Origin of the sequence: Chryseobacterium edaphi (assembly GCF_025628985.1) — a bacterium.
Classification (GTDB): Bacteria; Bacteroidota; Bacteroidia; order Flavobacteriales; family Weeksellaceae; genus Chryseobacterium; species Chryseobacterium edaphi.
The window spans coordinates 288,358-346,028 of sequence record NZ_JAOTEM010000001.1 but is presented as its reverse complement, the minus strand read 5'-3'; the positions used below and the strand labels follow the sequence as shown (position 1 = coordinate 346,028).

Annotated in this window: 51 protein-coding genes and 1 tRNA gene (2 of these 52 only partly in view); 31 read left to right on the top strand and 21 right to left on the bottom strand. The window is 34.1% G+C overall.

From position 1 onward, the window contains the following. The 3 genes from NZ698_RS01720 to NZ698_RS01710 form a co-directional block, all read right to left on the bottom strand. Positions 1 to 606, bottom strand: partial view of a DedA family protein gene (locus tag NZ698_RS01720; RefSeq protein WP_263001247.1) — the 5' portion only. The gene continues 111 nt to the left of window position 1, outside the view; 606 of the gene's 717 nt are visible here — the first part of the coding sequence; its start codon is at positions 604 to 606; the stop codon falls past the left edge of the window. Positions 607 to 693: 87 nt separating this feature from the next. Then, a complete protein-coding gene (gene prfB / locus NZ698_RS01715) occupies positions 694 to 1,806 on the bottom strand; it encodes a peptide chain release factor 2 (RefSeq protein ID WP_263001245.1) in 1,113 nt (370 codons plus the stop codon). A gap of 69 nt (positions 1,807 to 1,875) precedes the next feature. After that, positions 1,876 to 3,225: an AAA family ATPase gene (locus tag NZ698_RS01710; protein WP_263001244.1), complete on the bottom strand. Its 1,350-nt coding sequence runs from the start codon at positions 3,223 to 3,225 to the stop codon at positions 1,876 to 1,878. 116 nt (positions 3,226 to 3,341) lie between these two features. Between NZ698_RS01710 and NZ698_RS01705 the strand changes: the two genes are divergently transcribed. The 3 genes from NZ698_RS01705 (at position 3,342) to NZ698_RS01695 (ending at position 5,800) form a co-directional block, all read left to right on the top strand. Next, positions 3,342 to 4,244, top strand: coding sequence for an ABC transporter ATP-binding protein (locus tag NZ698_RS01705; RefSeq protein ID WP_263001242.1), 903 nt, complete (start codon positions 3,342 to 3,344; stop codon positions 4,242 to 4,244). A 2-nt stretch (positions 4,245 to 4,246) separates the two neighbouring features. Continuing rightward, complete coding sequence (locus tag NZ698_RS01700) at positions 4,247 to 5,092, top strand: ABC transporter permease (protein WP_263001240.1); 846 nt, start codon at positions 4,247 to 4,249, stop codon at positions 5,090 to 5,092. Between the two features lie 81 nt (positions 5,093 to 5,173). Then, positions 5,174 to 5,800, top strand: coding sequence for a hypothetical protein (locus NZ698_RS01695; protein WP_263001238.1), 627 nt, complete (start codon positions 5,174 to 5,176; stop codon positions 5,798 to 5,800). 28 nt (positions 5,801 to 5,828) lie between these two features. Here the strand turns inward: NZ698_RS01695 and msrA are convergent, their stop codons facing one another. Next, positions 5,829 to 6,488, bottom strand: coding sequence for a peptide-methionine (S)-S-oxide reductase MsrA (gene msrA, locus NZ698_RS01690; RefSeq protein ID WP_438265543.1), 660 nt, complete (start codon positions 6,486 to 6,488; stop codon positions 5,829 to 5,831). A 728-nt stretch (positions 6,489 to 7,216) separates the two neighbouring features. On the opposite strand from msrA, the gene alaS reads away from it, so the two are divergent. Further along, positions 7,217 to 9,820, top strand: coding sequence for an alanine--tRNA ligase (alaS, locus tag NZ698_RS01685; protein ID WP_263001236.1), 2,604 nt, complete (start codon positions 7,217 to 7,219; stop codon positions 9,818 to 9,820). Between the two features lie 391 nt (positions 9,821 to 10,211). Here alaS and NZ698_RS01680 read toward each other — a convergent pair whose 3' ends face one another. Beyond that, entirely contained in the window at positions 10,212 to 10,904 is a 693-nt protein-coding gene (locus NZ698_RS01680) for a hypothetical protein (protein WP_263001234.1), read from the bottom strand. Positions 10,905 to 11,035: 131 nt separating this feature from the next. On the opposite strand from NZ698_RS01680, the gene NZ698_RS01675 reads away from it, so the two are divergent. Then, a complete protein-coding gene (locus tag NZ698_RS01675; protein ID WP_263001232.1) occupies positions 11,036 to 11,248 on the top strand; it encodes a hypothetical protein in 213 nt (70 codons plus the stop codon). Between the two features lie 245 nt (positions 11,249 to 11,493). On the opposite strand, the gene NZ698_RS01670 is transcribed toward NZ698_RS01675, so the two are convergent. Further along, complete coding sequence (locus NZ698_RS01670; protein WP_263001230.1) at positions 11,494 to 13,275, bottom strand: DGQHR domain-containing protein; 1,782 nt, start codon at positions 13,273 to 13,275, stop codon at positions 11,494 to 11,496. A 10-nt stretch (positions 13,276 to 13,285) separates the two neighbouring features. Then, positions 13,286 to 14,527 carry a DNA-methyltransferase gene (locus NZ698_RS01665; protein ID WP_263001228.1) on the bottom strand — a complete coding sequence of 414 codons (1,242 nt, stop codon included), beginning with the start codon at positions 14,525 to 14,527 and terminating at the stop codon, positions 13,286 to 13,288. Between the two features lie 284 nt (positions 14,528 to 14,811). Between NZ698_RS01665 and NZ698_RS01660 the strand changes: the two genes are divergently transcribed. The 5 genes from NZ698_RS01660 to NZ698_RS01640 all read left to right on the top strand — a co-directional run bounded on the left by NZ698_RS01660 (position 14,812) and on the right by NZ698_RS01640 (position 23,817). Further along, positions 14,812 to 17,295 (top strand): DUF5686 family protein, encoded by a 2,484-nt coding sequence (locus tag NZ698_RS01660; protein ID WP_263001226.1) that lies wholly within the window; start codon positions 14,812 to 14,814, stop codon positions 17,293 to 17,295. A 295-nt stretch (positions 17,296 to 17,590) separates the two neighbouring features. Next, entirely contained in the window at positions 17,591 to 18,337 is a 747-nt protein-coding gene (locus tag NZ698_RS01655) for a hypothetical protein (RefSeq protein ID WP_263001224.1), read from the top strand. 140 nt (positions 18,338 to 18,477) lie between these two features. Beyond that, a complete protein-coding gene (locus tag NZ698_RS01650; protein WP_263001222.1) occupies positions 18,478 to 20,895 on the top strand; it encodes a hypothetical protein in 2,418 nt (805 codons plus the stop codon). Positions 20,896 to 20,985: 90 nt separating this feature from the next. After that, positions 20,986 to 21,222, top strand: coding sequence for a hypothetical protein (locus tag NZ698_RS01645; protein ID WP_263001220.1), 237 nt, complete (start codon positions 20,986 to 20,988; stop codon positions 21,220 to 21,222). A 141-nt stretch (positions 21,223 to 21,363) separates the two neighbouring features. Beyond that, positions 21,364 to 23,817, top strand: a complete 2,454-nt coding sequence (locus NZ698_RS01640) for a DUF5686 family protein (protein WP_263001218.1) — start codon at positions 21,364 to 21,366, stop codon at positions 23,815 to 23,817. Positions 23,818 to 23,931: 114 nt separating this feature from the next. Here NZ698_RS01640 and folP read toward each other — a convergent pair whose 3' ends face one another. Further along, positions 23,932 to 24,804, bottom strand: coding sequence for a dihydropteroate synthase (gene folP / locus NZ698_RS01635; RefSeq protein ID WP_438265542.1), 873 nt, complete (start codon positions 24,802 to 24,804; stop codon positions 23,932 to 23,934). A gap of 159 nt (positions 24,805 to 24,963) precedes the next feature. On the opposite strand from folP, the gene NZ698_RS01630 reads away from it, so the two are divergent. From NZ698_RS01630 to tpiA, 4 genes are all read left to right on the top strand, one after another. Next, complete coding sequence (locus tag NZ698_RS01630) at positions 24,964 to 25,530, top strand: DUF1599 domain-containing protein (protein WP_263001216.1); 567 nt, start codon at positions 24,964 to 24,966, stop codon at positions 25,528 to 25,530. Position 25,531: 1 nt separating this feature from the next. Beyond that, positions 25,532 to 26,641 (top strand): BT_3928 family protein, encoded by a 1,110-nt coding sequence (locus NZ698_RS01625; RefSeq protein ID WP_263001214.1) that lies wholly within the window; start codon positions 25,532 to 25,534, stop codon positions 26,639 to 26,641. 77 nt (positions 26,642 to 26,718) lie between these two features. Beyond that, positions 26,719 to 27,069: a tellurite resistance TerB family protein gene (locus NZ698_RS01620; protein WP_263001212.1), complete on the top strand. Its 351-nt coding sequence runs from the start codon at positions 26,719 to 26,721 to the stop codon at positions 27,067 to 27,069. A gap of 95 nt (positions 27,070 to 27,164) precedes the next feature. Continuing rightward, positions 27,165 to 27,926, top strand: a complete 762-nt coding sequence (gene tpiA, locus NZ698_RS01615) for a triose-phosphate isomerase (RefSeq protein WP_263001210.1) — start codon at positions 27,165 to 27,167, stop codon at positions 27,924 to 27,926. Positions 27,927 to 28,041: 115 nt separating this feature from the next. Here tpiA and clpP read toward each other — a convergent pair whose 3' ends face one another. Both clpP and dnaG read right to left on the bottom strand, forming a co-directional pair. After that, positions 28,042 to 28,728 carry an ATP-dependent Clp endopeptidase proteolytic subunit ClpP gene (gene clpP, locus NZ698_RS01610; RefSeq protein WP_263001208.1) on the bottom strand — a complete coding sequence of 229 codons (687 nt, stop codon included), beginning with the start codon at positions 28,726 to 28,728 and terminating at the stop codon, positions 28,042 to 28,044. A gap of 170 nt (positions 28,729 to 28,898) precedes the next feature. Beyond that, positions 28,899 to 30,869: a DNA primase gene (gene dnaG, locus NZ698_RS01605; protein ID WP_263001206.1), complete on the bottom strand. Its 1,971-nt coding sequence runs from the start codon at positions 30,867 to 30,869 to the stop codon at positions 28,899 to 28,901. A 100-nt stretch (positions 30,870 to 30,969) separates the two neighbouring features. On the opposite strand from dnaG, the gene tsaE reads away from it, so the two are divergent. The 8 genes from tsaE (at position 30,970) to NZ698_RS01565 (ending at position 38,470) form a co-directional block, all read left to right on the top strand. Continuing rightward, complete coding sequence (gene tsaE, locus NZ698_RS01600; RefSeq protein WP_263001204.1) at positions 30,970 to 31,377, top strand: tRNA (adenosine(37)-N6)-threonylcarbamoyltransferase complex ATPase subunit type 1 TsaE; 408 nt, start codon at positions 30,970 to 30,972, stop codon at positions 31,375 to 31,377. A 70-nt stretch (positions 31,378 to 31,447) separates the two neighbouring features. Continuing rightward, positions 31,448 to 32,641 (top strand): alanine dehydrogenase, encoded by a 1,194-nt coding sequence (locus NZ698_RS01595; protein ID WP_263001202.1) that lies wholly within the window; start codon positions 31,448 to 31,450, stop codon positions 32,639 to 32,641. Next, positions 32,641 to 33,012 (top strand): hypothetical protein, encoded by a 372-nt coding sequence (locus NZ698_RS01590; RefSeq protein WP_263001200.1) that lies wholly within the window; start codon positions 32,641 to 32,643, stop codon positions 33,010 to 33,012. Before NZ698_RS01595 ends, NZ698_RS01590 begins: the two co-directional genes overlap by 1 nt. Before the next feature lie 9 nt (positions 33,013 to 33,021). Continuing rightward, positions 33,022 to 33,795 carry a histidine kinase gene (locus NZ698_RS01585; protein WP_263001198.1) on the top strand — a complete coding sequence of 258 codons (774 nt, stop codon included), beginning with the start codon at positions 33,022 to 33,024 and terminating at the stop codon, positions 33,793 to 33,795. Next, complete coding sequence (locus NZ698_RS01580; protein ID WP_263001196.1) at positions 33,761 to 34,480, top strand: LytR/AlgR family response regulator transcription factor; 720 nt, start codon at positions 33,761 to 33,763, stop codon at positions 34,478 to 34,480. Before NZ698_RS01585 ends, NZ698_RS01580 begins: the two co-directional genes overlap by 35 nt. Positions 34,481 to 34,584: 104 nt before the next feature. Continuing rightward, positions 34,585 to 34,974 (top strand): hypothetical protein, encoded by a 390-nt coding sequence (locus NZ698_RS01575; protein ID WP_263001194.1) that lies wholly within the window; start codon positions 34,585 to 34,587, stop codon positions 34,972 to 34,974. A gap of 96 nt (positions 34,975 to 35,070) precedes the next feature. Continuing rightward, a complete protein-coding gene (locus NZ698_RS01570) occupies positions 35,071 to 37,350 on the top strand; it encodes a cation:proton antiporter (RefSeq protein ID WP_438265541.1) in 2,280 nt (759 codons plus the stop codon). A 271-nt stretch (positions 37,351 to 37,621) separates the two neighbouring features. Then, the gene (locus tag NZ698_RS01565) at positions 37,622 to 38,470 is read left to right on the top strand and encodes a prephenate dehydrogenase (protein ID WP_263001192.1); all 849 of its coding nucleotides are present in this window, start codon (positions 37,622 to 37,624) and stop codon (positions 38,468 to 38,470) included. Here the strand turns inward: NZ698_RS01565 and NZ698_RS01560 are convergent. After that, positions 38,467 to 39,141 carry a hypothetical protein gene (locus NZ698_RS01560; protein WP_263001190.1) on the bottom strand — a complete coding sequence of 225 codons (675 nt, stop codon included), beginning with the start codon at positions 39,139 to 39,141 and terminating at the stop codon, positions 38,467 to 38,469. The two genes, NZ698_RS01565 and NZ698_RS01560, sit on opposite strands and share 4 nt — an antisense overlap. A 180-nt stretch (positions 39,142 to 39,321) precedes the next feature. Between NZ698_RS01560 and NZ698_RS01555 the strand changes: the two genes are divergently transcribed. Genes NZ698_RS01555 through NZ698_RS01545 form a run of 3 tightly spaced genes read left to right on the top strand, consistent with a single transcriptional unit; the run spans position 39,322 to position 41,558 of the window. Continuing rightward, positions 39,322 to 39,588 (top strand): DUF2089 family protein, encoded by a 267-nt coding sequence (locus NZ698_RS01555; protein WP_263001188.1) that lies wholly within the window; start codon positions 39,322 to 39,324, stop codon positions 39,586 to 39,588. A 3-nt stretch (positions 39,589 to 39,591) separates the two neighbouring features. After that, on the top strand, positions 39,592 to 40,161 hold the full coding sequence (locus tag NZ698_RS01550) for a YIP1 family protein (RefSeq protein ID WP_263001186.1): 570 nt from the start codon (positions 39,592 to 39,594) through the stop codon (positions 40,159 to 40,161). Positions 40,162 to 40,169: 8 nt separating this feature from the next. Then, on the top strand, positions 40,170 to 41,558 hold the full coding sequence (locus NZ698_RS01545; RefSeq protein WP_263001184.1) for a serine hydrolase domain-containing protein: 1,389 nt from the start codon (positions 40,170 to 40,172) through the stop codon (positions 41,556 to 41,558). A gap of 96 nt (positions 41,559 to 41,654) precedes the next feature. On the opposite strand, the gene NZ698_RS01540 is transcribed toward NZ698_RS01545, so the two are convergent. The 7 genes from NZ698_RS01540 to NZ698_RS01510 all read right to left on the bottom strand — a co-directional run bounded on the left by NZ698_RS01540 (position 41,655) and on the right by NZ698_RS01510 (position 48,778). Continuing rightward, on the bottom strand, positions 41,655 to 43,073 hold the full coding sequence (locus NZ698_RS01540; protein WP_263001182.1) for an L-serine ammonia-lyase: 1,419 nt from the start codon (positions 43,071 to 43,073) through the stop codon (positions 41,655 to 41,657). A gap of 249 nt (positions 43,074 to 43,322) precedes the next feature. Then, positions 43,323 to 44,669, bottom strand: a complete 1,347-nt coding sequence (locus NZ698_RS01535; RefSeq protein ID WP_263001180.1) for an ammonium transporter — start codon at positions 44,667 to 44,669, stop codon at positions 43,323 to 43,325. A 98-nt stretch (positions 44,670 to 44,767) separates the two neighbouring features. Continuing rightward, complete coding sequence (locus NZ698_RS01530; protein WP_263001178.1) at positions 44,768 to 45,409, bottom strand: alpha/beta hydrolase; 642 nt, start codon at positions 45,407 to 45,409, stop codon at positions 44,768 to 44,770. 234 nt (positions 45,410 to 45,643) lie between these two features. Beyond that, positions 45,644 to 46,255: a YceI family protein gene (locus NZ698_RS01525; RefSeq protein ID WP_263001176.1), complete on the bottom strand. Its 612-nt coding sequence runs from the start codon at positions 46,253 to 46,255 to the stop codon at positions 45,644 to 45,646. Between the two features lie 78 nt (positions 46,256 to 46,333). Continuing rightward, positions 46,334 to 46,900, bottom strand: a complete 567-nt coding sequence (locus NZ698_RS01520) for a YceI family protein (RefSeq protein WP_263001174.1) — start codon at positions 46,898 to 46,900, stop codon at positions 46,334 to 46,336. Positions 46,901 to 47,045: 145 nt separating this feature from the next. Beyond that, a complete protein-coding gene (locus NZ698_RS01515) occupies positions 47,046 to 48,101 on the bottom strand; it encodes a glucokinase (RefSeq protein ID WP_263001172.1) in 1,056 nt (351 codons plus the stop codon). A 113-nt stretch (positions 48,102 to 48,214) separates the two neighbouring features. Beyond that, positions 48,215 to 48,778 carry a hypothetical protein gene (locus NZ698_RS01510; protein WP_263001170.1) on the bottom strand — a complete coding sequence of 188 codons (564 nt, stop codon included), beginning with the start codon at positions 48,776 to 48,778 and terminating at the stop codon, positions 48,215 to 48,217. 239 nt (positions 48,779 to 49,017) lie between these two features. Between NZ698_RS01510 and NZ698_RS01505 the strand changes: the two genes are divergently transcribed. Next, entirely contained in the window at positions 49,018 to 50,391 is a 1,374-nt protein-coding gene (locus tag NZ698_RS01505; RefSeq protein ID WP_263001168.1) for a DUF1800 domain-containing protein, read from the top strand. A gap of 88 nt (positions 50,392 to 50,479) precedes the next feature. Beyond that, on the top strand, positions 50,480 to 51,670 hold the full coding sequence (locus NZ698_RS01500) for a DUF1501 domain-containing protein (RefSeq protein WP_263001166.1): 1,191 nt from the start codon (positions 50,480 to 50,482) through the stop codon (positions 51,668 to 51,670). A gap of 45 nt (positions 51,671 to 51,715) precedes the next feature. Here NZ698_RS01500 and NZ698_RS01495 read toward each other — a convergent pair whose 3' ends face one another. The 3 genes from NZ698_RS01495 to NZ698_RS01485 all read right to left on the bottom strand — a co-directional run bounded on the left by NZ698_RS01495 (position 51,716) and on the right by NZ698_RS01485 (position 53,428). After that, complete coding sequence (locus tag NZ698_RS01495; RefSeq protein WP_263001164.1) at positions 51,716 to 51,847, bottom strand: hypothetical protein; 132 nt, start codon at positions 51,845 to 51,847, stop codon at positions 51,716 to 51,718. Positions 51,848 to 51,905: 58 nt separating this feature from the next. After that, positions 51,906 to 52,928 (bottom strand): helix-turn-helix transcriptional regulator, encoded by a 1,023-nt coding sequence (locus NZ698_RS01490; RefSeq protein WP_263001162.1) that lies wholly within the window; start codon positions 52,926 to 52,928, stop codon positions 51,906 to 51,908. A 167-nt stretch (positions 52,929 to 53,095) separates the two neighbouring features. Continuing rightward, positions 53,096 to 53,428, bottom strand: coding sequence for a HopJ type III effector protein (locus tag NZ698_RS01485; RefSeq protein ID WP_263001160.1), 333 nt, complete (start codon positions 53,426 to 53,428; stop codon positions 53,096 to 53,098). Positions 53,429 to 53,731: 303 nt separating this feature from the next. Here NZ698_RS01485 and NZ698_RS01480 point away from each other — a divergent pair, with 303 nt between their 5' ends. From NZ698_RS01480 to NZ698_RS01465, 4 genes are all read left to right on the top strand, one after another. Beyond that, positions 53,732 to 55,114 (top strand): RtcB family protein, encoded by a 1,383-nt coding sequence (locus tag NZ698_RS01480; RefSeq protein WP_263001158.1) that lies wholly within the window; start codon positions 53,732 to 53,734, stop codon positions 55,112 to 55,114. A gap of 310 nt (positions 55,115 to 55,424) precedes the next feature. Then, a tRNA-OTHER gene (locus tag NZ698_RS01475) sits at positions 55,425 to 55,532 on the top strand. A 246-nt stretch (positions 55,533 to 55,778) separates the two neighbouring features. Then, positions 55,779 to 57,533, top strand: coding sequence for a hypothetical protein (locus NZ698_RS01470; protein ID WP_263001156.1), 1,755 nt, complete (start codon positions 55,779 to 55,781; stop codon positions 57,531 to 57,533). Between the two features lie 99 nt (positions 57,534 to 57,632). Further along, positions 57,633 to 57,671: the 5' portion of a nucleotidyltransferase domain-containing protein gene (locus NZ698_RS01465; protein ID WP_263001154.1), read on the top strand. The gene runs 711 nt beyond the window's last position; 39 of the gene's 750 nt are visible here — the first part of the coding sequence; the start codon lies at positions 57,633 to 57,635; its stop codon lies beyond the right edge, outside the window.

The following is a 57,671-nucleotide window of genomic DNA, read 5'->3' as shown; positions in this document are numbered from 1 at the left end:
AATGACAATGATAATGTATTCTAATTTTTCTTTTAGGTTAATTCCAAATTGTACCAAAAACAGCTCATTTAGATAATGTCCCGCAAAAATCAAAAGAAAAGACCACAAAACTCCACCAATAATATTGTCTCTGAGGAAATCTTTTTTATCCATCTTTACAATTCCGGCAATGATGGGTGTAAAAGTTCTTACTACAGGTAAAAATCTTGCCATAATAATTGCCAAAGCTCCGTTTTTTTCAAAAAAATCGTGTGCCTGGAAAAGATATTTCTTTTTAAATAAGAAAGTATCTTTCTTTTTGTATAAAGCAGGTCCTGTTTTGTTTCCAAACCAATATCCTACCTGATTTCCAATAATTGCAGCAAAAGAAACCGCAGTTGCCAGAATCGTAGTATCTAAGAAATCGCTTCCAGTAGAAGTAAAAGTTTCTTTGATGATATCTACCGCATAAATTCCTGAAACAAACAATAATGAATCTCCCGGAAGGAAAAATCCTACAAACAACCCCGTTTCGGCAAAAATGATAAACAAAATAAGCCAAAACCCACCCATTTTGATATAAAATTCGGGGTTTAATAAATCTCTCCAGCTATTGAAATCTTCCATAAGTAATGATGATGAACAAAAATAAGCTTAATAATATTATGCTGAAAATATATTAGCATATTTTAACAGAAATGTAAACATGATATTTTATAGATCGAGATCGTCATCTGAAACCGCCGTTCCATCAGCCATCAGAAAGGCTTTGAGAAAAGGTGTAAGATTTCCGTTCATCACCGCATCAACGTCTGAAGTTTCGTGCCCTGAACGAACATCTTTTATCAATTTGTAAGGATGCATCACATAATTTCGGATCTGACTTCCCCACTCGATTTTCATCTTTCCGGCCTCGATTTCTGTTCGGGCTTTTAAACGCTCTTCCAATTCCATTTCGTATAATCTGGATCTCAAAAGCTGCATCGCTTTTTCTTTATTCTGAAGCTGAGAACGAGATTCTGAGTTTTCAATAATAATTCCTGTCGGTGCGTGACGAAGACGAACCGCCGTTTCTACTTTGTTTACGTTTTGTCCACCCGCACCTGAACTTCGCATTGTTTCAAATGAAATATCGGCAGGATTAATATTGATTTCAATCGTATCATCAACCAACGGATAAACATAAACTGAAACGAAACTTGTGTGACGTTTCGCATTAGAATCAAAAGGTGAAATTCTTACCAATCTGTGAACACCGTTTTCACCTTTCAAATAACCGAAAGCAAACTCACCTTCAATTTCCAAAGTAACTGTTTTTACACCGGCAACTTCCCCTTCCTGATAATTGAGTTCTTTAATTTTATAACCTTGTTTTTCTGCCCACATCGTGTACATTCTCATCAACATTGCAGCCCAGTCGCAGCTTTCGGTTCCTCCTGCTCCTGCTGTGATTTGCAGAACTGCTGAAAGCTCGTCGCCTTCGTTGGAAAGCATGTTCTTAAACTCAATGTTCTCAATTTTCTCCATTAAAAGCGGATAACTTTCGTCGAGTTCTTTTTCAGAATCGGGATCTTCTTTGGCAAATTCCAATAAAACCTGAAGATCTTCAAACTGAGTGTTGATGTCATCATAATCTTCCACCCATTTTTTCTTTGAACGGAGTTGTTTCAGGAAAACCTCAGCTGTTTTAGGATTGTCCCAAAATTCCGGAGCGGCAGTTTTTTCATCATCATTGGAGATTTCTATCTTCTTTTTGTCAATCTGAAGGTATTTATGAAGATCTTCAATTCTTGACTGAATTTCTTTTATCTGGTCGTTGTTGATCACGAATATTTCTTTTTTGCAAAAATAAGATTTAAAATTGAGAGTTTATAATTTGTAAAAATTTAGATAAAATCATCCTTTATCCTCCTCATTATGTTGAAAACCAATCTCTCTTCTTGGCTCTTCAACAATTCTATACGTTTCAAGTTCAGTTTTTAAAGCATTGATTCTTGAAGGAAAATCTTCAGGATTATTAATGATAGCGTCTGCCAAAAATCTAGCAATTTGTTCTAAATATTCTTCAGTCAGTTTACTTGCAGCATCACGCAAAGCAGCACTCAGAATTTTCTGATCGATTGCTAATTTTTCGTTCTTAGTTTTTTGATAGAGATTTTTTATTCGCTTTTTCAGACTTTGAGTAAAATCAATGAGCATGGTATTGCTGAAAACTTTCATTTTTGAAGCAATATCATTCCAGAATGGGATTTTGTCGGCTTTATTGTTTTTTAAAATCTTATATAAAAGTGAATCTTCTTCAAGACCTTTCGTCATCATGTACAAAATAATTTCAGATCTTTCGGCCGCATTTGGAGGAAACACAGGAACCAAAACATCAAATCTTCCCGGAGCCAGAATTTCTTTATCAATCTCAGAAACGGAATTGGCAGAACCGATCATCAAAAGATCTTCTTTCTCAAATTTGCTGATGTAATGAAGAATAATTTCCTGCGTTTCAAGATTGCATGAGGCAATATCTTTTTCTGCTTTTCGCTCGGTCATGATTTCGTCAAAATCATCCATAAAAAGTAAAATTTTATCTTCACTCATCATATTAACCAAAAAATCATTGAAATCAGTTTCTTTTCCGTCAACATAGGAAGTTCCCAGAAAATATTTTTTTACTTCTTTAAATTGATAACTGATGATCTCTGCAATTTTATTTGCCCAGAAAATTTTGCCACTTCCGGGAGGTCCATACAAAATAATTCCCGCAGGTTTGTGAATTCCCCAATCTTTGATCTGCTTTTCATTTAAAAAAGGTTCCAGAACGCTAGAAATATAGAAAAACAAATCTCTGTACCCGATAAAATCACGTTTTTGAAGACTGGTTTTATATCCGAAATAATCATAAACGAATTGATAATTGCCTCCCAATTTCTGATCAATTCCATAGCTGGAAATCGACGATCTGAAAAATCCGTTATCAAAAATATTCGAATCTGTTTCTTGAATGGCCTTTTCTATCTTGTCTTTTGGCTGATTGATAGTTTTGGCAATCTGATCGAGGGTTTTATTTTTATCTAAATCTTTCTCGTAATCTTTGAGAAAATCTGCATTTTCACGCGCAAATTTTTCAAAATCTTTTTTCACCTCAAAATTGGTTGAGATGCAGTCACTCAAATCAAGGTCAAAATCCTGAATAAAAAATTTAATGCTTTCCGGTGATATGTTGAGTTCTTTTGCAAGTTCTGTTAACTTCATAAATCATCTGTTAGTTCTATCAAATTTAATATTTAAATATTAAAAATTGTTTTATTTTCTGGCAACTTGTAACATTTCACGAAAATGAGAGACTTTTTAGAGTATAAACAAAGTACATGGAAAAAGTGTTATCGGTCAAAAATCTGACTAAAAGATTCAAAAGAGTCGTTGTCAACAACATTTCCTTCGATGTGGAAAGAGGCAACGTTTACGGACTTCTCGGTCCCAACGGAAGCGGAAAATCTACTACATTCGGAATGCTTCTTTCAACGATCAATCCTACAAGCGGCGATTGGTTCTGGTTTGGAAAAAAAGGAACCGATTCTGAAACACTGAAAAAAATCGGTGCAATAATTGAACAGCCCAATTTTTATCCTTACTTAAGCGCAGAAACCAATCTTAAAATTGTTGCTGAGATCAAAGGAACTCCGTACTCAAGAATTGATGAAGTTTTGCAAACAGTCGGACTTTTAGAAAGAAAAAAAGATGCTTTTAAAACTTTTTCTTTAGGAATGAAACAGCGTTTGGCGATTGCTTCATCTCTGCTCAATAATCCGGAAGTTTTGATTTTGGATGAACCGACGAACGGTTTAGATCCTGAAGGAATTATTCAGATCAGAGAAATCATAGGAACAATTGCAAAACAGGGCATCACAATCATTATTGCAAGTCACCTTTTGGATGAAATTGAAAAAATCTGTAGCCATGTAATCGTTTTGAAAGACGGAAACGCTATTTATTCGGGTGCCGTTGACGGAATGACCAGCAATGATGGTTATTTTGAACTCAAAGCTGATAACAACACTTCACTTTTAAAAGCTTTGGAAGAACTTCAATGGTTTACTTCTGTAAAAATTGATGGCGAAATCGTTAAAGCGCAGGTTCGTGACGATGCTTCGATTTCCGCATCTGGCTTAAATCAAAAATTAGCTGAAAAAGGAATTTTCTTGTCTCATCTGGCTAAGAAAAAACAATCGCTTGAAAATCAATTCCTAGAACTTGTAAAAAACACTCATTAATCATGTTGAAATTATTAAAACTCGAATATTATAAAAACCTGAATTACAGACCATTCAAGGTTTTCACGATCTTATATTTTGCGATTCTGATTGCTTTTCTTTTTATTGGTTTAGCAGATCTTAAGCTTTTTGGAAATCCTATCAACCTGAAAGAACAAGGAATGTACGATTTCCCGGGAATCTGGAATTTTACAACATGGACGGTCGCTTTGCTTAAGATTTTCTTAGGCTTAATCATTGTATTTTCGATCTCCCAGGAATTCAGCAACAGAATGTTTAAGCAAAATACAATTGACGGACTGAGCAGAGAAGAATTTATTGGTTCAAAACTCATTACCATTACGATTTTTACCGTGATTTCAACCGCAATTGTCTTTGGAATTACCTTATTTTTAGGGAAAAGCTATTCTACAGTTCAGGATTCTGAAATGGTTTTTAAAGAAATGTTTTTCATTGGAAATTATTTTGTAAAATTATTTTCTTTCTTTTGTTTCTTAATGTTTCTATCAATTCTTTTAAGAAAATCTGTATTTGTATTTCTTGCTTTTTTTGTCATCTGGGTCGGCGAATCTATTCTTGGAGGAATCGAAGCATATACAAGATTAACAGGAATGCAGGGAGCTCAGAGAAATGAGGTTCTTCATAACGAATTTTTCTTTAGCCGACTTTTCCCTCTGGAAAGTATGTCTAGTCTGATTCCAAATCCTATGATGAGATTGAACATGGCAAAGATGATGGGTTTGAAATACGAATTTACTTATCCTACAGAAAGCTTAATTGCTTGTTTGATTTGGTGCGCCATCTTCATCATTGGTTCTTACTGGATTTTAAAGAGAAGAGACTGGTAATTTCCTAGTTATCAGATATAAATTATTCAAAAACGAAAGTGATTCATTATTGAGTCACTTTTTTTATTTAAATTTAAACCTATGATTTCAGGAAAGAAAATATACTATGTTCCGGGTTTGATAAGTGCATTATTGATTCCTGTTTTGTTTTGGTATTTGGGAAATCGAAAACTAAATGAACCAATTCCAAATGTTATGGATATGGGACTTCCTGCTAAATTAAACGACAAAAATTACAATTATTCTTTTGAATCTCTTAGAAACTGGAATTATCAAAAAATAATCGTTCAGCCAAATTCCGCAAAAAATAATTCTAAATTTCATGTTTCAAAACTCAAAGAACTTCAAAAGAGAAATGAAAAAGAGACCGGAATCGAATTTATTTTAGATAACAACAATTCTTATGGTGATTTTGCATCAATTTTAAATGATTTTCACATAGCTAAACAAGAAACTTATGGTTTAGATTTAGATAAAACCGGACATCTTTTTGCTACGGTCAATTATCAAGATCCGAATGCAAAAGATATAGAATATGATTGTTTACTTTGTAATGACACGATCTATAATGAATATAAGCCCACATTTTTCGATAATACTCAATTTTTTATAATGCAACTTCCCAAAGAAACCTTTTATTTAATCTTTGGATTTTTAATTTTTCTCAATATTTCAATGTTCAACATCAAAGAAAGGTTTTTAAACTAAAAAAGTTGCCTTTCGACAACTTTCATTTTTATTTTTTTGCTTCTGGAAGTGCATTTGCTTTTTTCGCTTCTTCAAAAAGTCCCGGTTCAATATGACAATATCCACCCGGATTTTTATCCAAATAATCCTGATGATAATCTTCAGCTCTGTAGAAATTTTTTAATGTCTCAACTTCTACAACAACCGGTTTAGAATAATTTTTTGCTAATTTTTCAACTTCAGCTTTTACGATTGCTCCTGTATTAACGTCAGTAAAGTAAATTCCGCTTCGATAGTTGTCTCCCACATCATTTCCCTGTCTGTTCAAAGTTGTAGGATCGATTGATTTAAAATAAAGATCAATCAGCAATTTGAGATCCACTTGATCGGCATCATATTTCACTTTTACGGTTTCTGTAAAACCTGTTGTATGACTTACTACTTCTTCGTAAGTCGGATTTTTAGTTTTACCGTTGGCATATCCTACTTCGGTTTTCACAACTCCTCTTACTTGTTGAAAAAGATGTTCGGTTCCCCAAAAACATCCACCTGCGAAATAAATTTCTTTTACATTAGCTCCATCCATAACGGTCTCATTTTCTTTTTCTTTGTTAATTTCTCCTGTTTTCATTTTTTTTGAATCTCCACAGCTTGCTGCAAATACAGCGATTCCGAGAAACATTCCGAGTAATATGAATATGTTTTTCATTTTTTGTTTGTTATGCTTAGTCATTTTTGTTGATATAATTTTAAAAACACTTTTATTAGATGCAAATTTCACGCTAAAATTAAATTTGATTTCGTTTAATAATTTCTTTTATAATATATACGAAAAATCTTAAAAAAAAGTTTGTTTTAAATGGTTTAAGAACATTTTTTTACACCATTAAGGACATTAAATTTTTAAGAATAAAATACTTTATATTTTTTAAGATTCACCAAGGTGAAATTAAGCACTCTACTTAACATCAATTTAATTGATTCTTAAAATTCCTTAAACACTAAATATTCTTAATGGTAAAATCTTTTACGAATAATTATTTAATGTTTCTAAAGTAGATAAAGGTTTGATGTGTATCTTGCTTTATATAAACTCATTGTACATTTTAAACCTTTGTATTTCTTTAATAAGTGAAACGCCTTTGTTTATCCTAATTTAAAAAAATGTTCTTGTAAAAAATCTTAGTCTTTCTTTGCGTTAAATAAACACTTCATATTTTTAAGCCATATCTTCAATCAATTTTAATTGATCCTTAATTAATTAATTAATTAATTAATTAATTAATTGTCTTAATGTTTTAAAAAATTTCTGTTATTATAAAAATTTCTAAAGCACTCGATAATTTTCATTAATTCACAGCAACTCTATTTCGCAATCACTTAAAAATATTAAATTTGCATCCTTATCAATTTTTTTGATATTAAAAGCTATAAAAAATGACTTCACAGGAAATACGCCAACAGTTTTTAGATTATTTTAAAAGTAAAAACCACCTCATCGTTCCTTCAGCACCGATCGTGTTGAAAGATGATCCAACGCTGATGTTTTCCAATTCCGGAATGACGCAGTTCAAAGATTTTTTCTTAGGATATAAAACTCCGACCGCACCGAGAATTGCCGATACGCAAAAGTGTCTGAGAGTTTCCGGAAAACATAACGATTTGGACGATGTGGGTCGTGATACCTATCATCATACGATGTTTGAAATGTTGGGCAACTGGTCTTTCGGTGATTATTTTAAAAAAGAAGCCATTTCTTGGGCTTGGGAATTGCTGACAGAAGTGTACGGAATTCCCAAAGAAAATCTTTATGTGACTATTTTTGAAGGTGACGAAAAAGAAAATCTGGAAAGAGATACAGAAGCTTATGATTTGTGGAAACAATTTGTTGCTGAAGACAGAATCATCAACGGGAACAAAAAAGATAACTTTTGGGAAATGGGAGCAAGCGGACCTTGTGGACCTTGTTCTGAAATCCATGTAGACTTAAGAACTCCTGAAGAGAAAGCTAAAATTTCCGGTCTTGAACTGGTGAATAACGACCATCCACAAGTTGTGGAAATCTGGAACCTGGTTTTCATGCAGTTCAACAGAAAAGCTGATGGTTCTCTTGAAAACCTTCCTGCAAGACACATTGATACTGGAATGGGCTTCGAACGTCTTTGTATGGCATTACAGCAAAAAGAATCCAATTATGATACTGATGTTTTCACACCGCTAATTGCCAAGGTGGAGGAACTTTCAGGAAAAAAATATACCGGAATTTTAACCGATGAAAAAGACATTGCGATCCGTGTTGTCGTAGATCACATCAGAGCAGTTTCTTTTGCGATTGCAGACGGACAGCTGCCTTCTAACGGCGGAGCCGGTTATGTGATCAGAAGAATTTTAAGGAGAGGAATTTCTTACGCTTATCGATTTTTAGACAGAAAAGAACCTTTCCTTTTTGAATTGGTGGCTGTTCTTCAAAACCAAATGGGAGAATTCTTCCCTGAATTGGAAAAGCAAGGAAAATTAGTGACTGAGGTCATTAAAAGTGAGGAAGAATCTTTCTTAAAAACTATTGAAACAGGTTTATTAAGAGTTGAAAAATTAATTCAGCAGACGATTGCTGAAGGCAAAAATGTATTGCCGACTCAGGAAGTTTTTGAATTGTACGATACGTACGGTTTCCCTGATGATTTAACCAGAATTATTGCAGAAGAAAAAGGTTTGACGATTGATATACCTGGATTTAAAGCTAAAAGAAAAGAACAACAAGAACGTTCTAAAAAAGATTCAGCTTCGAAGGTTTACGACTGGGTTGTCTTGGAAGAAAAGCCTGAAAATTTTGTAGGTTACGATCAAATCGAAGCAGAAACGTACATTACGAGATACAGAAAAGTAGAAAATAAGGATGGCGAATTTTATCAGGTCGTACTAAGCAACTCCCCTTTCTATCCTGAAGGTGGTGGACAAATCGGTGATAAAGGAGTTTTGGAAAATGCGGTTGAAAGCTTTGAAGTTCTAGAAACTAAAAAGGAAAATGGACTAATTATTTCGTTAATCAACGGACTTCCGAAAGATGCAGGAGCTGTATTTTATGCTAAAGTTAATGCAACCGAAAGAAAAAACTCTCAGGCAAACCACTCTGTAACGCACTTGTTACACGAGGCTTTGAGAGAAGTTTTGGGAACTCATGTTGAACAGAAAGGTTCATTCGTCGGTCCTGATTATCTGCGTTTTGACTTCTCACATTTCAGTAAAATGACGGAGGAGGAATTGGCTTTGATTGAAGAAAAAGTCAATGCAAAAATTAAAGAAAATATTGCACTGCAGGAGTTTAGAAATATTCCGATCCAGGAGGCGATTGATAAAGGTGCAATGGCATTGTTTGGCGAAAAATATGGTGACAGCGTGAGAATGATTCAGTTTGGAACTTCAAAAGAATTGTGCGGTGGAACTCACGTTAAACATACCAGCGAAATTGGTCATTTTAAAATCAATTCTGAAAGTTCTGTTGCGGCAGGAATCAGAAGGATTGAAGCGATTTCCGGAGACAAATCTGAAGAATATTTCAAGAGTTTAGAAAAACAGGTGGTTGAGTTATCTCAATTGCTGAAATCCAAAGACCTTGTCAAATCGATTGAGAAATTAATCGAAGAAAATTCAGCTTTAAAATCTGAAGTGGAATCTCTGAAAAAAGAAAAAGCAAAAGGCGAAATTGGCGACTGGAAAACAGCTTACGAACACAAAGGCGACAAACAGCTTTTGGTGAAGAAAACTTCTCTTGATGCAGGTTCGGTAAAAGATATTGTATTCCAACTGAAGAAAGAAATCCCAACTTCTGTGACGATTGTATTGTCAGATTACGACGGGAAGCCAATGATTACCGTTGGAATTTCCGATGATTTGGCGTCAAGCTATCAGGCTGGAACGATTGTGAAAGATTTAGCAAAAGAAATCCAGGGCGGTGGCGGCGGAAATCCGGGCTTCGCAACTGCAGGAGGAAAAAATCTTGATGGTCTGGAAAATGCGTATCAAAAGGCTTTGAATCTTTGATTAATATAGAATGAATATCCTGTTTTAATTATAACGTTAGAAATCAGCAGTTGCTTTGTCATTCCGTAGGAATCTCGACATTCTAGAAAATAAAGCTGCTTAGATTCCTACGGAATGACAAACAAACCGTTAAAGTTAACTTATTATTAATTGATGATATTTGAAATATAAAGCAAAAGCAACTGTCATGACGGCAGTTGCTTTTTTTTTTACGATGGCTTCCTACATTCTAATCAATAGGAATGGGCTTTAGCCCATTTATCAAATTAGAAAAATCCGATTGGCTTTAGCCAATTTATACTCATTTGGCTAAAGCCTTTCTTACCAACATATTTTATAGTCGGGCTAAAGCCCAACCCTATTGATTAATGAATGGATTTACAAATATCATTTATACAGGATCTGTCGGCGTATCTTCCGGAAGTCCGCTTGGTGTGTCGTAGATGATGTAGTCGTTGTATTTGGCTTCGTTGGTTTCGTAGAAAATATCCTGGCCGGTGCCGGCGTATTTGGTGAGGAGTTGGTAGAGTTTGTTGAGGGCTTCAACACGACTTTCTGTGGCTAGGTCACGATCAGAAATTCCTTTTGCCTGTGCGTCGATGGCAACATCCAGAGTTTCACGCTGCGTCATCAGAGTATTGATTTTCTCTGTGGTAAGACCTTCGTCAGCAAGTTGGGAAAGATATTTCTCTGCCGTCACGCTCATCATTTTGGCAATGCGCACCACCTCGGCATCGTTGAGCTGACTGATTCCTGCATTGCCGAATTCTTTGTATTTGGCACTGTAGAGTCCGAAAACATTTTCTGCCATCTTAAAAATACTGCGCATCGATTTTTCGAGGGCTTTTCTGGCGGCATCTTTTTGTTCGGTGAGATCCATTTTGATGGATTCCAGCTGTTCATCGCTTGGGAAATTGTCTACCGTGGTGCGTGCTGTGGTCAGTTCGGTCTTTTTGTCGGCGTTATAGCCGCGGTCTGTAAATTCAGTGATGTCTCTGTCGATCAAAGCGATCAATTCATCTGCCTTTTGTTTCAGTACAGAATCTGCCAGTTTAAAATCACGTGTTACCTGTTCTTTTTTCATAATAGAATTGTTTTTTGTGTTTAAAAATTTATTTGAAGTCTAAAGTATCTTGTCTGTTTACTTTACTCATTTTCCCGATACGGCTGTAAAGTATTGAAATATAACAAATTGTACTTGATTGCCTCTTCGGAGTGGTTGATTGCTTCTTCGGAGTGGTTGATCGCCTCTTCGGAATGGTTGATTGGCTCTTCGGAACGGTTGACTGCCTTTACGGAGCAGTTGAACGCCTCTACGAAGTGGTTGATTACCGCAACGGAATGCTTTACTGCCCTTTCGAAGGAGTTGAAGCCCTCTTCAGACTGCCTGAACGAACCAACGGAACGGTTTACCGTTTTTTGAGATGAGCAATAGGTTGTACAATATTGAGTCTGATTTTGGAACCGGGAATACCGGAAGCGTGCGCATGAAGTGCGGGGTTATTTTTATAGATCATCATTTTGTTTTTTGTTGTTCTTCAAACAAATATAAAAATATTTTTGAATAGTATGGGATTGAGAGTTTTATTTTTTTTTAAAATGGAAAAACCTCGCGGAGGGCGAGGTTTTATTTTTACAACTAAAAAATAGAATCGTAGAAAGCAAGACTTTTTTTAGTTAAAATAATCTTTATAGATTTTTTCTCCCAGTTTTCTGTATTGACTAGATTTAAATTGTTTGAAATTAAAGTTATTTATTTCTTCAAGCTTCTTTTTATATGTCATAATATCACTTACTTTATTATTTTCAATTAATAATCTCAACACATTTAGAATACCATTAATAAATGAAACTGAAAGTAAACCATCTGGTAGACTTGGACTATATGTAGCCCATTTTTTTGTGTCAAGATTAGATTTAAATGCAATTAGTAAGTCCCGAATCTTTTCAGCACTAAATTCAATGTAGCTATTTAATAAATCAAAATCGTCCGTATTTTTTAATTTCAATTTATTTTTTGACTCATCATTCCATAAATGAAATAAACTATCTTTCGATTTAATATCTTCAATTTTTATGAGTGGTCTTAAACCATAGCTTACTACAGAAGCTGTCTTTAATTTACCTTTTTCATACCAATATTGTTCAATTAAATTGCTAAGCGGACCACTTTGATTCAATTTTAAAAGAATCTTCTTTCCAATAGCAATATTAGAGAAGGGATCTGTCATTACTTGTATTTCTTGAACTACATGAGATGGAACTGTTTTTTGATTATTGTTTATTTCTAAGAATAATCTTGCTTCAAAATCTAGTTTCTTTTTTTCATTCTCTCTTTTTGGAAATAGTATTCCAGTCACAAGTAAGTTTTGAACGTTTCGCAGTTCCGCTATCTTTTTTTCATATACATCATCACCCTCATGGTAAGCATATGTTCTATGTTGACCATCTATAAGCCCGATTATATTACAAGAATCTTCAATCTTTATTTGCGTTGGAGAGACTTCGTAAATGCCATCTCCAATATCTCCGTTATCCTTAATAGGTAATGTATTACCATCTTTATCCAGCAATTGTATCTTATCTGTTTGAATTGTTACAATAATATTATTAATAAAAACTCGCTTTTGATCGGCTAAATACTTACGCATCGAATTGATCTTACTGTTTTCCAACATTCTTTGATAGTGCCCAACATTTTCAATATCTTTCCAGCCATTCTGTCTCAACACATAAGATCTTCTCAATAACGAATCAGCATCAATGTAAAATGAGACTATTTTATATCCCTCTTCAAATTTACTTTTTTCTTCAGGTAATATATTTCCTGTAAATGTATGAGTAGTTGTTGACGAAGAATTTTTAACATTTATACCAAACTTATCAAATGGAACGTGCATAAAATCCATAAATTCATACTTACTGGATCTTTTTATCGTCTTAGTTAAACTTTTAAAATATTGAACAATGTGATAATCAAAAAAAACAATATTATCAACGAGTCTCTTATGTTCAGCAGAGATGATCTTTTTTGAACAATAAACAATTCTTAGTTGCAATTCATTTTTAGAATATTTACTCGATATATTCTTTTCATAATAATCCTTAAAACTCTTTAATTTTTCTTCTGAAAGCAAAAATTCTATAAATTTCTTTTTATCTTCAAAAATTTTGTCGTAGAAGATTTTTTTCTTTAACAAATGTGTACCCGGTGTGCCGATAGTATATTCTGTAATCAAAATAACATTTTCAAGTATAAAAATGTCATCTATTTCTGAAATTCGACCATCAAATTCGAACTCTTTACCATCGATGTAGGGAAGTCTTTGAAATCCGATATTTTTCATTATATCGCGAATCTCTTTTTCCTGATTACTCTGTTCTCTTCTCTGTGCTAATTCTTCAGGTGAGTACTTTTTAGATGTCTTCTTCTTCGGTTTAGTTTTTTTTGCCATGATCTAAAATTTATAAATAGTCATTTTCATTTAAATCCAAACAAATATCACTGATTATTCGAATTAGAGGAGATTCTAAATCTAAACTTTTTTGATAAGAGTAAGAATTTGATTTTAGGTATCCATAATGTTTATCTTTTGAAGCCATTTTATTTTTTACAAAATTAAACTTGGGCTCAATACCAAATTTTGAAAAAGGAGGTTTTAAAATTATTTCATTAATCTTTACAATAATTTCATCTTCATTATCAAATTCCCCAACTAACGTATAATTAACTTTTAAAATTTTATGCTTACCATCTCCTTTACCTATTTTTAATGCAAAAATTTTAAAATATGTACTAAAAACCTTATCAATATCTCTTATCAGTAATTTTGCGTACTTAAGCACCCTCAAATCTAATATTCTGCTTTCAAACTCATTTTGACCAGTCAGATTTTGCAAAAGATCATATTCTTTTCTTGCTTTATTAAATGTCTTTCTAAAGTAATCACTAAACATTTCAATAAAATCATTATTTAATTCAAAACCAACATAATTCCTATGCATTACGGCAGATTGGAATAGTACTGAACCACTTCCTGCAAAAGGATCTAAAACAATATCATCATTATTTGTACTTAACTCAATCATCTGACTTACCATTTCTTTAGGTAATGGACAAAAATGACGTACATATTGATCTCCCCATGATCCTTGTACGGGAATTGAAAACTCCCAAATTTCATCTAATGCCTTACCTTTGGGGTTATATCTTTCAGGGTATTTCACCCACCATTTCTTCAATTGATCAGTATCAAAATTTCGTACTCTGTCTTTATTATATATGAAGTCTTTAGATTTTGTGAAAAATAAAATATATTCAAACTTACGTTGAACAAAACCATTTTTTGACCATGGCACAGTCTTATCTTTCTTCCAAATAATAATATCTTGTAGAAGCCATCCTGTTTCTTTAAGCTTATTGGATAAATCAAACGGTAGTGTAACAACCTGATTTTCTCGTTTAAAAGTGTCAATAACTATCCATAATGATCCATCGTCTTCGGTAATCTTATAAATATCATGAAAGATTTTTTGTAAGTCATTTAAATAATCTTGGTAATTCTGTCCAAATCCTATTTGATTATCATTTCCATAATCTTTCATATCGAAATATGGAGGCGAGGTAATTGTCGTTTTAACAGTTATCTTCTTATCAAGTTTTTCTAATAATTTTCTTGAATCCGCGTTGTAAACTTTATTTATCAAAACTGTTTTTATTAAATCATTATATATATTAAACCACCTATTAGATTCAGGTGAATAATTGATAAAAGTAACTAAATATCTAATCAAAAACAATTACTATTTCAAACACTGATGAAATTATTATAAATCTTCATTTATCCTCACCACGAGAATTGAAAAACCCAACAATCAACTGTATTAAAAGCAAATACAGCTGATTATTATTTTTTAACAAAAGATTATATTTTCCGTTATGGTTTTGTAACCTTCTTATCAATAGTTTTGTCTTATTAATAAAAAACTCAATGACCAAACTTCTATTTCCGTTCTTTTTATTGTTTGCGGTGTTCTGTTTCGGGCAGACTTCACTCAAAGTTTTCAGCAAAACCGATAAAAAACCGATTCGTGATGCGGCCGTTTATTGTGATGACAATCTTTTAGGAAAAACCAATTTTGACGGCGTTTTATCTTTTAAAACAAAATGTAAGAAAGTTGAAATTCTGGCCAGTAATTTTGAAGATGTCACCGCTGATGTGAAAAAATCTATGGAAGTGGCGATGCAGCCGCTGTCTGAGAAACAGAGCAATATTGATAAAGTGGTCATCACCGATAAAAGTGACCCGAGAGCATTGAGAATTCTGGACGAACTGAATAAAAGAGAGAAGGAAAACTCACCCAAATCTTTAGATACCTATAATTTTAAATCGTACTCTAAATTTTCGATTGATGTTGATAAAGATTCAATTGATACCTTTAAAAATTTTCTGGCAACGAGAAAAGATTCTCTTTCGAAGGTCGACAAATCAGAATTTAAACAAAAAGAAAGCGAAAAGAAGGATTCTCTGATCGGCGAAGATTTACTCGACGCTACTCAGGAAAGTCAGATGTTCCTTTGGGAAAAAGCGACGGAATACAAATATTCTCAGAAGTTCGGGGAGAAAACCAATATCATCGACAACAGAATGTCGGGTTTTAAAAATCCGATTTATGAAGCGGTGGCAATTAATCTTTCACATTTAGACCGAACTCCAAGACAGTTGAGACCTGAAAACAGAAAGCTTTTTAATTATTATTTATCAGATACTTTGCAGTTGGACGGCAGAAAAACCTACGTCATTAAATTCAAGGAAATCACCGACAAGAAAAAGCAAAATCCGAGAAAGTTTAACGGAAAAATCTATGTAGATTCTGAAACTTACGCTCTGAAAAAGTTTGAAAGCACAAGCAAAAAGAAAAATGAGGGCGACATTGTCTCTGTCTGGAAACCAATTGAAGGAAAATGGTTTCTGGATTATGAAGACATCAAACTGAAAATGGGCGACCAGACTTTTAATACGTCAAAAAAAGACAGCGTAAAAACTGACACTTTAAAGAAAGGTGAAAAACTTAGCGACCGAAAAAAATACAACCAGAAAACTTTCGGAAATTATCTATATGTGAAAAACCGCTTCTTCGATTTTCAGCTGAATGAAACGCAGAAAGCATCAGAATTTAAAGGCTATTCTCTTGAAATGAAAAATACTGACGGAAGTCTGCTTCAGCAATACAGAACCGACAGTCTGACCGCAAGAGAAAGCGCAACCTACGTGAAAATCGACAGCTTTGTACAGAAACATGATTTTGAAAAGAAACTGAGTTTTCTGACCCAATTAATGAGAGGAAATCTGCGTTACAAAATGATTGATTTTGACCTGACTAAATTTTTCAGCTACGATAAATACCAAGGTCTTCGTTTGGGAGCCGGAGTAAAACTGAATGAGAAATTCAACAAAACATTTTCTCCGGACGGTTATTTCGGATATGGTTTTAAAGATCACACCTGGAAATACGGTTTGGGTCTTGATATGAAATTATCTTCCAAAAGAACTTCTGTTTTCAGAATCGATTATGTGGATGATGTCTTTGCTGCAGGAAGATTCAGCAATAACATGTGGGATATGATGATGAAAGTGAATGACCTGAATCTGGATTTACACAACGCCAATTTTTATAAAAATCAAAAATGGGGAGCTTCGTATTTATATGATATTTCCAATTCACTAAGCATGAAAATCGCCGTGAATAAAGAAAAACAGGAAGCACTTTTTGATTATCAGTACAAAAATTTAGGAAACCGTTTTGACAATGTGAGTACTACTCTATCTTTGAAATTTTCGCCAAACGATAAAAACATTATGACTCCGAGTGGAAAATACACCTATGAAAAAGGATTTCCTCAAGTATATATGAATTTTGAAAAAGGAATTGATGCTTTAGGCGGAGATTTAGATTATTACAGAGCCGATGCATTGATTATTCATCAGTTCAGATCAAAACTGGGAATCACCAATCTGAAACTTTTCGGAGGAATTTCTTCAGGGACTGCACCAATCTGGAAAAACTTTGAGATTGCAGGTCAGAACGACAGAAACCCGGATCACTGGTATTCTAACATCAATACGCCGAATAATTTAGCTTTCGCAACAATGCCTTCTGGAACTTTCTTTGCCGATAAATTTGTGGCATTCAAGGTTTCTCAAAACTTACCTTTTAGATTTAAAATGATTGGTTCGAGATATTCAAACATCGAACTGGAATATCAATCTGCCATCGGAGATTTTAAAAACCGGGGCGATCATCAGTTTGATTTCCAGGTGCTCGATCATTATTATCAGGAAGTTGGAGTGATCTGGAATAGATTTTTAGGTAGAAATTTCGGGGTAGGTTTTTCTTACAGATTAGGACATTATCAGACTTCGGAATTCAAGGATAACTTTGGAATTAAATTGAGGTTTAATTTTTTGAATTGATTTTTGAGAATTTTTAACCATTAAGGTTTATTAAGTTTTTAGAAATATTAAGTTGAGCTTCGCTTTAAGATGATTCGAAATCAATTTTCAAACAATTCTTCTTTACCCCAACCCTAAAGGGTGGAAAATTTGTTTGAAAATTTTATCAAAATTACTCCCTTTAGGGTCGGGGAAATTAATTTTGATCAAATTTTTACCATTAAGATTTTACAATTATACAAATTCGCAATAATTTAACAGGAACAGAAGCTCATTGGTTTCTGTTTTGTTATTACTTTTTCTTAAAATATTATTTATGAAAAAACTATTCACAATTCTTTTTGCTTCGTTGATGCTTATGGCGTGTCAGACGAAAGAAGACAAGGTTCAGGATTTTGTCAAAATGTATAACAATTCTTCGTCGATGATGATCAATCAGATGATCAAGTCTACAAAAGCGAGTTCTACCAATGCCGATCAGGTCAACATTGACGTAAACACCAACTATGAAAGCGACAATATTGAAAGCGAACTGGTGAGCAAATCTCTTCCTGATCTGATTGCTCAAGCAATCAAAAGTGAGAAAATTGGGAAGGAACTTTTTGAAAGCGGAGTGAAATTTAATCTTAAAGTCTACAGCGCAGATTCAAAAGTGATCGTGGATAAAACAATCGACAAGAATAACCTCAATAAGTCTGTTGATTTTAAATCAATTGCTGAAGGAGAAAAACCCAATACTGATCAGCTGAACCAAATTCTTGAAACATTCAACAAAAATCTTCCGATGATTGATCAGGCTACAGGAACGAAAATCGTAAGAATCAAAGCTGATCAAGATAAAAATCTTATCTACACCAATGAAGTTCCGGACAGCTACATCAAAATGCTGAACGTTGAAGGTGCAGAGAAAGCAATGAAGGACGAAATGGTAAAAATGCCGCAAATACGACAGATCTTCCAACAGACTGCAGTTCTGGGTGTAAATAATATCAAATACATTTATACTGATTCTAAAGGAAAAGTGATCAAAGAAATTGTAATTACTGAAAACGATGTGAAGTAATATAATCTGTTTATTTTAGTAAAAAATCAACTCCGGGAATAAAATTTCCGGAGTTTTTCATGAATTATCATTAAAAAAATTGACCGTCGAAAACTTTTCTAAAAGGAGAAATATCAGTAATTTTGACGCGTAAATTTATTATGAAAAGGGTTTTTATTGTTCTGTTTCTGTGGGCGTTCGTTTTTGGTTTTTCACAATCAAAGCTTACAGTAATTAATGAAGCTAAAGGAACTCCTATTGCGAACGCAGCAATTTCCTGCAACGACAAAATTCTAGGAAAGACAGATGAGAACGGATTTTTAGAATTTAAATCCAAATGCAAAAGTATTCAGATTTTTGCTGAAAATTATTTCAAAGAAAGTGTTTTGGCAGAAGATGAAATGACTGTCACACTCATCAATACTTCATCGAAAACACAGTCTATAGAGACCGTTATTCTTGAAGATAAAAGTGATCCCAAAGCTTTAGAAATATTGAGAAAAGTCGATCAGCTTTTTAAAAGTAATTCGCCTAAGAGTCTTGATTCTTACACTTACAAATCTTACGAAAAAATATCTTTAGACATTGATCAGGACAGCATTTCGGCTTTTAATGAGATTTTTAATGATAACTTTAATCTTTTTAAAAAGCAAAAAGAGAAAGATTCCATCAATGATGTTTCCGCACGAAGGATTTTTTCAAAAAGTAAACTGTTTCTCTGGGAAAGAGCTCAGGAATATCTATATTCTAAAAAATTCGGCGAGAAAGTCAATATTCTTGACAACCGGATTTCCGGATTGAATCAACCGATCTACGAACTGATTGCTTTGCAGGGAAACCGGGATAAAATTCCGAGTCAGATCAAGACCGAAAACCGTGGTTTGTACAGATTTTACCTTACCGACTCGATTGAAATTGACAGCAGACAAAATTATGTCATTCGTTTTCGTGAAGCCAGTTACAAAAAAACGGTAAAAAAGAGAAAATTCAGCGGATATCTTTATATCGATACCGAAACTTACGGTATCAAAAAAATCGAAAGCGTCAGCAAAGACAAAAACGAAGGAAACATTACAAGTACCTGGATTTTGTTTAATAATAAATGGTTTCTGGCCGAAGAAAGCGTAAAGCTGAGAATGAGCAGAATGAAGATGGATAACGTTGAACAAACCGATGTGGACGACGAAAATCATTCTAAAAAACATAAAAAAAGCTTCGGAACCTACGCGTATTTAAGTTCAAAATATTTTGATTACGAATCACCGACCGAAGAAGATCCAAAAGATTTTAAAGGCTATACTTTTACGGTGAAAAACGCCAACGGAAAAACATTAGAGAAGTACCGTACCGAACCTTTATCCGAAAGAGAAAGAAACACTTATTTTGTCATTGACAGTTTAGGAAAAAAATACAACGTTGACCGCAAAGCGAGAATTTTAACAGGCTTGATCAACGGACAGGTGCGCGTTGGAAGTTTTGATTTCGATATCGGAGAAGTCATCAATTATAACCTGTACGAAGGTTTCAGATTTGGCTTAAAAGCGAAACTGAATGAAAATTTCAATCAGTATTTTTCACCGGATTATTATTTTGCCTATGGTTTGAATGATGAAAAATTTAAATATGGAATCGGGCTTGATATTAAAACGACTTTGGATAAGAATTCATTTTTCCGGATTGAATATTATGATGATGTCAACTCTTCCGGTGAATTTTACCGCAGACTCTGGACATTCAAAATGCGGATGATGAATTATGGAAACAACATCAATAACGATAAGTATTACCGTTACGAAGGTGCTTCACTTTCTTATTTAAATGATATAACCAACGGTTTGACGTTAGCTTTTGCTGCGAGAAGAAACACGGAAGAGGCAAAATTTGATTATAGTTTTAGAAACAGCGGTGCAACTTTTGAAAATTTCAACACTTTGGTTACGCTGAAATATTCTCCAAACTCTACCAACATTATGACTCCGCAGGGAAAATCGCTGATTGATCAGAAATATCCCGAATTGTATTTTAATTTCGAACAAAGTTTCAAAGCTTTGGGTGGAGATTTTAATTACACTCGTTTTGATGCTTTGTTTGTGCAGAACTTTAAAACCCGTTTAGGAACAACTGGCGTAAGATTATATGGCGGACTGGTTTTAGGAGAGGCTCCGATCTGGAAGCACTTTACGATGAACGGTCTGGCTTCGCCAAGTCGGGATATTAATTTTAACCTGACTTCCTATTTGGGATTTGCCACGTTGGAAGGCGGAAGATTTTATAATGATCGGTTCATTGCGTATTATTTGACCCATAAACTTCCGTGGTATTTTAAAAGTATCGGACAGAATGTTTCGAGTTTAGATTTTGTATTGAGAGGAACCATTGGTGATATGAAACATCCTGAGTATCATGATTTCAGATTCAGAAAATTAAATCATCTGTATCAGGAAGTTGGTCTGGAATGGAATAATTTCCTTTCTTCGTACTTCAATCTTGGTGTTTTTTACAGAGTCGGATATTATACTACATACAGTTTCAAACAGAATTTTGCTTTTCAGTTTAAATTAAAACTTTTAGAGTTTTAAAATTCCCCTCCTTTGGAGGGGTGGCAAAAATTCGAATAAATTTTTGTCGGGGTGGTTAAAGAAGCAATAATTAATTAAATAATTAGATAGATGAAAATAATAGAAATACAAGCAGAACAGTTTTTTGAATTATTAAGATTAAAAGACACTTCGATGTGGGCGATTTTTTCACAAATGATCGATGGCGAAGAAAAAGAAATGATTTTTCTGGATAATGAAAATAAAATTCTCTTCAACTATATTTTACCCGGCAATCAGGAAAAGCTGGAAGAAGACAGAATAAAATTTTCTAAAGAATTTGCTGAAAAACAGGCTCATCTCAACTGATAAATAAATTACATTAAGAATTTTTAACATCTGCGGCACTTTATTTGCCATAGCTGATTTGCTTTAGATGAATTTCAATTCCAAATAATGGAAAACTAAATTCATTACCAACCAATCAAATTTAATTGTTAGAAATTCTTTATGAAAAAATTGTATCTCCTGCTGTTATCATTCGGATACATCAGCATTTTCTCACAGTCGAAAATTATCGTTAAAAATTCCGGAGATCAATCGGTGATTTCTAATGCTTCGGTGACCTGCAACGATAAGATTATAGGAAAAACCGATGCTTCCGGTATTCTCAACTTTAAAACCAAATGCAAAAAAGTAGAAGTTTCCGCAAGAGGATTTTATGAAGATGATGTGGTTGTAGATAAAGTAATGGAAGTTTTTTTATCTAAAGCCGATCCCAAAACGAAAAACATACAAACTGTAGTTCTCGAAGATAAAAGTGATCCGAGAGCTTTGGAAATTCTGAGAAAAATCAATGATAACTACAAGCAGAATTCTCCGCTAAGCTTAGATTCTTATTCATTTAAATCTTACGAAAAAATTTCTCTTGATTTTGATGAAGACAGCATCAAAGCTTACAACGCATATATTGCCAACAGAATAGATTCTCTAAAAAGTCTTCCGCAGCAGCCAATGAAAGCTCAGGAAAGAAAAGATTCTCTTGAATCTGTGGGTCTGATGAAATTGGTTGGTAAAAGTAAAATGTTTCTTTGGGAAAGAGCTTCACAAAGTTTATACTCAAAAAAATACGGTGAGAAAACCAATATTTTAGATAATAAAATCGCCGGTTTAAAAGAACCTATTTATGAATTAATGGCTTTCCGTTCTAACAGAAATGTGATTCCGAAAGAGATACGAGAAGAAAACAGAAATCTTTACCGCTTTTTCCTGACTGATTCTATCGAAATTGACGGCAGACAAAATTATGTGATACGTTTTCGTCAGGTTGGGTATAAAACAACTGCCGACAGCAGAAAATTTAACGGATACATTTACGTTGATAAAGAGAGTTATGCCCTTAAAAAGATTGAAAGCAACAGCAAAATCAGAAGCGAAGGCAGCATCACCAGTATTTGGAAACCAATTGAAAACAAGTGGTTTTTGGTGAAAGAAAACTACAAACTTAAAATGGGTTCCACGTCTTTCGACAGTGACGATAAATCCGATAAAAAGAAAACCAAAGAAGAAAAAGAAGCGGAGAAAAACACCAAAAAGAGATTTGGAAGCTATGCTTTTGCAACTGCCGATTATTTCGATTTTAAAACTCCCATCGAAGAAAAACCACAGGATTTTAAAGGCTACACGATTGATGTAAAAAACTCTGACGGAAAATTGATTGACCAATACAGAACTGAAAATCTGACCGACCGTGAAGTAACCACTTACTCTAAAATTGACAGTCTAAGCAGCAAATATAAACTGGATCAAAAAGCAAAAGCATTAACAGGGTTACTAAAGGGAAAAGTTAGACTGGGGATTGTAGATTTTGATTTGGCAAGATTAATTGGTTATAATAAATACGAGCATTTCCGATTTGGTGCAGGAGCAAAACTGAACGAAAAATTCAACAAATATATTTCTCCGGATGCTTATTTTGCTTACGGAATTTATGACAAAGAATTTAAATACGGAGCGGGAGTTGACGTTCGTACGACTTTAAATAAAAATTCATTTTTCCGTGTGGAATATTTTAATGATGTGATGGCTGCAGGTCGTTTCTCGGAAAATTTGTGGAATTTCAGAATGAAAATCATGAACTCAGGAGTTGCCTTAAACAATGGAGTTTTCTACGGTTATGAAGGTTTTAAAGTAAGCTATGAAAATGACATCACGAATGGATTAACCCTAAATGTTTCAGCAAAAAAAACGCAAGAAGAATCTAAATTCGCTTATAATTACAAAGGTTTAGGAAATCAGTTTGATATTGCTTCATCCACAATCACTTTAAAATATTCTCCTAACTCGAAGAATATTATGACGCCGACCGGAAAATATACTTATGAACAAAACCTTCCTGAAGTTTACTTAAACTACGAACAAGGGTTTAAAACCTTAGACGGAGATTTTAATTTCAGCAGATTTGATGCCCTTTTCGTTCATAATTTTAAAACAAAATTAGGTGTTACAGGAATCAGAGCTTACGGTGGAATCATCACTGGTGACGCACCCATCTGGAAAAACTTCACAATGAACGGTTTAGGAAACGGACACGGCGGATTAAATTTCAACCTGACTTCATACCTCGGTTTTGCAACAATGGAAGGCGGAAAATATTACAACGATAAATTTGTGGGCGCTTATTTAACGCACAGACTTCCGTGGTATTTTAAAAGTTTTGGAAAGAACGTTTCAAGTTTTGACTTTATCTACAGAGGAACCATCGGTGATATGAAAGACAAAGAATTTCACCAGTTTGAATTTGAAAAACTGGATCATTTGTACAACGAATTAGGTCTGGAATGGAATAATTTCCTTTCGTCACAATTCAATTTAGGATTTTTCTACAGAGTCGGATATTACAACAGTCCGAAATTCAAAGATAATTTTGCCATTCAGTTTAAATTGAAGTTATTAGGATTTTAATAATCAATACTGAATAATTGGTAATGAGTAATTTCAAAACAATTATTTAAAATCACTACAAAAAAGATAAAACCTCTTAAAATTAAATTTTTAAGAGGTTTTTTATGCTGAATTTTAATTAATTAAATAGTCGTCAATCGTTTTCTTTGCTTCCGCAACATCATGAACTCTCAAAATCTTTGCGCCTTGTTGCAAGACTTTCATATGAAGTTTCTGAGTTTCTTGATTAATATCCAAAACAGATTTTCCTAAAGGTTTATAAATAAATGATTTTCTCGAAATACCGATTAACAAAGGAAAATTTCCAAAATCAAAAAACTCAACCTCATCAATCATTTTCATCTGATCTTCGACCGTTTTTCCAAAACCAAAACCGGGATCAAGAATAATATCTTTAATGCCTTTTTTTAATAATTCATCTGTTTTTTTCGAAAAATATTGATTGACCGACAATGTAATATCCTCAAAAGAAACCTTCTCATGCATCTTTTCATAAGAAGAATTGACGTGCATTAAAATATAGGGCAGTTTCGTTTCTGCAACAGCATCAAACATTTTCTCATCAAACTGTCCACCTGAAATATCATTCACAATGTCAATACCTTCATTGAAACCGAACTTCACTGTTGCAGCATAAAAAGTATCTAAAGAAATCAAAGTTTCAGGAAATTCTTTTTTAAGCAAAGAAATGATGTTTCCCAATCTTTTTATCTCTTCTTCACTGGTCAGAAATTCAGCATTAGGTCTTGTGGATTGTGGACCAATGTCAATGATTGAAGCGCCTTCACTGATTAATTTTTCAGCATGTTTAAGTGCAGATTTTTCATTATTAAATTTTCCGCCATCTGAAAAAGAATCAGGTGTAAGATTCAGAATACCCATAATATTTGGGACGGACAAATCAACTAATCTTCCATTACAATTAATTGAGTAGAAGTTTTGAATCGTAGTGTTCATTGGAGACAGAAGTAAATTATTTGCAGACATCCGGATCAATCGAATTTATTTTGACAAAATTAAACTAAAACTCTCCAACTCTCAACCCTATCATTCTCCAACTCAAAACTCTCCCATTCTCGAACTCTCCAACCTCAAAACCATGCTCAAAACACAAAATTTTGTATATTTGGGCTATTAAGAGAATGTATGTTAAAAACTTCAATACAATTCGAGAAAATCATCAGCGAGTGTCGTGATCTTTTCAGTAAAAAATTACAGGATTACGGTGCAGCTTGGCGAGTTTTAAGACCCAGTTCCATCACCGACCAGATTTACATTAAAGTCAACAGAATCCGCACGTTACAGATGACTGATGTGAAGATGATTGACGAAAGTGAAGAAGGAGAATTTGTCGCCGTGGTCAACTACTCGATCATTGGATTGATTCAATTAGAGAAAGGTTTTTCAAATGATTTTAATGAAAATAAAGATGAGATTTTAAGTCTTTATGACAGATACGCTCAGGAAGCCAAAGCTTTGATGGAAAGAAAAAACCATGATTATGGTGAAGCGTGGAGAGATATGAGAATTTCTTCAATTACAGACCTCATTTATCAGAAAGTTTTAAGAACAAAACAAATAGAAGATAATCAAGGTGTTACCATCGTTTCAGAAGGATTGGATGCCAATTATTTTGACATGCTGAATTATGCAGTGTTTTGCCTCATCAAGTTCTCTGAAAAACAAAACAATTTCGAACATCAAATTATTTAATATGATCAAAGGTTTATTGCGTTGTGTCGTTGCTATTATTTTTATCCTTTCGGGGTTTGTAAAAGCAGTAGATTTAGTAGGATTTTCATTTAAAATGGAAGAATATTTTGAACCTTCCGTTTTCAATATGCCTTTCTTCGTGAAGTTTGCTCTCGCTTTTTCAATCATTGTTGTTGTTTTAGAACTTTGGTTGGGGTTTATGCTTTTGGTGAAATTTAAACTAAAATTTACTCTTTCCGCATTGATTGCACTTTGTATTTTCTTTGGATTTCTGACGTTCTATTCAGCATACTTTAATGTGGTGACAGATTGCGGTTGTTTTGGAGACGCCATTAAATTCACGCCTTGGCAAAGTTTTGTAAAGGACATTATTCTTCTAATTGGACTTCTCATTCTATTTATATTATACCGAAAAGAATGGAGCAAAAAAGACTCTTACTCAACTTCAGCAAAGCCAAAAAACAATAAATTTTTATCAATTGCTTTTGGAATTTTCTCTGGAATTATGATTTTTATTATGGTTCAGGGACTTATCAACGAACCAATAATCGATTTCCGTGATTATAAAATAGGAACCGATTTGGTTGCTGAAAAAGCAAAAATTGCAAAAAATCCTACAGAATATAAAACCTATTATTCTCTGAAAAACTCAAAAACAGGAGAAGTTCTAAAAGTAAACCAGGACGATTATATCAACAAGACAGAATATTGGGAAGAAGGCTCACCGTGGAAAATTGAAGAAGGTAAAAACGAATCAAAATTGGTAAAACAAGGTTACAAATCTGAGATCGCTAAATTCAAAATAGAAGATCCAACAGGAAGTGATTTGACACCTGAAATTCTCAATGCGCCAAAAGCCATTTTAGTTTTTTCTTATTATCCAAAAGAAGTTTCTCCTGAATTACTTCAGAAAGTTGAAGCCAAAGTAAATACTGACAAAACTGCCGTAGTTTACGGTGTTTCAACAATTCCGACTACTTTTAAGACAATAAAAAATGCAATGATGGACGGAACTGCCATCAAAACTATTGCAAGAAGCAATCCTTTTGTTCTAATTTTAGAAAAAGGAAAAATTGTTGAAAAAATACCTGCCAAAAATTATGTGGATTAGACTGTCAGTTGTAAATGTTCAATTGTCAATTTTTAAATCCTAAACTTAAATAAGAATTTAAAATTTAATATCATTAAATGCAAAAATCAAATAAATCAATAGCCGGTTATCATTTATTAATGATTCTTTCGTCTGTGGACGGAGAATTTGCTCCGGAAGAAGGAATGCTGGTTCAGCAATATTTAGCTGACGAATTTCCTTTTAAAATCAATTTAGATAACGAATTGGAAACCATCGCATTGCTTCAGCCCGAAGAATGGAAAGATCATTTTGAGTTTCACGGACGTTGTTTCTTAGAAGATTCTACAAAAGAAGAACGGTTAAGTTTTATTCAGTTTGCAAAAACGTTGATCAAAGCCGATGATGTGGTGACTGATGAAGAGCATACTTTCTATGTACTTTTGAAAAATCTTTGGAATATTAATTAATTGAGAAATTAGATACCAGAAGTTAGATATTAGTTTAAAATTTACTGTGATTCTAACTTCTAATATCTAATCTCTAACTTCTAAAATAAAAAACTATGAGAAGAAAAATAGTTGCAGGAAACTGGAAAATGAACAAAAACGTCATTGATGCACAACAATTAATGATTCAATTATTAGGTTATAAAAATGAAAATATAACCAACTGCGAAGTTTGGATTGCACCACCATCTTTATATCTTATGATGGCAAAAGACATTTTTGAAAAAGACGAAATCGGAGTTTTTTCTCAGGATATGAGCGAATTTGAAAGCGGCGCCTATACAGGTGAACTTTCTGCAGATATGTTGGAATCTATCGACGTTACAGGTTCTTTGATCGGACATTCTGAAAGAAGACAATATCACGGCGAAAACGACGAAAGCTGCAACAAAAAAGTAAAATTGGCTCTAGATAAAGGCTTAATTCCTGTTTATTGTAATGGTGAAACGCTTGAACAAAGAAAAGCAGGACAACATTTAGACGTTGTGAAAACTCAAACCGAAACAGCTCTTTTCACGCTTTCTGCGGAAGAAATCAAAAAAGTAGTCATTGCTTACGAACCGGTTTGGGCAATCGGAACCGGTGAAACGGCAAGTCCGGAACAGGCTCAGGAAATTCACGCTCACATCAGAGGAATTATCGCTGAAAAATACGGACAGGAAGTTGCTGACGAAGTATCTATCCTTTACGGAGGTTCTGTAAAACCTGATAATGCAAAAGAAATTTTCTCTCAACCGGATATCGATGGTGGTTTGATTGGCGGAGCTGCTTTGAAACTGGAAGATTTTTCTAAAATTATTGAGGGTTTTAATCAATAATAAGTTTTGGCTAAAGCCATAGGAATTAATAAAAGTTGCAAACGGACTAAAGCCCATTTCTATTGAAATAAAAAAACACGTCAATTGACGTGTTTTTTCTTATAATTTCAGAAAATTATTTCTCCTTTTTAGCTCTCTGTAAAACTTCATCTACCATTCCGTATTCTTTTGCTTCGGTAGAAGTCATCCAATAATCTCTGTCAGAAGCTTTCTCTACCCACTCGTAAGTTTGTCCTGAATGTTCAGAGATAATGTCATATAATTCTTTTTTCAGTTTCAACATTTCTCTCAAGTTGATTTCCATGTCAGAAGCAACACCTTGCGCACCACCTGAAGGTTGGTGAATCATCACTCTTGAATGCTTCAACGCAGAACGTTTTCCTTTTTCACCAGCAACCAATAAAACAGCTCCCATTGAAGCGGCGATACCAGTACAAATTGTAGCCACATCCGGTTTAATAATTTGCATTGTGTCATAAATTCCCAGACCTGCATAAACACTTCCACCAGGAGAGTTGATGTAAATCTGAATATCTTTCGAAGGATCAGCACTTTCTAAGAATAAAAGCTGAGCTGTTACAATGTTTGCAACCTGATCGTCGATTCCTGTTCCCAGAAAAATGATTCTATCCATCATTAAACGAGAAAAAACGTCCATTTGAGCAACGTTCATTCTTCTTTCTTCCATGATGTAAGGTGTAAGGTTTGTAGGACCATACATTCCCATATACTGATCGGTAACCAAACCGCTGTTTCCTAAGTGTTTTACAGAGAAATCTCTGAATTCTTTTTTTATGTCCATATTTCTATTGGTATATTTTTAAATTTAACTAAGATGTAATTTACAACTTTTATTCCTAAAATTTTATAGGACTTTTTGGCAGTTAAGGTGGTAGGTTTTAGTTTTAAGGTTGCAGCTTCTTACTTTGATAATTTTAAACTCTCTAACTAAATTCTAAGACCTAAGTCCTACTACCTTTTCACATAAATGCCTTTGATAGGCGAATAACCCAAAATCTCTGACAATTGCATTGAGGCCTGCTTCAGTAATGTTATTTTTTTAATTGATTCAAAATACTGAGATTCGTTATTGATCAGATTCGGAAGATCTTCACTGATTTTTTTAATTAAATAATCAATATATCTAAATTTATGAATCAAAATATCACCTTCCACCTGAGTATTGATCTTGTCACCATAATTTGGCGGAAAAATATTTCTCGAAGCCCAGTTTTCCAAATCATTTAGAGGCATAATGGCATCAACAACTTTTGAAGTGATATTTTCGTCCATAAAAGTGACAAAAAAGTTGCCTTTTCTAAGTTCTTCGTTGGCAATTCCTTCTTTAATGCTGTCGATGATGATTTTGTTGAGTTCAACCTGAAACTCATAATTTTCTTCTTCAAAATGATGAAGAATTTCTTCAATCACCGTGATATCATACTTTTCGTTGGCTTCGTTTTCTCTGTGAAGGACAACATCGCCGAAATTCAACATCAGATTAACCAGATTATTTTCCTGATTGAGTAAATCGAATATAATAGGATCAACCTGTTCTACACTATCAGGAACAATTTCCAGTTTTGGCTGTATATTTTCTTTGGGCTGACTTTTAGGCGCTTGATTCTGAGTGATCTGCTTTTGAATATCAAGTTCATTAAACAAACTCTGCTCAGAAAGTCCGAATTTGGTAGAAACTTCTTTCAGATAAACCTCCCTTTTCAAGCCATTTTGTACGAAACCAACAGATTTAACGATATTTCGGATGGCTTCTGCTTTTTTTATAGGATCGTTTCCGGCTTCCTTTAATAAAATTTCAGCTTTGAAATCAATAAAATCCATCGCTTCATTTTCGATGAATTTTTCAACATATTCCTGCGGATGTTTTCTGGCAAAAGAATCGGGATCATCGCCTTCCGGAAAAAGCAGAACACGAATGTTCATTCCTTCCGTCAACAACATATCAATGCTTCGGAAACTCGCTTTTATTCCAGCATTATCACCATCAAAAAGAATGGTTACATTTTCGGTAAGCCTTTTAATTAACTTGATTTGCTCAGTCGTGAGAGAAGTTCCGGAGCTCGCCACTACATTTTCAATTCCTGAAAGATGAAGGGAGATCACATCCATATAGCCTTCTACCAAAAGACAAATGTTTTTTCTCGAAATCGTCTGCTTACCTTGGTTCAAACCATATAAAACATTTGATTTGTGGTAAATTTCTGTTTCGGGAGAGTTGAGATATTTGGCAGTTTTAATATTGCTGCGGAGAATTCTCGCTCCAAAGCCCAGAACTCTACCCGAAAAACTGTGAATCGGGAACATTACTCTTTCACGGAAACGGTCGATCCCGGCAGGAGAATTTTCAGGAAAAATTGACAGTCCTGATTTCTCCAAAATTTCTTTTGAATAGCCTTTATTTAAAGCAAATTCTGTAAATGCATTTTTTTTCTCAGGAGAATATCCTAATTGAAATTTTTTGATGATATCATCTTTAAGCTCACGTTCTCTGAAATACGACAAACCAATTGATCTGCCCTCTTCATTTTCCCACAAAATATTTTGAAAATATTCATTGGCGATTTCATGAATTTTATAAAGAATATCTCTTTCAGACTGCGCATTTTTGGCTTCTTCAGAAAACTCACGCTGATCTTCTTCAATCTCTATTCCGTATTTTTTGGCAGCGTGACGAAGTGCTTCAGGATAAGTGAAATTTTCGATTTCCATTAAAAACGAAATCGCAGTTCCACCTTTTCCTGTGGAGAAATCTTTCCAAATCTGTTTGCTTGGAGAAACCACAAAACTCGGCGACTTTTCATCATGAAACGGACTCAAACCTTTAAAGTTGGATCCCGCTCTTTTCAACTGCACATATTCGCCAACAATCTCCTCTACCCGGATTGTGGAAAATATTTTATCGATCGTCTGCTTGGAAATCATCTTGCAAAAGTAATGAAAATTGAAGTTTTAGGATTCAAATATTATAGTTTGTTGGTATATTTAGAATGTAATATTAGTATTTTTGCATCAAATTATATTCATGCAATTTAATATAAAACAGATAGAAAACTGGCAAAACGTTGTGGAAGAAATCCTTCCGCAATTACAGTACCCTATTTTATTATTAAAAGGAAATTTGGGAGCCGGAAAAACTACATTTACTCAGTTTTTACTTAAAAGTTTAGAAAGTACGGATGAAGTCAACTCTCCAACTTATTCAATTGTAAACGAATACAATACACCGAAAGGAAAAGTCTACCATTTTGATCTTTATAGATTAAAAAATATTGAGGAAGTTTTTGACATTGGGATCGAAGAATATCTTGACAATGCCTATTTGTGCATCATTGAATGGCCGGAAGTTTATGAAGAAGAATTGTACGGACTGAAATTCCACACGATGAGCATTCACAACAACGGAGAAAGCAGAGAAATCAGTTTCGACTAAATATTATGTATCTTTGTTCGAAGAAATCGATTGTATTATTAATTTTCTGTAAGTCATAATTGAATTTAAAATGAGTACCACAAATATTTTTACTCCTTTTTCCGAGGAAGAACTAATGCCAAAGGAGGAAAAGTTGGAAGTTATCAAAAAAGGCAAGCAATTCAGCATTGGAATTCCTAAAGAAACCTGTCTCAACGAAAGACGTACTTGTATAACACCCGATGCAGTGCAGGTTTTGGTACAGCACGGTCATGAAATTATTGTAGAATCCGGAGCAGGGCAAGGCTCTTTTTTTACTGATCTTCAGTACTCAGAATCTGGAGCGATTATCACAAACGATCCCAAAGAAGCTTTCAGTCAGGATTTGATTTTAAAAATCAATCCGCCTACAGACGAAGAAATTGATTATTTTAAACCCAACACATATCTTGTTTCTGCATTGCAAATCAATCTTAGAGATAAAGATTATTTCATGAAACTGGCTGAGAAAAAAATAAATGCCATTGCCTTTGAATTTATCGCTGATGAATACAAACAATTGGCATTGGTAAGATTAATCGGCGAAATTGCCGGAACAGTTTCTATTCTGTACGCTTCAGAATTATTAGCCCTTTCAAATGGATTAATGCTTGGCGGAATTACGGGAGTAAGACCAGCCGAGGTGGTCGTTTTAGGCGCAGGAATCGTTGGAGAATTTGCCACAAAAGCCGCAATCGGTTTGGGAGCGAGTGTAAAAGTTTTTGACAATTCACTTTCAAAACTGAGAAGACTTCACACTTTGGTTGACAGCAGAGTTCCTACATCGATTATTGATCCCAAAGAATTAAGCAAAAGTTTAAGACGTGCAGATGTCGTTATCGGAGCTCTTCCAAGATTGAATATGCAGCCGATTGTAACCGAAGAAATGGTTTGCAAAATGAAAAAAGGCAGCGTCATCATCGATATTGCCATTGACAACGGGAAAGTAATTGAAACATCAGAACTGACGACAATGGATGATCCTTACATCATCAAACACGGCGTAATTCATTGTGGACTTCCCAATCTGACTTCGAAAATGCCAAGAACCACGACCAAAGCAATCTCAAATTTTTTCCTTTCTTATATTTTAAATTATGATGTAGAAGGTGGTTTCGAAAATATGCTGATCCGCAAAAATGAAATGAAACAAAGTCTTTACATGTATAAAGGAAGACATACTAAAAAGGTGATTTGCGATCGTTTCGGGCTTACTTATCATGATATCAATCTTTTAATTTTCTAATGAAAAAAATCAAATTCTTTTTAATCGGTCTCGTTCCCGGACTTGTTATTGTGTTTTTTGTTCTTAATAAAAAAGGCGTAAGCTGCAGCGGATATTTACCAAACAGCAGAGTAATCGCCGAAACTTTATCTAAAAATTTTAAATATTCTGAAAATTTTAAAACTGAAATGGCTGCTTTACAAATCAATGAAAAGTTTGTAAAAGACAGCATCATCACTGCCGGAAAAGTAGATTTCGATAGAAGTCATGCACAGAAAAAACCTTGTCCGGATTATCTGATTTCTTATCCTGAAAATAATCCTCGTTACGAAGTTACTTTCGAAAAATGTGCTGAAGAAACTCAATTATTAAGCATAAAAAAAATTAAATAAACTACTGAGATGGACGGCAATTACTACATGATTCACGATTATCTGATTTTCGTTGGAGTTTTTGCCATATTCTTTTTTCTCACAGTCAGTATTTATTTATTCAGCCAAAATCAAATTTTCAGGAAGAAAAACAACAAACTTTCGGAAACCAATAAGCTGATTGAGCAACGTTTGAATGAGGTACAATTGGAACACATCGGTACCAAACTGAATCCTCATCTTTTCAAAAACATTTTGAATTCTGTACAATCTCACGCCTATCAAACGTATATGTCGTTGGATAAACTGGCGAATGTGCTCGATTATATTTTATACGAAAGCAACAACAAATTTGTAAGTCCCAAAGAGGAATTCAGTTTTGCTTTAAGCCTGATCGAAATTAATAAAATCAAGATCAACCCGCTTTTTGATTTCAGAATTAAATCCAAAATTGACAAATCTGATGCGGTTTATGAAGAAAAAGTTTTTGCACCGTTGATTTCTGTTGATTTGATTGAGAATGCTTTTAAACACACAGATTTTCTCGCTCAGGATTCTTTTATTTCAATTCTGCTTGAACTGGAAAACAGAGTTTTTACAATGAAAGTCAGCAACAAAGCATCCCTGAAAAATGTTTTGGAAAAAGAAAAAAGCGGATTTGGAAGTCAGTCTTTGGATCAACGTTTAAAAATGATTTATCACAACTTCTACGATCTCAACAGAAGTTCAAAAAATGGTATCTTCACAGCAGAATTAAAAATAAATTTAGGTGAGTTCTACGATAAAGTGCGTTATACTGGATGATGAAATTTTAGCCATAAGCTATCTGAAACTTCTGTGCGAACAAATAGAAAACGTAGAAGTCATCAAAGCTTTTAACGATCCTAAAATTTTCCTTAGTGAAATCAATTCTATCGATTGTGATCTCTGTATTCTGGATATTGAAATGCCCGGAATGACCGGACTTCAGGTTGCAGAACTAATTTCAGATTCAAAAAAAATCATCTTCACAACGGCTTACAAAGAATATGCTGCAGAAGCTTTTGACCTGAATGTTGTTGATTATGTCCGGAAACCTATTAAAAAAGAAAGACTGATTCAGGCATTTGAAAAAGTGAAAGAAATCAACGCCCATTCTCAAAAAAAAGATTTTATAGAATGGAATACCAACATCGGAAAAACCATTATTTTTACAGAGCAAATTGCCTACATCAAAACCTCCGAAATCGATAGTCGTGATAAGGAAATTACCCTTAAAGACAATTCTACAATTGTATTGAAAAACCTCAATTTCAAATCACTTTTAGAAATGTTGCCTTCTAAAGATTTTGCACAGGTCAACAAAAAAGAGATTATCGCCATTTCGGCAATCAAAGTTTTTTCAACCAACGAAATCATTACAACATTGGTTTCGGAAGGAGAAAATTTCCTAAAACTGCAGATTGGTGATACCTACAAAACACATTTACTGGAGATCTTTGGAAAGTAAATCTTTCAAACATTGTTGTTTTCATTGCATAATTAAGTCTGTTGATTACATTCTGCTATCTGAATGATTTTCTACCTGTATTTTTGCGGACTTAAAAAGTCATTATGAAGAAAACTGTTTCCACAGCTTTATTATTTTCCTCAACCTTATTTTTCGCACAGGAAAATTCATCCAAAATAAAAGCATCATTTTTTGAAGGAATTGTTGTTGCAGGATATGTAGATCACGGAGCTTTCATCAATTTTACGGGACCAAATATAAGTTTCAACCACAAAAGCACCAAAGTCATGTTGGGAATGTTGCCATCCTTAAGAATCAAAGAAGACAAATCTTCAGGAACTAAAAACAGCGCAATCACACCGAATCTGGGAGTGGGAATTGCTGCGGTTTATAAAAAAATAGTACTGCAGATTCCGCTATACTACAACAGCAAAACCGCTACACAAAACGGAAACTGGAAAGTAGGTGTAGGATTGGGTTATAGCTTCAGATAATTTCATTACATTATTCAAACTATTCATTACATTTAAATATAAAACGCATTTATCATCCATAATTTCTATGGAAATTTGCACTCAAATAACGGAATTATGAATTTGGCAAAATACAGAAATATTATCTTTTACATCGTTACCATCGCAGTCTTTTCAAGTCTGATGTATTGGTTTATGATACAGGGACAAACTCTGGAAGTGGGAGAAAACATCGTTGTAAAAACTCATAACGGCTCTACGTGGGACAATTTCCTGGAGTCGTTCAAAACCAATCTTCATCATCCTTTAGCGCTTTTGCTTGCACAGATTGTTACGATCATTATGGCGGCGAGATTTTTCGGGTGGATCTGTATTAAAATTAAACAGCCAAGTGTTATCGGTGAAATGATTGCCGGTATTATTTTGGGACCTTCACTTGTAGGGATGTATTTTCCTGAATTTTCTGCTTTTCTTTTCCCAAAGGAATCATTAGGAAATCTTCAGTTTTTAAGTCAGATCGGATTGATTCTGTTTATGTATATCGTAGGAATGGAACTCGATTTGAGCGTTTTGAGAAAAAAAGCACATGATGCAGTTGTGATCAGTCATGCGAGTATCATTATTCCTTTTGCTTTAGGTATAGGACTTTCATATTTCATCTATCAGGAGTTTGCTCCCGATGGAGTTCAGTTTATCTCTTTCGCATTATTTATTGCGATTGCGATGAGTATTACAGCATTTCCGGTTTTGGCGAGAATTGTTCAGGAGAGGAATCTTCAGAAAACGAAATTAGGAACGATTGTTATTACCTGTGCAGCTGCAGATGACATTACGGCTTGGTGTATTTTGGCTGCAGTAATCGCAATTGTAAAAGCGGGTTCATTTGCAAGTTCGATTTACGTGATTTTAATGGCAATCGGATATGTCTTTTTAATGATCAAAATCGTAAGACCTTTCCTGAAAAGAATCGGAGATTTGCAGGCTGAAAAAAACACCATCAACAAACCGATGGTTGCTATATTTTTTCTTACTTTGATTTTATCGGCATACGCAACAGAGGTGATTGGAATCCATGCTTTGTTTGGAGCATTTATGGCGGGAGCGATTATGCCCGAAAATGCAAAATTCAGATCATTGTTTATTGACAAAATAGAAGATGTTGCATTAGTACTTTTATTACCGCTATTCTTCGTATTTACCGGACTTCGTACACAAATTGGTTTGTTGAATGAGGGACATCTATGGGTAACAGCAGGAGCCATTATTTTGGTTGCGGTAGTGGGAAAATTCGCTGGAAGTGCTTTGACAGCCAAATTTCTCGGTATCAACTGGAAAGAAAGTTTAACGATTGGTGCACTGATGAATACCCGAGGTTTGATGGAATTGATTGTTTTAAACATCGGTTATGATCTAGGAGTTTTGAGTCCAACTATTTTTGCAATGATGGTCATTATGGCATTATTTACAACATTCATGACGGGTCCGGCTTTAGATCTAATCAATTACATTTTTAAATCTAAAAAAGATGAAGACACCATTGATGATTCGAATGATTCTAAATATCGTGTTCTGCTCTCTTTTGACAATCCGGAATCCGGAAGTACGCTTTTGAAACTGGCCAACGATTTCACCCATAAAATGAACGGCAACAAGAGCATTACCGCCATGAATATTGCTCCCGTTGACGAAATGCACACTTACGAAATCAATGAATATGAGAACGATCAGTTTAAAAATGTTATTGAGACTTCAAATGATCTTCAGGTAGAAGTAACCACTCTATTCAAAGCATCAACTGATATCGAAAGCGATTTGACTAGCATTTCAAACAAGGGAAATTACGATTTACTGTTAATTATGCTTGGAAAATCGATGTACGAAGGAAGTTTATTGGGAAGACTTCTAGGTTTCACGACAAAAATTATTAATCCTGAAAAGTTATTGAACACTGTAAAAGGTAAAAGCTATATTTTCAACAATTCTCCGTTTGACGATTTTACGCTTCAGATTTTAGACAAAACCAATATTCCGGTAGGAGTTTTAGTGGAGAAAGGATTTACTTCTGCCGACAAAGTATTCGTGCCGATCTTCAATTTAAGTGATTTTTATTTGCTGGAATATGCGAAAAGACTAATCAACAATAACAATTCTCAAATCATTATTCTCGATGTTGCAGGACAGATCCGAAATAATATTGAAGTAAAAGAACTCATCAGAAGTATCGAACAGGTTGCACCCAATCACATCACTTTATATAATGAGAAAAAGATCGAGAAAGAATTTCTTAATGGTCAGGATCTGATGCTGATCAGTAAGAAAAGCTGGCGAGGACTTATTGACTCAAAAAGTCTTTGGCTTTCGGATATTCCTTCGACATTGATCATCTCAAACCCTTAATTCGTGAATGGTGAATTTTGCTTTGCAAGTGAATAGTCAATTTTAAATATTGAAAATAAAATTGACTTTCGTAAAAAATTGGCTTGTGCGACAAAATTCACCACTCACTTTTTAATTTAAAATTAAAAAAAATTGCTATCTTCGTTCTGTGATTATTAAAAAAGAAACATATTATTATAGAATTTTCAGCTCAGATTTGGGATAGAGATTCTTGTTATATAACTTAAAACCTCGTCCTCGGACGGGGTTTTTTATTTCAAATTTTAAGAAAATGAAAATTAGCATTGTCGGTGTAGGATTGATCGGAGGTTCAATTGCATTAAAATTAAAAGAAAAAAAACTTGTCGATTTCATTTATGGAATTGACAACAATAAAGATAATTTAAGAGAAGCTTTAGCTTTGAATATCATTGATGAACAAGCAGATTTAGAAAACGGAATTAAAGATTCTGATTTAATAATTATCGCCATTCCCGTTGATGCGGCAAGAAAGATTTTGCCTAACGTTTTAGATTTAATTTCTGATTCGCAAACGGTGATGGATGTAGGTTCTACCAAAGCAGGAATAGTAAATTCAGTTAAAGACCATTCAAAAAGATCAAGATTTGTAGCTTTTCATCCGATGTGGGGAACCGAAAACCACGGTCCGAAATCTGCCATCGCTGAGAGTTTTTCAGGAAAAGCAGGAGTAATTTGCAATAAAGAAGAATCGGCACATGATGCTTTAGAATTGGTTCAAAAAGTAGTTGAAAGTTTAGATATGCATTTGATTTATATGAATGCAGAAGCTCACGATGTTCACACCGCATATATTTCGCATATCTCTCACATTACTTCCTATGCGCTTGCCAATACGGTTTTGGAGAAAGAAAAAGAAGAAGAAACTATTTTCCAACTGGCAAGTTCGGGTTTTTCGAGTACGGTTCGTTTAGCAAAATCTCATCCTGAAATGTGGGTTCCGATTTTTAAGCAAAACAAAGAAAACGTTCTGGATGTTTTGAACGAACATATCTCTCAACTCAGAAAATTCAAAGCTGCTTTGGAAAAAGAAAATTTCGAATATTTAGCTGAGTTGATAGAAAATGCCAATAAAATAAGAGGAATTTTAGATAAAAATTAAAATTTCATCATCAATCCTACTCCATTCTGATTATTGAGAGCATAATAGCTTGGAGTAAATTTTCTTGCAGTGGAATTCTGATAATTTTCTACTGCTTTTTTCATTTGTGAATGTCCTGAAATTTTCATGACAACACCTACTCCCATTCCTACCAAGCCTATAATCAGTGGAACAGGAGAACCTTTTGGTTCTTCGCCAGAGGAATAAGTTTTGTTTGCAGACGAAAGGTTTATCGCGCCTCCTACCACAAAACAAGTTGCGCCTCCTACTAAAAAAGCAGTTCCTATATTGTTCAAAGATTTTCCGCTCTTGTATTGAGGATTATTTTCCTGTAATAAAAATCTTTTAATTTCTGTCTTGTCGGTAAGTTTAGGCTTTTCTAAAACGGCAACTGACGATGCAGAATTTTCAGATTTTGTTTCGGAAGATAAAACTGCTGTAGCGGCTTTCTCTTCAATACTTTTCACAGAATTGTCGTACAGAAATTCTTGTTGTCCATTATAAATATTTGTGTAGACAACTTTCCCTTTTTCATATTTTAAATTGCTGTATTCAATTTTCTGATCGGTTTGTGTCAGAATTGTTCCTCTTGATGATGAAGCCGGAATATTGACCTGAGAATAGGCAGTCAAAGATAAAAACGCAAAAGCGAGAATGTATATTTTTTTCATAATTTGTTATTTCCACAAAAATATTCGTTTTTATTTATAGTGCAAAAATATTTTTGATCATCGTGCGAAATTTAATATATTATTAAATTTCAGTTATAAAAACAGATTTTACTTTTAACTTTGTTAAAATTATTTTTAACTTTATTAAAATATTTATTACTTTTACAGAAATAAAATTTAATGAAGTTACCTATAATTTGTCCAAGTTGCGATCACACTTTGCAGGTCAGCCAAATGAAATGCCCGGAATGTAAAACTGAAGTCAATGGAAATTATGAACTTCCTGTGCTTTTAAAATTAGCAAGAGACGAACAGGATTTTATTCTAAATTTTTTCCTTTCCAGCGGAAGCATCAAAGAAATGGCGAAGCAAGCCGAACTTTCTTATCCTACCATGAGAAATAAAATGGATGATCTGATTGAAAAAATAAATCAATTAAAAAAATAAACCATGAATTGGAAAACTCTATTTAATCCTTTTTTAAAATTTGATGATAAAACTCTGCTTTTGGCAGGGTTTGTTTCGGTAACTATTGTTTTTTTAATAGCTTATTATTTTGGATTTCAGACCGACAGTTTATTCCATTTTGAATTCATTGATCCCGAAGATTCTATTTTTAAGATAATTTTAGCAACGTTAATTGTTTACGCTATTAACATAACTGTCTTTTTTATTTTTGGAAAAATGATTAATAAGAAAACCAGATTGATCGATATTGTTAACCCAATCTTTATATCACAGATTACAGTGATTCTTCTTTTACTGGTAACCGAAATTCCTTTTATTAAAAATGCGCAGAAACAAATCATGGATTCTGTAAAAAATCAATCTTCTGCGATAGAACCTGTTGCTCTTTTAATTATTACCATTTATTCCTTCTTTTCACTAGCCATTTCAGCTTACGGAATTGCTATTCTGTTCAACGGTTTTAAAATCGCTACAAATATGAAAAATTGGGTTCACATTGTGATTTTCGCCCTATTACTTTTAACCATGATGCTCACCATGCAGCTTTTATAACAACAGATATGAAAAACAGATTTTTACTTTTTATCAGCTTCCTGACCTTTCATATAATTTTCTCACAACAAATAACCGGTTCGTGGATGGGAGAACTCGAAGTTCAGGGCAGCAAATTGCCCTTAATAATCAATATTAAATATGAAAACAATGTTTATAGCTCTACTTTAGATAGTCCGTTACAAGGTGCCGAAGGAATTCCTCTTGATAAAACATCGTTTTCTGACAATGTATTAACCTTTGAAAATGCAGTGATGAATGCCACATTCAAAGGAACTATGAAAGACTCTGAAATCATCGGAACATTTAATCAAAACGGAATGGCATTGCCATTAACCTTAAAACCGTTTGACAAAGCAAATAACAAAGACAAAGCACTTGAGATTTTAAAACTTTCCGACGTTAAAGAAAGTTTTAAAAAAATTGAAAATTTTTTATCTTATCTCGAAAAAAACAATGCAGAAGCCGGAGAAATATCAATCTTTAAAAACGGAAAAGAAATATACAAACGAAACTTTGGCGAAAAAAATCTTCCTGATTTTAAAAGTGAAAACCAGACATTTCAGATTGGGTCTATCACCAAGACAATGACCGCAATCATGATTTTTAAACTGATTGATAATCAACAACTAAATCTTAACGATAAACTTTCACAATTCTTTCCCCAAATCCCCAATTCAGATAAGATTACAGTTTCGCATATGCTCAACCACAGTTCAGGACTTGGTGATTATGTACAAGGAAAAAACGAACCGAGATGGCTCGAAAAAAAGACAACTGACGAACAGATCATCAAAAGAATCATTGAGCAAGGTTCGCAATTTGAACCCGGAACTATGCAACAGTATTCGAACTCAGGATATTATTTGTTGGCGAAAATTTTAGAAAAGATTACAAATAGATCTTATGAAGAAAATTTAGATCAATACATCATAAAACCTTTACAATTAAAACAATTTTACACGGCAAATAAAAAACCGGGAAATGTTTACAAATCCTATTCTTATGATAAAAAATGGGTTCCTGTTACAGATTTTAACTTCAGCAATATTGTGGGAGTCGGTGATATAGCTACGACGCCTTATAATTTAAATCTTATCATCAATGCGATTTTTGACCATAAAATAGTTTCAGAAACTTCATTAAAATCAATAATGCCCGATGAAAAAAGATTTGGAAAGGGATTGGCAATAGTACCATTTCACAATAAAATTTTTGTAGGTCACAGCGGCGGAACTTACGGAACAAACTCTTTGATGATTTACAATGGAGATGATGATATTTCTATTTCGTATTCTCTAAACGCTGATAGAATTGGTATCGCAGGTAATGAATTTGCAGTTGCAATACTTAGTTTTCTTTACGGAGTAGACTATGAATTTCCTAAAGTTAATTAAACATATAATTGTAAAACGTCACTATCTTTTAATGAAAACGTCCTGAAGTTTAATCAAAATCTCAGGACGTTTTTATAGTAAGTAATATCTTTTATCTTAACACTCCGGAACATTTACTGCGATTGCCAATCCACCCTCAGAAGTTTCCTTGAAACGGTCGTTCATAGACAAGGCAGTTTCCCACATTGTTTGTATAACCTGATCGAGACTTACTTTAGCTTTAGCAGGATCACTTTCTAAGGCAATATTCGCTGCGGTTATTGCTTTCATCGCTCCCATAGTATTTCTTTCAATACATGGAATTTGTACTAGACCTCTGATCGGATCGCACGTTAAACCTAAATGATGTTCCATTGCGATTTCGGCAGCCATTAAAACCTGACCAACAGTTCCTCCAAGAATTTCAGTCAAACCTGCTGCAGCCATTGCCGATGATACGCCAACTTCCGCCTGACAACCGCCCATTGCGGCAGAAATGGTTGCGTTTTTCTTGAATAAAGTTCCGATTTCTCCGGCAACCAGTAGAAATCTTGCAATATCATCATCACTTGTATGAGGTGTAAAAGCCTGTGCATACATCAAAACAGCAGGAATCACTCCACTTGCTCCATTTGTCGGCGCTGTGATAATTCTCCCAAAACTTGCGTTCTCTTCATTTACTGCGAGTGCAAAACAAGCAATCCATTTATTGATATTAGTGAAATTTTCTTCAGCATCGACTACCTGCTGAAACCACTGATCTTTATTTTTATAAATTTCGTCACCCAAAAGTTTTCTGTTGATTCCCGCCGCTCTTCGGGTAACATTGAGTCCACCCGGTAAAATACCTTCTTTGTTGACACCTTTGTAAATACATTCTTTGATATTTTCCCAGATATTGAGAGCTTCTTTTCTCGTTTCCTCCTGCGTTCTCCAACTTTCTTCATTGATTAAAACTAAATCTGACATTTTATCTAAACCTAATTTCTCACAATATTTTACAATGTCGGAACCATGATGACATGGGTACAAAGTACGAACGCAATGTTTTTCGATAGAGTTTTTTTCCTGACTTGCAATGAAACCGCCACCAACAGAATAAAAATCCTGAACGAGTTCTGTACCGTCTTCAAAGATAGCTTTAAAGATCATTCCGTTAGGATGAAAATCTAAGGATTTGGACATATTCAGAATTAAATGATGTCCGTAAATAAAAGGAATTTCTTTTTCTCCGCCTAAATTAAGAATCTCAGACGTTTTGATATGATGTACAATTTCGTCGATCTTTGAAGTGTTGATGGTTTTAAAATCTTCTCCATTTAAACCCAACATTCCTGCGATATCCGTTCCGTGACCAATCCCTGTTTTTGCCAATGAACCGAAGAATTCAAGGAAAACTTCTTTCACTTCAGCAATTGATCTTTCTCTTTTTATAATTCTGATAAATGCCGATGCAGCATTCCAAGGTCCCATTGTGTGCGAACTGGAAGGGCCAATTCCTACTTTAATAATTTCAAAAACCGATATAGATTCCATACGTGATTTTCATTTTCATGAAAAGCAAATATACACGATAAATTCTAAAGAAATGAAATGTTAAAAAAGGTTTATAACGGAATCTAATACACACAAATATCACTTTTTATAAACCTTCCCTGAACTCTGCACAAATCTCGCAGCCCGACTTGAACGGAGCTCTTTTTGTCGGAGCGAAGCTGAGACAAAAAAGCGGGAGTGGAAGGCGGATAAAGCTGCCCAGAGATACCACCTGTAATTATAATTAAATTACCACTTCAGACTTTCCTCATGCTGAGACATATCCAGACCCATATTTTCTGATTCTTCGGAAACTCGAAGTGTAATAATTCGGTTGGTAATTTTATATAAAAGAAGCGAACCAAAAAATGTAAATAATGAGACCAAAACCAACGCTATCATGTGATGTGTAAACACTCCGATTCCGCCGTGAAGAAGACTTGCATTTTCGCCGTGCGCAAAAATTGCGGTCAAGATCATTCCCATGATTCCTCCTACTCCATGACAGGCAAAAACATCTAAGGTATCGTCAATTTTCTTTAAGGCTTTCCAGTTCAACATTAAATTAGACACAATCGCAGAAATAAAACCGATAAATAAACTCTCCTGAATGGTAACAAAACCACAACCCGGAGTAATAGCGACCAAGCCAACAACAGCACCGATACAAGCTCCTAAAGCAGAAACTTTTCTTCCGTTGATCCTGTCAAAGAATATCCACGTCATCATTGCCGAAGCTGAAGCAATGGTTGTAGTCCCGAAAGCGATTGCAGCAGTTGCATTGGCACTTAAAGCCGAACCTGCATTGAAACCGAACCAACCAAACCAAAGCATTCCTGTTCCTAAAATTACATAGGGAATATTTGAAGGTTCGTGATGAGGATTTTTTCTGTTTCCTAAAACAATGGCACCTGCCAAAGCTGCAAAACCTGCACTCATGTGAACGACAGTTCCTCCAGCAAAATCTTTAACACCAAAAAATTTATTTAAAAGACCTTCAGGATGCCAAACCATATGACACAAAGGCGTATAAATGAACAGACTGAAAAGCACCATGAATAAAAGGTAAGAAATGAATCTAACTCTTTCAGCAAATGAACCCGTAATCAAAGCAGGAGTAATCACTGCAAATTTCATTTGGAATAATGCAAATAAGATGAAAGGAATCGTGGAAGCCATCGTTTTGTGTGGATAAACACTCACATGATTGAAAAACGGATAAGTAAAAGGATTACCTATAATACCATAATGTTCGCCGTTGATTTCAAAGCCGATAGAATCTCCGAAAGACAAAGAAAAACCAACAACAATCCATAAAATAGAAATAACTCCTAAAGCAATAAAGCTTTGCAGCATTGTTGAAATCATATTTTTTTTGCCGACCATTCCGCCATAGAAAAATGAAAGTCCGGGAGTCATCAAAAGAACGAGTCCGGCTGCAGCTAAAATCCAGGCTACATCAGAACCGACAATATTTTCCTGACCTAAAAAATCTCCTGTATTTGGAAAATCAACACTTGGCTTCCAGAAAAGTCCGCCAATTGCTACCAAAGAAATTATAATAAATGAAACTTTCCATTTCAAACCAACTTTCATACTTTTTATTTTTAACCCCTGCAAAATTAAATATAAATTTTAATAAATTAGTATTAAAAGTAAATTAACCCTAACAAAACGTAGGGTTAATTTTAAGTTCAAACAAAAATTTCATTCAATAAGGTTGAGACTTCTTTATATTTCGTTGCCGGAAAAAGATGAGTTCCACCTTTTATTATATAGTTTGGTTTTGAGTTTTTAATCGGAAAAACAATGTCACGATCGCCTAAGATCTGAATAACATTCGGATTTTCTTCAAATTTCCATTCTGAGATTCTTTCGACAGACCATTTCAGATAATAGGGATCTCTTACCTGGAAATATTCAATGATTTTAGGATTTTTCGGATCAAAAAACTTTCGTAATCTCGTATAGAAAACAGAAGTCTGATCATTAAAAAAACTTAGAGGTAAATATTTTGGGATTTTTGTAACCTCACCCATTTTTATCAATCTGGATTTTTCTTTGTCAGATTTGATACTTCCCATGATGACTACTTTTTCGGCTGGCTTCAATTTATTCAGTTCCTGCACCATAATTCCGCCAAAAGAATATCCTAATAAGTAAAATGGTTCACTTGCATCGATCTTCTCAGCCATTCTGTTAACGTAGTCTGTAAAATTCTCATCCAACTCAGGAATTAACCAATCAATAAAAACGATTTTATGTTGCTCGGGAAATTTTAGTTTTTCTAAAACTTTAAAATCTGCTCCCAAACCGCTTACTACATATATTTTCATCTTTGTATTTTATGTTTTTTAATTTTAAATCAACTGTTTTCTTTAAACGCAAAGTTCGCTAAGATTTTTTTTCGTTCTATCTGCATATTTTTTCGTCCGCAAAGGCGTTCCACTCAGCAAAGCTTTCAAGGGATTTTTGACTCATTAATAAGGCTGATTCTTTTCGACTTACTAAAATAAAAAAATGCACAACTTAAGAAAAGCTGTGCATAATGATTTATGAAAATTTTAACCTTACAAAGGTCTTTCGTTGTCAATTTTCTGAGTAGAAACTTTAAACTGAATATCCATCTCGTCTTTGATGAAATAATCTTTCAAAGAATTCTGATAGAAGATTCTGAAGTCTTTTCTGTTTAATGAAAATACTGAAGACTCAATTTCTACCGTAAACTGCGTAATATGAGCGTTTGCCGGGAACGAAATCGTTTTTCTGATCCCTTTGATCGTAATATCTCCAACGATTGTAGAATTGTACTCGCTGTTCGCCAACGGAATAATTTTTTTCAAATGGAATTTCGCAGTCGGGAATTTTTTAACCTCGAAGAAATTGGTTCCTTTCAATTCGTTAGTCAGTTTTACCTGATCGTCACCGGAAAGATCAGCTACCACTAAGCTTCTCATGTCGATTACAAATTCACCATCAACAAAAACTGTTTTATCAAAATTAAATTTTCCACTTTTCAGTTTCAGACTACCATAATGAGAAGAAGCTTTGGTTTTTACAACCTTGTGTCCCCACCATTTGATCTCAGAAGTGATCACTTTAGAAATTTTATCTCCCTTTTTTTGAGCAAATACAAATGATATACTTGCGCACATCATCACAAACAATAATAATCTTTTCATTCTTTTTTATTTACAATTCAACAAAAATAAAAAAAAGTGTAGAACTTCTACACTTTTAATAATATTTTTTTGATTAAATTATTTCGCGGTCACTTTTACAAGCATATCGATATCATCTTTCACAAAAACATCTTTCATTGAAGATTTGTAAGCAACATCAAATTTTTGTCTGTCGAAAGAGAATTTATTTGACTCTAAACTTACAACTCCGTTTGCGTAATTAACTTTTGCAGGGAAAGAAATCGGACTTGTTTTTCCTTTAACCGTAAGATTTCCTGTTACCAATTTGTTATAAACTTTATCGCTGTTTTTCTTTACAGAAGTAATTTTGAAACTTGCTAATGGAAACTTTTCAACTTCGAAGAAATCTCCGTTTTTCAAGTGGCCATTAAGTTTCCCTTGGTATTCTCCTGAAAGATCTGTAGCGTTGATAGAAGTCATATCTAAAACGAAATCGCCTCCTACAAGCTCATTTCCTTTCATGACCATATTACCGGATTTTACTTTTACAGTGCCGTCGTGAGAGCTAGACTCAGTTTTTGCAACCTTATAACCCCACCAGTGAACGTCAGATGATACTACTTTTTTTGACTGTCCGAAAGCCAAACCGCTGGCTAAAACTGCTAACAAGAATATTTTTTTCATGAATAAAATTATTTAATTATTTATTGGTGCAAATGTAATTATCTTAATCGGTAGTTTGTGTTGATGTACATCAATTAATACAAATATTTTTATATCTAAAATCATCCATAAAAAAACTCCAAATTTCTTCGGAGTTATATTTTTTTTAATCTTTATAGTAAGCGGTATACAATGCAGCACCATTAATACTCGTACTGTCTGTATTGATGAGATAAATCGGAATGTTTTTCAACATATCTTCCATTTTATCACTGATCATGAATTTCTCGTAGAACTTGTCTCTATCAATATACTGTTTGATAACCTGAGTGATATCTCCGGTAATTAATAAACCTCCGGTAGCTTTTAATTTCAAGGTAAGATTGTTTGCTTCTCTTGCTAAAAATTCCAGGAAAGTATCTAAAGCAATCTTGCAGATCATCACATCTTCTTCTACTGCAGCTTTGAAGATTTCCTCTGTGAAATTTCCTTCCGCATTGTTGAGTTTGTCAGAAAGCCATTCCGGTTCAGGATGCCTTTTAACGTCTCTCAAGAATCTGTAAATATTAAATAATCCCGTTTTTGAAAGCACATTTTCCCAGCTCACAATTCCGTAGATATTATTCAAAAACTGATAAAATTCTACTTCCACATTGGTTCTCGGAGAAAACTCTGAGTGACCACCTTCTGTAGCGAAAGGTCTTAAATATTTCCCGTCAAAGAAATATCCTGCTTCACCTAAGCCATTTCCCGGCGCCAGAATCGCGACATTTCCTTTTTCCAGATGACCGCTGCTGTAGATTGCATCAAGATCGCTGTCTTCAAGAAGTCCGATCCCGTAAGCTGCAGCTTCCTGGTCATTCAGCATACAAACATCTTCAAAACCGAAAGTACTTTTATACTCCTCAACATCAAAGCTCCAACCTAATCTTGCCGGACTACTTTTTCCGTTCAAAACTGGTCCCGGAACCGAGATACCAAGACGTTTAACATTTTCTAACTGCTCTTCCTGTACAAACTGTTTCAGAATGTCGGCAAAAGAAGTATATTCTTTGGTAGGATAATTTTTTTGAATTTTAGTTTCAATTCCACCATTCCCAGAGATATAATAAGCGACCGTGGTAATATCTTCACGAAGGTTTGCACCAATGATCGAAACATTATCGTTACTGCTATTTTTTACTCCCGGTAAAAAAAGTGGAAATTTTGGATTTAAGTTCATAATCGCAAATTTTATCAAATATAATAATAGTTTTGGTAATTCCCGCTAGGTAAAAGAAAACCTTTTCAAAAAGTAGAAAAGGTTTGGTTTATAATTAATTATATAGCTTTTAATTATTTTCCTAATGGAATGTTGTAAGAAAATCCTGCTCCGATGCTTCCCACATTATAGTCCTGACCGGCTACATCACCGTTACTTCCTGCGAATACTTTCTGATATTGTAAGAAGAAATTCCAGTCTCTGTTGTGATATCCGATTTCCGGCTTAAGATAAAAACCTCCATCCGGTCTGTTTACTGTAGAATTTGTTGCAACTTTTTCGTCACCAACCAAAAATCCGTAACCAAGGTCAGCTCCGAAATAGAAACCTGTCTGTTTAGGATAAATTCTGAATAATGCAGCTACAGGCACTACACCTACGTCATTATTATCATATCCGTTGTTATCTTTTCCAAAATAATGAGTATAACCCGTTGCGATACCTAATCCAAATCCTGGAGTGATCAAATTCTGATAAGCCACATCTACACCTACTGCTGCAGAAACGTTATCTGAAGGAACTGCGATACCTGCTGTTGCTCCAACTTTAATCATATTGTTCATAGTTGCACTTTGTGCGCTTAACAAACCTGCTGTTAAAATTCCTGCCCCTAATATTGTTTTCTTAATCATTTTCATAACACTGATTTTTTAATTTTACTGAAAAGGGAGGAGTAAAAATCATGCCAAAATAATTCACACATCTTAACAACAAACCTTAAAAATTTCACAAAATAATGAAAATCAATAGATTAAATTTTCAAATATTTAAATAGTTGTTTAACTTTACATTAAGGCAAGCAATAAATAATCATTAATAATGGTTTATATACTTTAACCTCATCTGCATTTACTCATCAAAAAATAAAATCAGGACTATGGTTGCTTCATTGATCAATAACAAACATCTTCTTTGGCGTGCAGGTTTCGGACCTAGAATTGAGCAGGTTGATGATCTGAAAAATAAAAATATCAAGACGATTATAAAGGAAATCTTCAACGAAGAAAACTTCTCTCCTATTATCTATGAAACTCTCGACATAGAACCCATTGAATATAATGATCCAAAAGCTACCGCCGAACAGAAAAGGGAAATCCAGAAAGTGAATCAAAAGCAGAATAATGAGCTTAATTTGAATTTCCTAAAAAAAATGACTACAAGCAACGAGCAACTGCGTGAGAAAATGGCTTTTTTCTGGCACGGACATTTCGCTACAAGAATCAACAATCCAAAATTTAATCGGCAGCTTTTAAATATCATTCGTGAAAAATCTTTAGGCAATTTTAAAGAGTTGCTTTTCGAAGTGAGCCGTTCTCCTGCAATGCTGAATTTCCTTAATAATCAACAGAATAAAAAAGATCATCCCAACGAAAATTTTGCTCGTGAAGTCATGGAGCTTTTCACAATGGGAAGAGGAAATTACACAGAAACTGACATTCGTGAGGCAGCAAGAGCTTTTACAGGTTGGGGTTATGATAAAGAAGGTCATTTTCTTGAAAGAAAAAAACAGCATGATGAAGGCACGAAAACCTTTCTAGGCAAAACAGGAAATTTCACAGGAGATGATGTTTTAAATATTATTTTGGAACAGAAAGCAACGGCAGAATTTATCACAACAAAAATTTACACTTTCTTCGTCAATGAAAAGCCTGATTTGAAAATTATAAAAACACTAAGTGAAAACTTTTATCAATCAGGATATGATATCAAAAAACTGATGATTGAAATTTTTTCCAACTCTTGGTTTTATGATCAGAAAAACATTGGAAACCGAATAAAATCACCCACAGAACTTTTTGCAGGAATGATGAGAATGCTACCGATGGATATTCAAAATCCTGAAAACATTACCGTTTACCAGAAACTTCTCGGACAAATGCTGCTCTATCCACCCAATGTCGCAGGTTGGCCCAACGGAAAATCTTGGATTGACAGTTCGACTTTGATGCTGCGACTTCAGATTCCGCAAATTTGGTCAGGATTGCGACCGATGGAATATTCTGCAAAAGAAGACGACGATATGGATATGGGAATGAAATCTCGAGAAGCTTTAAATAAAAGTTTTAAAAATCCAAATATAACAATCGATTGGAGCAAGGTTGACAAAGCTTTAGCTCAGAAAAAAGCAGAAGATTATTTAATTGTAAACACAGAATCTTTAGATCTAAACACCGTAAAACAATTTTCAGATCAAAGCACAAAAATGAATATCATCAATCTGATGTCAACTCCTGAATATCAGTTAATGTAATGATCAGGTAAAAGGTAACAGCTTTTAGATTTTAGTTTTTAAATTCTATAAGCTACAACCTAATATCTTTAACCTAAAACCTATCCTTATGATTATTAAAAGAAGAGACTTTTTAAAAATAAGTTCATTGGCAACAGCTTCGTTGTTTATTCCAAATTTTCTGCAGTCGATGACTTTGGATAATGCACTGAATCCGAATCAGAAAATTCTGATTGTCCTTCAATTCACAGGAGGAAATGATGGTTTAAATACAATTATCCCTACCAAAAACGATATCTATTTTAAAGAACGAAACAATATTGCAATCAACGATTCGTTAGCACTAAATGATGAAACTGGAATCAATCCTGCTTTGTCTTATTTTAAAGAATTATTTGACGAAGGCGAACTTTCCCTGATGAATAATGTAGGATATCCAAATCCCGACAAATCACATTTCAGAAGTATGGATATCTGGCATTCCGCAAGCAAAAGCGATGAATTTCTGGAAACAGGATGGCTCGGAAGATTTTTGGATGAAGAATGTTATAAATGCGAACATCCAACACAGGCATTGGAAGTTGATGATATGCTGAGTTTGGCCTTAAAAGGCGAAAACAACAAAGCTTTTGCCTTTAAAGATCCCAAAAAACTATATCAGACAAGTCAGGAGAAATATTTCAAATCATTGTATGAAAGCGACCATCATCACGATGACGAAACCGTTTCTTATTTATACAAAACTTTAGGCTCAACCATCAACAATGCCGATTATATTTTCGAAAAAAGTAAAGCGAAAAAATCAAATCAGGAATATCCGAATTCCAAATTGGGAAAAGACTTTAAAACCGTTGCATCACTGATAAAATCTGACATCAATACACAAGTTTATTACCTTTCAATAGGAAGTTTCGACACCCATGTTAATCAAAATGAAAGACAGCAAAAATTGTTTGGAGAAATCAGCGATGCAGTAAAGTCTTTCGTTGCCGACATGAAAGCCAACGGATTGTTTAATGATATTTTACTCATGACTTTTTCAGAATTCGGTCGTCGTGTAGCCCAAAATGCCAGCAAAGGAACCGATCACGGAACCGCCAACCAAATGTTTTTCATCAGCGGAGGTTTAAAAAAGAAAGGAATCCTCAATGCGCTGCCTGATTTACAAAATTTGAATGAAGGAGATTTAATTTACACAGAAGATTTCAGAAAAGTCTACGCTACCATTCTCAAAAATTGGCTGAATGCCGATTCGTCAAAAGTATTGGGTTGGAAAAACGGTGTATATGATTTTGTATAAAAAAGCCTTACAAAATTGTAAGGCTCTGAAAGTAAAAGTTAATTATTAATGCGGCGAAGGAATCTGTCTGTTCGGATCCTGCGCTACATCTTTCTTTTCGGTAAATTTCTTGATTACATATTCAATGACAATGGGAACCACCATTGCAAGTACCGCTTTTAATATTCTTGATTTCATAATATTTATTTTTCAAGATAATTACAAGTTTCAAGCCAATTTTTACAACAGAACTAAATTATAATTCTTCATTCATCTTTTCATTACCCTGATAATTTGAATGGGCAATTCTAATACTTCTTGCAATTCTCTGTTTCAGTTTTCTTGGACCCAAAACCGTTAAAAACTCTCCCATTCCCAAAATCATTCGTTCAAGTTCAAAATTGAGCTTTACACAAATTTTGAAAGTCGTTCCGTTTTCATCTTCTTTGATTATTTCCTGAGAATGATGAAATGGCTTGGTTTTCACGTACGGAGCATGTTGTGAAGTGACAAAAAAGATGACATTTTGCGGTCTTTGTGTCTCAGAAACCGTTGCTCCGATTACTTCTCCAAAGTAACGATCTGCATCAAAATCCTTATCAATATATTCAGTATTCTCATCAATCTCAATTTCCTCTATCCTGTCTAAAGCGAGATTATAAATCGCTTTTTTTTGCCAGCAAATCAAAAACCATCGGTTGTTATATTCCTTCAACAATTGAGGATGAACGGTAATATTATTCGATTCTCTTGCCTTAAAACTTTTGTAACAAATCTTTAAAACTTTTTTATTTAAAATGCTTTCATACAAAATATCAATATGCTCCAAACCTTTCAGTTGCTCATTTTTATCCAAATGAATAATCGATTTTTGATTGGTCGCATGAATAGAATCTTCCAGTTTCTGAATGACTCCGTTCATATCTTTAAACATCGAAAAATCTTTAAACTGTTTTAAAATCTGCACCGCATTATTCATCGCTTTCAGATCATTCTCATTCACCGAAATATTATGAATACTATAATCAGGATCACTATATCTATAAAATTTTCTTTCGTAAACCTCAATAGGAGCCTCATATCCGAACTTTTCACTCCGCATATTCTGAAGATCAAGCTGCACCGTCCTTTTACTTACAAAAGATTCTTTGCCTTCAAATTCAAACAAAGCCTCAGAACATTCATCAATTAAATCTTCCAAAGTATATTGTTTGTATTTATTCTTCAGACATTTATCTAAAGTTTTATAGCGGATCAAAGCGTTTTTATTGGATGACATAGTTTGAGGTTAAGGTTAAGGTTAAGGTTTAGATTGAGGATAAGGTTGAGTTCAAGACTAAGGCGCCAAGAATTCCCCTCCTTTGGAGGGGTGGCGAAAAATCTTCGATTTTTTGACAGGGTGATTAAGCGCGTTGTTAATGTCAGAATCCTATCATTCTTACAAGTTTACTTCCTCTTCAAAGCCTGCCCCTCAAAAGAAACTCCATCCCAACCATATTCAATAAAATTCCTGATATTTTGATGATCGGTTCCTTCCGGATTTTTCAAAACATCATCTCTGTAAAATTCTCCGAAAAGGTTTAAAGTATCTTCCTTTGACAGATCCTTCAATTTTGCAAAACTGAAAATCTTGCACGAACCGTTGTTCTGATCCGCTTCATTCACTGTATTTCCGTTGGTAAATTTTGTCGGAGTAAAATCGTAATGCTCATCAATAAAAGCAATAACCTCTTTAAATTGAATTTCTTCCGCCGATTTTTCTAATTGTTCAAATAACATATTTTTATTTTTTTTAACATTAAAATTAAAAGGTTCACAAATTTATTTTAACACATTAAAATCTGGAAATTAAATACTTTAAAAACATTTAGATCACACCAGAAAAAAACAAAGATTTTTAAAAACTCATGTGCTCTAAAATATCCTCAATCATTTAAGCTATAAACTAATGTGACTGATGTGTTAAAAAACTTTTGTGACTTTTGTGGTTAATTTTAAATTCAAAAATAATCAAAATAATTTCATCTACGCAAAAACATTGCACACCTTCGCAATTACTTTGCATTATCAAAACGAAATAAAATGGAATTCAACGGAAACAACTTAATCGAATTAGGATATAGACCATCAAAATGGTTTAAAGATGCCATCGAACATATCAACAAAAATAATCTGGATGAAAACCAGATCACAGAATATTTGGAGAAGTTCAAACAACCGGAATTGATTCCGCTTCATGAAACTCCAAAAGATTTTATCATCAACATCAGAGCAGAACACGAAAGTGAAAATGACAACGTGGAAAAAGTAATCAACACAATGAAAGTCCTGATGAAAACTCCGACTTTGGTTGCAGGTGCTATCATGCCCGATGCCTGTCCGACTGGACCTGAAGGTCAGATTCCTGTTGGTGGAGTTGTTGTTGCGAAAAATGCCATTCATCCCGGATTTCATAGCGCAGATATCTGTTGTTCAGTAATGTTGACAGACTTTGGAAAAGCTGATCCTAAAGAAGTTCTGGATGCCGCCCATTCGATCACGCATTTCGGATATGGAGGAAGACCGAGAGGCGAACAAATGGAAATGTCTCAGGAATTGATGGATGCTTTCAGAGCAAACTGGTTCCTGAATGACGAGAAATTAATCAGCATCTCCCGTTCTCATATGGGAACTCAGGGTGATGGAAACCATTTCTTATTTGTCGGAATTTCCAAAAATACTGGAAATACAATGTTAGTAACTCATCACGGATCGAGAGCTCCGGGAGCCGCATTGTACGATAAAGGAATGAAAATCGCCAACCGTTTCAGACAGGAAATTTCACCTGAAACATTAAGAGAAAATGCCTGGATTCCTTATGAAACTGAAGAAGGAAAATCATACTGGGAAGCTTTGCAATTGATAAGAACATGGACGAAAGAAAACCACACATCCATTCACGATGCCGTTTTAAACAAAATGAACATCGAAAAACAAAACAGATACTGGAACGAACATAACTTTGTTTTCAAAGACGGAGATTTATTCTACCACGCAAAAGGAGCAACGCCTTTGGATGATAAATTCATGCCTGATATTACGGGACCAAGATTGATTCCGTTGAATATGTCGGAACCCGTTTTGATCGTTCAGGGAAAAACCAATGAGAGAAACTTAGGTTTTGCACCACACGGAGCCGGAAGAAATTTCAGCAGAACGCAGCATAAAAAATCATTGGCTCATAAAACCATTGAAGAAGTTTTTGCAGAAGAAACGCAGGGATTGGACATCCGTTTTTTCTCCAATGAAATTGATATTTCCGAACTTCCGACCGCTTATAAAAGTGCCAAAAACGTAAGAGCACAAATTGAAGAATATGGTTTGTGTGAAGTTTTAGACGAAGTGATGCCTTATGGATGTATTATGACGGGAGATGTGCAGAAGAATGCGCCGTGGAAGCGGAAGAAGAAGTTTAGAAAAGCATAATTATTTCTTTTGTCTTAATACAAAAGAAACAAAAAATCAAGACTTGGAAACTTCCGCTAAAAATTAAAATTTAATCCTAAAATTCCCAAAACTTGCGCGAATTCAAAATGGGTTTTCATTTCAACACTTGTGTCGCGCTTCAAACAGTGGGAATTTTTTAACGGATTAATTTTTAATTTTCTTAACGCTTCATTTTCCAAAGTCAGATTATTGAAGGTTAACAATTCAAAATTATTAGGGTAATACAATTTTAACCAAATCTTACAGGTGTAAAAGCTTGTAAGATTAATGAAAACTTTTTATAACGGTGGGAACAGTAGCTCAGATGGTAGAGCAACAGTAATACTTTTCGCTTATGGCAAATAAAGTTCCTATGAATTCAGTTTGTTGGTCGCAGGTTCGAGCCCTGCCTGTTCCTCAAAATATTGAAAATGTTTATATTCAATGATTAATCATTTTCATTCATTAAAATACTAAGGCAAAGAAAGTTCCTATTGATTTCCCACATTTACTTTCCGCCATTTTAAAAATTTAAGGCAAAGGGAGTTCCTGTACATATTGGAAATACTCCCCGCCTTTTTCTAAAACTGTAGGTAAAAGGAGTTCCTATAACATTCACTTTAAAGAAAACTACTCCTCACTTATTTTTTTAAAATTTAAAACAATGAAAACATTAAAATTATTCAATGCTGTATTAGCAAAAGAATCTGACGCAAAAGCGTTTATTTCGGAAGATGGTTTTATGATTGAGCCTGATGCTGTTTGGGCAAAAAAAGAAATTACGTCTTATTACAAAAGAGAAAAGCTCAACGGAAACGATTTAAATAAAACCTTTCATAAATCGTGGCAGAAAATCAAAGACAGCACAAGATTTCAATTACTTATCGAACAGATCAATCATTATATTTCTACCTACGGAAGCAATTTTCAAAATGAAATCTATATTTCGAATGAAATATTGAATGTCCCTGATTTGAAATTAACCTTTAAAGTAATTAAAGCTTACAGCATCGAAGAAATGCAGGAAAAATGCCTTTCCTTACTGAAGTCCGGGATTGCCCTGAAGGAAGAAACAATTGATGATGTACTGCATATTTTGCATAACGAATTGGAGTATGATTTTACGGGAAAAGAAAATATCAGAAACAAAGAGGCAATCATAAAAATTGCTGACCGTTACGATATTTATCCGGAAAATCCGGTAGAATTTTTCCGTTATGTGATTTATAAAACAACCAGAACAACACTTCTGATTAAAAGTGATGATTTAATCGATGAAATTAAGAAAAGTAAATTCAATCCAACCTATCTGTTTGAAAAATTCGAATTGGAAAAACTGGCTGAAATTTTTAACCGTTTCAAGCCTCTGTTTTTAGCATTTAAAAACAAAGCACCGAAAACGATTAATAAAATTTCAAAACTGTCAAAAGTTTATCATCAGCCTTTAATTTCAAATCCGTTAAATAATGCAACAAATATTTTGCTGGAAAACAGTGATTTGCACTGGCTGGAAAACGCCACTCCGTTTGCATTATTCAAAGCGTTGTCAGCGTGCTACTCAAGAATGTATGGTCAGGATACTTTTGTTTACAGAATCAGAAATGGTAAATCGTGGACGAAAAAAGCCACCTCAACTTCTGTGAACGAATTGAATTATGATTTCATTTTAAACTACTTAAAATCAAAATATAATCTTTCCGGTAAGAAGATGTATTTCCCTAAAGATGTAGAATTTGCGTTACCCACTTCCGAAAAAATGTTTGTAGGAAATATCCCTACAGGAACAAGATTTTACGGAGACAAATTGGCGGTCGGAATCTACTGGGAAAATGCCTGGGGAGCTAATGACCTCGATCTTTCAGGATTGAATATTGGCGGAAAAATTGGCTGGAATGCATCTTATAATCAATATGAAGGTCAGTTGATGTACTCCGGAGATATGACTTCAGCTCCACAAGGTGCCGTAGAATATCTGTATGCCAACAAAGGTTTTGTGGCTCCGACTCTGGTCATGAATAACGTATTCAGCGGAAGCAGTGACTGTGGTTATAAAATCGTGATCGGAAAAGGCGATGCTGTTTCTTACGATTATATGATGAACCCAAACAATCTGTTTGCAGAAGCTCAATGCAACTCGGTTCAGAAACAAACGATTCTGGGAATTCTATTGCCGAAAGACGGTAGACAATGTTTTGTTCTGTTGAATTTTGGAGCCGGACATTCTCACGTTTCAGGAAGTTCTGAAGTTTCTATGATGGCTACCCAGGCACTTTATCAGCAATGGTATGAGCCGATTTCTTTTAACAAGCTTGTAGAAGAATTGGGTGCGACAATAACTTCGGAAAAAGATGAATCAGATTATAATTTTTCCATAGAAAATCTGGAAAAAGATAGCTTTATGAGAATTTTTAAAGTTTAAAAAAGATATTTTCACTAAAAAAATTAAACTTTAAACTAACTGTGCGAAAAGATTGCGCAGTTAGTTTTTTATTTTGTAACACAATATAAATTAATAACAATGACACCAAAGATATTAGAAAAATTAAAAGAAATAGAG

Coding starts and splice junctions, on each gene's coding strand:
- NZ698_RS01645 (WP_263001220.1), top strand. CDS start 20,986: ATGAAAATAATAGAAATACAAGCAGAACAGTTTTTTGAATTATTAAGA.
- NZ698_RS01550 (WP_263001186.1), top strand. CDS start 39,592: ATGAATTGGAAAACTCTATTTAATCCTTTTTTAAAATTTGATGATAAA.
- NZ698_RS01500 (WP_263001166.1), top strand. CDS start 50,480: ATGATTATTAAAAGAAGAGACTTTTTAAAAATAAGTTCATTGGCAACA.
- NZ698_RS01515 (WP_263001172.1), bottom strand. CDS start 48,101: ATGAACTTAAATCCAAAATTTCCACTTTTTTTACCGGGAGTAAAAAAT.
- NZ698_RS01585 (WP_263001198.1), top strand. CDS start 33,022: ATGGACGGCAATTACTACATGATTCACGATTATCTGATTTTCGTTGGA.
- NZ698_RS01510 (WP_263001170.1), bottom strand. CDS start 48,778: ATGAAAATGATTAAGAAAACAATATTAGGGGCAGGAATTTTAACAGCA.
- NZ698_RS01640 (WP_263001218.1), top strand. CDS start 21,364: ATGAAAAAATTGTATCTCCTGCTGTTATCATTCGGATACATCAGCATT.
- NZ698_RS01710 (WP_263001244.1), bottom strand. CDS start 3,225: ATGAAGTTAACAGAACTTGCAAAAGAACTCAACATATCACCGGAAAGC.
- NZ698_RS01480 (WP_263001158.1), top strand. CDS start 53,732: ATGGAATTCAACGGAAACAACTTAATCGAATTAGGATATAGACCATCA.
- NZ698_RS01570 (WP_438265541.1), top strand. CDS start 35,071: ATGAATTTGGCAAAATACAGAAATATTATCTTTTACATCGTTACCATC.
- msrA (WP_438265543.1), bottom strand. CDS start 6,488: ATGAAAAACATATTCATATTACTCGGAATGTTTCTCGGAATCGCTGTA.
- NZ698_RS01670 (WP_263001230.1), bottom strand. CDS start 13,275: ATGGCAAAAAAAACTAAACCGAAGAAGAAGACATCTAAAAAGTACTCA.
- dnaG (WP_263001206.1), bottom strand. CDS start 30,869: ATGATTTCCAAGCAGACGATCGATAAAATATTTTCCACAATCCGGGTA.
- tsaE (WP_263001204.1), top strand. CDS start 30,970: ATGCAATTTAATATAAAACAGATAGAAAACTGGCAAAACGTTGTGGAA.
- folP (WP_438265542.1), bottom strand. CDS start 24,804: ATGTCTGCAAATAATTTACTTCTGTCTCCAATGAACACTACGATTCAA.
- NZ698_RS01490 (WP_263001162.1), bottom strand. CDS start 52,928: ATGTCATCCAATAAAAACGCTTTGATCCGCTATAAAACTTTAGATAAA.
- NZ698_RS01470 (WP_263001156.1), top strand. CDS start 55,779: ATGAAAACATTAAAATTATTCAATGCTGTATTAGCAAAAGAATCTGAC.
- NZ698_RS01625 (WP_263001214.1), top strand. CDS start 25,532: ATGATCAAAGGTTTATTGCGTTGTGTCGTTGCTATTATTTTTATCCTT.
- NZ698_RS01565 (WP_263001192.1), top strand. CDS start 37,622: ATGAAAATTAGCATTGTCGGTGTAGGATTGATCGGAGGTTCAATTGCA.
- NZ698_RS01595 (WP_263001202.1), top strand. CDS start 31,448: ATGAGTACCACAAATATTTTTACTCCTTTTTCCGAGGAAGAACTAATG.
- NZ698_RS01495 (WP_263001164.1), bottom strand. CDS start 51,847: ATGAAATCAAGAATATTAAAAGCGGTACTTGCAATGGTGGTTCCCATT.
- NZ698_RS01590 (WP_263001200.1), top strand. CDS start 32,641: ATGAAAAAAATCAAATTCTTTTTAATCGGTCTCGTTCCCGGACTTGTT.
- NZ698_RS01485 (WP_263001160.1), bottom strand. CDS start 53,428: ATGTTATTTGAACAATTAGAAAAATCGGCGGAAGAAATTCAATTTAAA.
- NZ698_RS01555 (WP_263001188.1), top strand. CDS start 39,322: ATGAAGTTACCTATAATTTGTCCAAGTTGCGATCACACTTTGCAGGTC.
- NZ698_RS01700 (WP_263001240.1), top strand. CDS start 4,247: ATGTTGAAATTATTAAAACTCGAATATTATAAAAACCTGAATTACAGA.
- NZ698_RS01530 (WP_263001178.1), bottom strand. CDS start 45,409: ATGAAAATATATGTAGTAAGCGGTTTGGGAGCAGATTTTAAAGTTTTA.
- NZ698_RS01705 (WP_263001242.1), top strand. CDS start 3,342: ATGGAAAAAGTGTTATCGGTCAAAAATCTGACTAAAAGATTCAAAAGA.
- NZ698_RS01630 (WP_263001216.1), top strand. CDS start 24,964: ATGTTAAAAACTTCAATACAATTCGAGAAAATCATCAGCGAGTGTCGT.
- tpiA (WP_263001210.1), top strand. CDS start 27,165: ATGAGAAGAAAAATAGTTGCAGGAAACTGGAAAATGAACAAAAACGTC.
- NZ698_RS01560 (WP_263001190.1), bottom strand. CDS start 39,141: ATGAAAAAAATATACATTCTCGCTTTTGCGTTTTTATCTTTGACTGCC.
- NZ698_RS01660 (WP_263001226.1), top strand. CDS start 14,812: ATGACCAAACTTCTATTTCCGTTCTTTTTATTGTTTGCGGTGTTCTGT.
- NZ698_RS01575 (WP_263001194.1), top strand. CDS start 34,585: ATGAAGAAAACTGTTTCCACAGCTTTATTATTTTCCTCAACCTTATTT.
- NZ698_RS01650 (WP_263001222.1), top strand. CDS start 18,478: ATGAAAAGGGTTTTTATTGTTCTGTTTCTGTGGGCGTTCGTTTTTGGT.
- NZ698_RS01695 (WP_263001238.1), top strand. CDS start 5,174: ATGATTTCAGGAAAGAAAATATACTATGTTCCGGGTTTGATAAGTGCA.
- NZ698_RS01520 (WP_263001174.1), bottom strand. CDS start 46,900: ATGAAAAAAATATTCTTGTTAGCAGTTTTAGCCAGCGGTTTGGCTTTC.
- NZ698_RS01525 (WP_263001176.1), bottom strand. CDS start 46,255: ATGAAAAGATTATTATTGTTTGTGATGATGTGCGCAAGTATATCATTT.
- NZ698_RS01505 (WP_263001168.1), top strand. CDS start 49,018: ATGGTTGCTTCATTGATCAATAACAAACATCTTCTTTGGCGTGCAGGT.
- alaS (WP_263001236.1), top strand. CDS start 7,217: ATGACTTCACAGGAAATACGCCAACAGTTTTTAGATTATTTTAAAAGT.
- NZ698_RS01535 (WP_263001180.1), bottom strand. CDS start 44,669: ATGAAAGTTGGTTTGAAATGGAAAGTTTCATTTATTATAATTTCTTTG.
- clpP (WP_263001208.1), bottom strand. CDS start 28,728: ATGGACATAAAAAAAGAATTCAGAGATTTCTCTGTAAAACACTTAGGA.
- NZ698_RS01620 (WP_263001212.1), top strand. CDS start 26,719: ATGCAAAAATCAAATAAATCAATAGCCGGTTATCATTTATTAATGATT.
- NZ698_RS01680 (WP_263001234.1), bottom strand. CDS start 10,904: ATGAAAAAAGAACAGGTAACACGTGATTTTAAACTGGCAGATTCTGTA.
- NZ698_RS01655 (WP_263001224.1), top strand. CDS start 17,591: ATGAAAAAACTATTCACAATTCTTTTTGCTTCGTTGATGCTTATGGCG.
- NZ698_RS01545 (WP_263001184.1), top strand. CDS start 40,170: ATGAAAAACAGATTTTTACTTTTTATCAGCTTCCTGACCTTTCATATA.
- NZ698_RS01540 (WP_263001182.1), bottom strand. CDS start 43,073: ATGGAATCTATATCGGTTTTTGAAATTATTAAAGTAGGAATTGGCCCT.